At 72.9% G+C, this 56,611-nt stretch carries 52 protein-coding genes and 2 pseudogenes (2 of these 54 running past the window's edge); 25 read left to right on the top strand and 29 right to left on the bottom strand.

Translation table 11 applies throughout. The features are described 5' to 3' along the window. The 3 genes from OHS71_RS09605 to OHS71_RS09615 all read right to left on the bottom strand — a co-directional run. Positions 1–249: the beginning of a sensor histidine kinase gene (locus OHS71_RS09605; RefSeq protein ID WP_328478826.1), read on the bottom strand. The gene continues 864 nt to the left of window position 1, outside the view; 249 of the gene's 1,113 nt are visible here — the first part of the coding sequence; its start codon is at positions 247–249; its stop codon lies beyond the left edge, outside the window. Then, a complete protein-coding gene (locus OHS71_RS09610) occupies positions 246–1,001 on the bottom strand; it encodes a response regulator transcription factor (protein WP_328478828.1) in 756 nt (251 codons plus the stop codon). The genes OHS71_RS09605 and OHS71_RS09610 overlap by 4 nt, the downstream gene beginning before the upstream one ends. A 330-nt stretch (positions 1,002–1,331) precedes the next feature. Beyond that, on the bottom strand, positions 1,332–2,678 hold the full coding sequence (locus tag OHS71_RS09615; RefSeq protein WP_328478830.1) for a hypothetical protein: 1,347 nt from the start codon (positions 2,676–2,678) through the stop codon (positions 1,332–1,334). A 112-nt stretch (positions 2,679–2,790) separates the two neighbouring features. On the opposite strand from OHS71_RS09615, the gene OHS71_RS09620 reads away from it, so the two are divergent. Further along, positions 2,791–4,023, top strand: a complete 1,233-nt coding sequence (locus tag OHS71_RS09620) for a molybdopterin-dependent oxidoreductase (protein ID WP_328478832.1) — start codon at positions 2,791–2,793, stop codon at positions 4,021–4,023. Positions 4,024–4,360: 337 nt separating this feature from the next. Here OHS71_RS09620 and OHS71_RS09625 read toward each other — a convergent pair whose 3' ends face one another. From OHS71_RS09625 to OHS71_RS09640, 4 genes are all read right to left on the bottom strand, one after another. After that, positions 4,361–5,194: a class I SAM-dependent methyltransferase gene (locus tag OHS71_RS09625; RefSeq protein WP_443046889.1), complete on the bottom strand. Its 834-nt coding sequence runs from the start codon at positions 5,192–5,194 to the stop codon at positions 4,361–4,363. Continuing rightward, positions 5,191–5,808, bottom strand: coding sequence for a TIGR04282 family arsenosugar biosynthesis glycosyltransferase (locus OHS71_RS09630; RefSeq protein WP_328478834.1), 618 nt, complete (start codon positions 5,806–5,808; stop codon positions 5,191–5,193). Before OHS71_RS09630 ends, OHS71_RS09625 begins: the two co-directional genes overlap by 4 nt. Beyond that, positions 5,805–6,575 (bottom strand): glycosyltransferase family 2 protein, encoded by a 771-nt coding sequence (locus tag OHS71_RS09635; protein ID WP_328478836.1) that lies wholly within the window; start codon positions 6,573–6,575, stop codon positions 5,805–5,807. Before OHS71_RS09635 ends, OHS71_RS09630 begins: the two co-directional genes overlap by 4 nt. Positions 6,576–6,989: 414 nt before the next feature. Next, entirely contained in the window at positions 6,990–7,985 is a 996-nt protein-coding gene (locus OHS71_RS09640) for an NAD-dependent epimerase/dehydratase family protein (RefSeq protein WP_328478838.1), read from the bottom strand. Between the two features lie 510 nt (positions 7,986–8,495). Here OHS71_RS09640 and OHS71_RS09645 point away from each other — a divergent pair. The 8 genes and pseudogenes from OHS71_RS09645 (at position 8,496) to OHS71_RS09680 (ending at position 16,108) form a co-directional block, all read left to right on the top strand. Continuing rightward, positions 8,496–9,722 (top strand): lactonase family protein, encoded by a 1,227-nt coding sequence (locus tag OHS71_RS09645; protein ID WP_328478840.1) that lies wholly within the window; start codon positions 8,496–8,498, stop codon positions 9,720–9,722. 329 nt (positions 9,723–10,051) lie between these two features. Continuing rightward, positions 10,052–10,660: a hypothetical protein gene (locus tag OHS71_RS09650; protein WP_328478842.1), complete on the top strand. Its 609-nt coding sequence runs from the start codon at positions 10,052–10,054 to the stop codon at positions 10,658–10,660. 89 nt (positions 10,661–10,749) lie between these two features. Then, positions 10,750–11,055: pseudogene (locus OHS71_RS41315) on the top strand (hypothetical protein); the annotation flags it as partial. Positions 11,056–11,293: 238 nt separating this feature from the next. Next, entirely contained in the window at positions 11,294–11,989 is a 696-nt protein-coding gene (locus tag OHS71_RS09655; RefSeq protein ID WP_328478844.1) for a glycosyltransferase family 2 protein, read from the top strand. Further along, positions 11,986–12,606 (top strand): TIGR04282 family arsenosugar biosynthesis glycosyltransferase, encoded by a 621-nt coding sequence (locus OHS71_RS09660; protein WP_328478846.1) that lies wholly within the window; start codon positions 11,986–11,988, stop codon positions 12,604–12,606. The genes OHS71_RS09655 and OHS71_RS09660 overlap by 4 nt, the downstream gene beginning before the upstream one ends. Beyond that, entirely contained in the window at positions 12,603–13,343 is a 741-nt protein-coding gene (locus tag OHS71_RS09665; RefSeq protein ID WP_328478848.1) for a class I SAM-dependent methyltransferase, read from the top strand. Before OHS71_RS09660 ends, OHS71_RS09665 begins: the two co-directional genes overlap by 4 nt. 910 nt (positions 13,344–14,253) lie before the next feature. Continuing rightward, on the top strand, positions 14,254–15,006 hold the full coding sequence (locus OHS71_RS09675) for a response regulator transcription factor (RefSeq protein ID WP_328478850.1): 753 nt from the start codon (positions 14,254–14,256) through the stop codon (positions 15,004–15,006). Next, positions 14,996–16,108 (top strand): sensor histidine kinase, encoded by a 1,113-nt coding sequence (locus OHS71_RS09680; protein WP_328478852.1) that lies wholly within the window; start codon positions 14,996–14,998, stop codon positions 16,106–16,108. Before OHS71_RS09675 ends, OHS71_RS09680 begins: the two co-directional genes overlap by 11 nt. Positions 16,109–16,211: 103 nt before the next feature. Here the strand turns inward: OHS71_RS09680 and OHS71_RS09685 are convergent, their stop codons facing one another. Together OHS71_RS09685 and OHS71_RS09690 are read right to left on the bottom strand one after the other, a co-directional pair. Then, entirely contained in the window at positions 16,212–16,619 is a 408-nt protein-coding gene (locus OHS71_RS09685) for a hypothetical protein (protein WP_328478853.1), read from the bottom strand. Next, complete coding sequence (locus OHS71_RS09690) at positions 16,616–17,752, bottom strand: molybdopterin-dependent oxidoreductase (protein ID WP_328478854.1); 1,137 nt, start codon at positions 17,750–17,752, stop codon at positions 16,616–16,618. Before OHS71_RS09690 ends, OHS71_RS09685 begins: the two co-directional genes overlap by 4 nt. 328 nt (positions 17,753–18,080) lie before the next feature. On the opposite strand from OHS71_RS09690, the gene OHS71_RS09695 reads away from it, so the two are divergent. Then, positions 18,081–19,547, top strand: coding sequence for a DUF1996 domain-containing protein (locus tag OHS71_RS09695; protein ID WP_328478856.1), 1,467 nt, complete (start codon positions 18,081–18,083; stop codon positions 19,545–19,547). A gap of 36 nt (positions 19,548–19,583) precedes the next feature. On the opposite strand, the gene OHS71_RS09700 is transcribed toward OHS71_RS09695, so the two are convergent. The 7 genes and pseudogenes from OHS71_RS09700 to OHS71_RS09730 all read right to left on the bottom strand — a co-directional run bounded on the left by OHS71_RS09700 (position 19,584) and on the right by OHS71_RS09730 (position 29,561). Beyond that, positions 19,584–20,084 (bottom strand): hypothetical protein, encoded by a 501-nt coding sequence (locus OHS71_RS09700; protein WP_328478858.1) that lies wholly within the window; start codon positions 20,082–20,084, stop codon positions 19,584–19,586. Beyond that, a pseudogene (locus tag OHS71_RS09705) lies at positions 20,081–21,136 on the bottom strand (molybdopterin oxidoreductase family protein); the annotation flags it as partial. The pseudogene OHS71_RS09705 and the gene OHS71_RS09700, both read right to left, overlap by 4 nt. A 146-nt stretch (positions 21,137–21,282) precedes the next feature. After that, a complete protein-coding gene (locus OHS71_RS09710; RefSeq protein ID WP_328478860.1) occupies positions 21,283–23,148 on the bottom strand; it encodes an SWIM zinc finger family protein in 1,866 nt (621 codons plus the stop codon). 473 nt (positions 23,149–23,621) lie between these two features. Further along, positions 23,622–26,456, bottom strand: coding sequence for a DEAD/DEAH box helicase (locus OHS71_RS09715; protein WP_328484457.1), 2,835 nt, complete (start codon positions 26,454–26,456; stop codon positions 23,622–23,624). Positions 26,457–26,648: 192 nt separating this feature from the next. Then, positions 26,649–27,239 (bottom strand): sugar kinase, encoded by a 591-nt coding sequence (locus tag OHS71_RS09720; protein WP_328478862.1) that lies wholly within the window; start codon positions 27,237–27,239, stop codon positions 26,649–26,651. Between the two features lie 69 nt (positions 27,240–27,308). Continuing rightward, entirely contained in the window at positions 27,309–28,457 is a 1,149-nt protein-coding gene (locus OHS71_RS09725; RefSeq protein WP_328478864.1) for an ROK family glucokinase, read from the bottom strand. Between the two features lie 366 nt (positions 28,458–28,823). Continuing rightward, positions 28,824–29,561, bottom strand: coding sequence for a GntR family transcriptional regulator (locus OHS71_RS09730; RefSeq protein WP_328484458.1), 738 nt, complete (start codon positions 29,559–29,561; stop codon positions 28,824–28,826). Between the two features lie 129 nt (positions 29,562–29,690). Here OHS71_RS09730 and OHS71_RS09735 point away from each other — a divergent pair, with 129 nt between their 5' ends. Next, on the top strand, positions 29,691–30,707 hold the full coding sequence (locus OHS71_RS09735; RefSeq protein ID WP_328478866.1) for a Gfo/Idh/MocA family protein: 1,017 nt from the start codon (positions 29,691–29,693) through the stop codon (positions 30,705–30,707). A 101-nt stretch (positions 30,708–30,808) separates the two neighbouring features. Here the strand turns inward: OHS71_RS09735 and OHS71_RS09740 are convergent, their stop codons facing one another. From OHS71_RS09740 to OHS71_RS09750, 3 genes are all read right to left on the bottom strand, one after another. Next, positions 30,809–31,993 carry a cytochrome P450 family protein gene (locus OHS71_RS09740; RefSeq protein ID WP_328478868.1) on the bottom strand — a complete coding sequence of 395 codons (1,185 nt, stop codon included), beginning with the start codon at positions 31,991–31,993 and terminating at the stop codon, positions 30,809–30,811. A 213-nt stretch (positions 31,994–32,206) separates the two neighbouring features. After that, a complete protein-coding gene (locus OHS71_RS09745) occupies positions 32,207–32,875 on the bottom strand; it encodes a response regulator transcription factor (protein WP_328478870.1) in 669 nt (222 codons plus the stop codon). A 129-nt stretch (positions 32,876–33,004) separates the two neighbouring features. After that, complete coding sequence (locus OHS71_RS09750) at positions 33,005–34,267, bottom strand: sensor histidine kinase (RefSeq protein WP_328478872.1); 1,263 nt, start codon at positions 34,265–34,267, stop codon at positions 33,005–33,007. Positions 34,268–34,467: 200 nt separating this feature from the next. Between OHS71_RS09750 and OHS71_RS09755 the strand changes: the two genes are divergently transcribed. Beyond that, a complete protein-coding gene (locus OHS71_RS09755) occupies positions 34,468–34,668 on the top strand; it encodes a hypothetical protein (RefSeq protein ID WP_328478874.1) in 201 nt (66 codons plus the stop codon). Between the two features lie 109 nt (positions 34,669–34,777). Beyond that, positions 34,778–35,164 carry a ribonuclease domain-containing protein gene (locus tag OHS71_RS09760; protein WP_328478876.1) on the top strand — a complete coding sequence of 129 codons (387 nt, stop codon included), beginning with the start codon at positions 34,778–34,780 and terminating at the stop codon, positions 35,162–35,164. A gap of 168 nt (positions 35,165–35,332) precedes the next feature. Here OHS71_RS09760 and OHS71_RS09765 read toward each other — a convergent pair whose 3' ends face one another. After that, positions 35,333–36,154, bottom strand: a complete 822-nt coding sequence (locus OHS71_RS09765) for an AIM24 family protein (protein WP_328478878.1) — start codon at positions 36,152–36,154, stop codon at positions 35,333–35,335. A gap of 142 nt (positions 36,155–36,296) precedes the next feature. Between OHS71_RS09765 and OHS71_RS09770 the strand changes: the two genes are divergently transcribed. Continuing rightward, entirely contained in the window at positions 36,297–37,043 is a 747-nt protein-coding gene (locus tag OHS71_RS09770) for an SDR family oxidoreductase (RefSeq protein WP_328478880.1), read from the top strand. 106 nt (positions 37,044–37,149) lie between these two features. Here OHS71_RS09770 and alc read toward each other — a convergent pair whose 3' ends face one another. Together alc and allB are read right to left on the bottom strand one after the other, a co-directional pair. Next, positions 37,150–38,265, bottom strand: a complete 1,116-nt coding sequence (gene alc / locus OHS71_RS09775; RefSeq protein WP_328478882.1) for an allantoicase — start codon at positions 38,263–38,265, stop codon at positions 37,150–37,152. 79 nt (positions 38,266–38,344) lie between these two features. Then, positions 38,345–39,682: an allantoinase AllB gene (gene allB / locus OHS71_RS09780; protein ID WP_328478884.1), complete on the bottom strand. Its 1,338-nt coding sequence runs from the start codon at positions 39,680–39,682 to the stop codon at positions 38,345–38,347. Between the two features lie 268 nt (positions 39,683–39,950). Between allB and OHS71_RS09785 the strand changes: the two genes are divergently transcribed. Next, positions 39,951–40,748 (top strand): IclR family transcriptional regulator, encoded by a 798-nt coding sequence (locus OHS71_RS09785; RefSeq protein WP_328478886.1) that lies wholly within the window; start codon positions 39,951–39,953, stop codon positions 40,746–40,748. A 63-nt stretch (positions 40,749–40,811) separates the two neighbouring features. Here OHS71_RS09785 and OHS71_RS09790 read toward each other — a convergent pair whose 3' ends face one another. After that, positions 40,812–41,126 (bottom strand): DUF5955 family protein, encoded by a 315-nt coding sequence (locus OHS71_RS09790; RefSeq protein ID WP_328478888.1) that lies wholly within the window; start codon positions 41,124–41,126, stop codon positions 40,812–40,814. Between the two features lie 191 nt (positions 41,127–41,317). Between OHS71_RS09790 and OHS71_RS09795 the strand changes: the two genes are divergently transcribed. After that, entirely contained in the window at positions 41,318–41,929 is a 612-nt protein-coding gene (locus tag OHS71_RS09795; protein ID WP_328478890.1) for a nucleotidyltransferase family protein, read from the top strand. A 183-nt stretch (positions 41,930–42,112) separates the two neighbouring features. Continuing rightward, positions 42,113–43,747, top strand: coding sequence for a malate synthase A (gene aceB, locus OHS71_RS09800; RefSeq protein WP_328478891.1), 1,635 nt, complete (start codon positions 42,113–42,115; stop codon positions 43,745–43,747). Between the two features lie 22 nt (positions 43,748–43,769). Here aceB and OHS71_RS09805 read toward each other — a convergent pair whose 3' ends face one another. Together OHS71_RS09805 and OHS71_RS09810 are read right to left on the bottom strand one after the other, a co-directional pair. After that, on the bottom strand, positions 43,770–44,075 hold the full coding sequence (locus OHS71_RS09805; protein ID WP_328484459.1) for a SelT/SelW/SelH family protein: 306 nt from the start codon (positions 44,073–44,075) through the stop codon (positions 43,770–43,772). A 62-nt stretch (positions 44,076–44,137) separates the two neighbouring features. Continuing rightward, entirely contained in the window at positions 44,138–45,052 is a 915-nt protein-coding gene (locus OHS71_RS09810) for a HipA family kinase (RefSeq protein WP_328484460.1), read from the bottom strand. A gap of 240 nt (positions 45,053–45,292) precedes the next feature. Between OHS71_RS09810 and OHS71_RS09815 the strand changes: the two genes are divergently transcribed. Together OHS71_RS09815 and OHS71_RS09820 are read left to right on the top strand one after the other, a co-directional pair. Further along, on the top strand, positions 45,293–45,694 hold the full coding sequence (locus OHS71_RS09815; protein WP_328478893.1) for a DUF6153 family protein: 402 nt from the start codon (positions 45,293–45,295) through the stop codon (positions 45,692–45,694). A gap of 92 nt (positions 45,695–45,786) precedes the next feature. Continuing rightward, positions 45,787–46,446, top strand: a complete 660-nt coding sequence (locus OHS71_RS09820) for a DUF305 domain-containing protein (protein ID WP_328478895.1) — start codon at positions 45,787–45,789, stop codon at positions 46,444–46,446. A 206-nt stretch (positions 46,447–46,652) separates the two neighbouring features. Here OHS71_RS09820 and OHS71_RS09825 read toward each other — a convergent pair whose 3' ends face one another. The 3 genes from OHS71_RS09825 to OHS71_RS09835 all read right to left on the bottom strand — a co-directional run bounded on the left by OHS71_RS09825 (position 46,653) and on the right by OHS71_RS09835 (position 49,626). Next, positions 46,653–47,414, bottom strand: a complete 762-nt coding sequence (locus OHS71_RS09825) for a cobalt-precorrin-6A reductase (RefSeq protein WP_328478897.1) — start codon at positions 47,412–47,414, stop codon at positions 46,653–46,655. Positions 47,415–47,492: 78 nt separating this feature from the next. Beyond that, on the bottom strand, positions 47,493–47,789 hold the full coding sequence (locus OHS71_RS09830; protein ID WP_328478899.1) for a hypothetical protein: 297 nt from the start codon (positions 47,787–47,789) through the stop codon (positions 47,493–47,495). Between the two features lie 109 nt (positions 47,790–47,898). Beyond that, complete coding sequence (locus OHS71_RS09835; protein ID WP_443046891.1) at positions 47,899–49,626, bottom strand: IucA/IucC family protein; 1,728 nt, start codon at positions 49,624–49,626, stop codon at positions 47,899–47,901. Between the two features lie 101 nt (positions 49,627–49,727). Between OHS71_RS09835 and OHS71_RS09840 the strand changes: the two genes are divergently transcribed. The 3 genes from OHS71_RS09840 (at position 49,728) to OHS71_RS09850 (ending at position 53,435) form a co-directional block, all read left to right on the top strand. After that, entirely contained in the window at positions 49,728–51,254 is a 1,527-nt protein-coding gene (locus tag OHS71_RS09840; protein ID WP_328478901.1) for an IucA/IucC family protein, read from the top strand. Positions 51,255–51,357: 103 nt separating this feature from the next. Next, positions 51,358–52,620, top strand: coding sequence for a VWA domain-containing protein (locus OHS71_RS09845; RefSeq protein ID WP_328478903.1), 1,263 nt, complete (start codon positions 51,358–51,360; stop codon positions 52,618–52,620). Next, a complete protein-coding gene (locus tag OHS71_RS09850) occupies positions 52,620–53,435 on the top strand; it encodes a hypothetical protein (RefSeq protein WP_328478905.1) in 816 nt (271 codons plus the stop codon). Before OHS71_RS09845 ends, OHS71_RS09850 begins: the two co-directional genes overlap by 1 nt. 132 nt (positions 53,436–53,567) lie before the next feature. Here the strand turns inward: OHS71_RS09850 and OHS71_RS09855 are convergent, their stop codons facing one another. Continuing rightward, positions 53,568–54,209, bottom strand: a complete 642-nt coding sequence (locus tag OHS71_RS09855; protein ID WP_328478907.1) for a helix-turn-helix domain-containing protein — start codon at positions 54,207–54,209, stop codon at positions 53,568–53,570. An 86-nt stretch (positions 54,210–54,295) separates the two neighbouring features. On the opposite strand from OHS71_RS09855, the gene OHS71_RS09860 reads away from it, so the two are divergent. From OHS71_RS09860 to OHS71_RS09870, 3 genes are all read left to right on the top strand, one after another. Then, positions 54,296–55,504 (top strand): pyridoxal phosphate-dependent aminotransferase, encoded by a 1,209-nt coding sequence (locus OHS71_RS09860; protein WP_328478909.1) that lies wholly within the window; start codon positions 54,296–54,298, stop codon positions 55,502–55,504. 418 nt (positions 55,505–55,922) lie between these two features. Beyond that, on the top strand, positions 55,923–56,522 hold the full coding sequence (locus OHS71_RS09865; protein ID WP_328478911.1) for a histidine phosphatase family protein: 600 nt from the start codon (positions 55,923–55,925) through the stop codon (positions 56,520–56,522). Positions 56,523–56,568: 46 nt separating this feature from the next. Beyond that, positions 56,569–56,611 carry the 5' portion of a hypothetical protein gene (locus OHS71_RS09870; RefSeq protein WP_328478913.1) on the top strand. It continues 635 nt past the right edge of the window, so 43 of the gene's 678 nt are visible here — the first part of the coding sequence; its start codon is at positions 56,569–56,571; its stop codon lies off the right edge, out of view.

The raw sequence follows: 56,611 nt of genomic DNA on the forward strand, positions 1-56,611 counted from the left end.
GACCAGGGAGACGACGGCCGCCATCGCCACGACCGTGGTGACGACGCTCAGGTCGTGCGAGGACAGGAACATCGCCTGCGCCACGGCCAGCGTTCCCGCGAGCATGGCGGTCACGGCCACGGCGGCGACCACGGCGAGGGATGCGGTCAGCGAGCGTCGCCGGATCAGCCACAGCACGCCCGCCCCGAGCAGTCCGGCCGCCAGAGCGCCGAGGAAGGCGAAGAGGGCGATGAGGAGGGTGTCGCTCACGGTCGGACCGCCTCCTCGCAGGGCGTGGCGTCGAAGCGGTAGCCCATTCCCCACACCGTCTGGATCAGCCGGGGCCGGGCCGGGTCGTCCTCCAGCTTGCCCCGCAGCCGGCGGACGTGGACGGTGACGGTGGACATGTCTCCGAAGTCCCAGCCCCACACCTCGCGCATCAGCTCTTCGCGGCTGTAGGCGCGGCCGTGGTTGCGCAGGAGGAAGGCGAGGAGGTCGAACTCGCGGAGTGTGAGGTTGAGCTCGGCGCCGTTCTTGGTGGCGCGGCGGGCTGCCGGGTCGACGGTGACGCCTGCCGCGTGCACGGGGCGAGCCGCGACGGCGGGCCAGGTCCGGCGCAGTACCGACTCGACCCTCAGGACCAGCTCACGGGGGCTGAAGGGCTTCGTGACGTAGTCGTCGGCGCCCACTTCCAGGCCCAGGATCCGGTCGCCCTCGTCGCCGCGGGCGGTGAGCATGATGACCGGCACGGGTCCCCGGTCACGTATCCGGCGGCACACTTCCAGGCCGTCCATGCCGGGCAGCATGAGGTCGAGCACCACCAGGTCCGGCCAGTGCGCCGCGGCCCGCACGAGCGCGGAGTGACCGTCCCCGGCCACGTCCACCTGGTACCCGGCGCGGTCGAGATAGCCGGAGACGACCTCGGAGACGGTGGGGTCGTCGTCCACGACGAGGACGCGGGTCGTACGTCCCTGCCCACGTGGAGCATGTCCGGAGTCTGGGGATTCGTGCGGCTGCTGCATGCCCCCAGCTTCCCACCGGCTTCATCGCCGTGCGGCAGGGGCGCCCCGACGTCCGCGTTTCGTAAGACCTCGACGCCCGTTTCGCTTTTGCGAATCTGGCCGTTCTCGCGACCATCGCTCCCGTCGTACGGCGTCGCCGTGTCACTCGGCGGCGCCTGAGCTCGGGAGGCGCCGACGTCGCGAGCACCCCTGCCTGCCTCCCCTCGCACAAACCAGAGCGGTGCCCTGTGTGCGGGTAGGGCGGCGTCGACGGCGGGGGCCGGGACGATCCGTCCGGAGAAGCGGTGACCGGTGACGCTTTTCCGTGGAGGCTTGAGCCGGGTTTCATGGTCACCACCCCGTCAGCAGCAGGTGGTTGAGGAGCAGGGCGAGGACGGCCTGTGCGGTGAGCCAGGCGCGGGGTCGGTCCAGGAACGCGCATGCCGGGAGCAGCCACATCGCGAACGGCAGCCAGATGCGTTCTGTTTCCGCTTTGCTCATGCCGGAGAGGTCGGCGGCGAGGAGCGCGAGCAGGGCGGCGAGGACGAGTAGGGCGAGGCGGGGTTCGGCCGTGGAGCGGCGCAGGCACGTGCGAAGACCCTGGCGGATGGGAGCCGCACCGGATCGTCGCAGTCCGGCCACCGTCGCCGGGCCCACGACGAGCGCCATGCACGCGAGGTTCGCCCACACCCAGTAGCCGTAGGGGCGGATGCCGCCGGCCCCTTGGTAGTAGCGGGTGACCAGCAGGTGGTACGCCTCCCACCAGTTGAAGCCCGCGATCGTGAAGACGGCCGGGACGACGACGAATCCGGCGAGAAGGTAAGGGAGGGGGCGCAGTCGTCGGGAGCCGAGCAGCAGGACGCCGGCGGCGATCACCACGAACAGTGTCAGCCCGTACGAGAGATAGGCGGTGAGGCCGAAGAGGAGCCCGGAGGCAAGCCCTGTCGACCGGGGCCGGTGTCCCGTGACGGCGAGGGCGAGGAAGGTGACGGCCCAGGCGGCGACCGCCGCGAAGTAGCCGTCCGCGGAGGTGCCCATCCACACGGCGGCCGGGGCCAGGACCAGGAAGGGCGCGGCCCGGCGGGCGAGCGCCTCCCCGGACAGTGCTCGTACGGTGACGAGGACTGCCACCGCCGCTGTCGCCCCGACGGTGATGCACCAGACACCCGCCCAAGCGCCGCCGCCCAGCCCGGTCCGGTCGAGGAGGACGAAGGTGAGGGTCGCCGCGGGGGGATGTCCGGCGACATGCGCGGGCCAGGCGCCGGGCGAGTGGATCAGGATGTGGTGGGTGAAGTCCCGCAGGGCGGCGGGGATGTCGTGGAAGCGGTTGACGGGGTCGATGACCTGGAGGTACTCGTACTTGGTCGTGAGCCGCCGGGCGATTCCGCGCTGCCATCCGTCAACCAGGGCGAGGGAGAACGTCCATGCCATGGCGGTGCCCCAGGCAGTGCACAGCAGCGCGCGCCAGGGCATCCGGGCGGCGAGGAGCGGCCCGTACGCGACCACGACGAGGGCCACCATGATCGCGGCGGGGGTGCCGGGGCCGACATGCGGCTCCCCATGGCCGTACAGCGGCGGCCAGCCGACATGAAGGTTCCCGTAACGGTGTTCCAGGACGGTGCCGATCACGGCCGCCGTCGTGACGAGGAGCGCTGCCGCCAGGGCCGCGGACAGGTCGCGCAGAAGATCGCGGTTCACACCGGCACGCTAAGGCCGGGGAGGGCCGGATGCGGATCGGTGAGCCTGGACGTCAGTGTTTCGTCATGTGTTGCGGGCCCCGTCCTGGCCCGTCCCGGCCTACGGTCGGGACATGCGCGACCATCGACTCCCCACCTCTCCCGGTTTCTGGCGCAGTCCGCTGCGCAGCCCCTGGTTCACCTCCGTGTTCGGTATCGTGCTGCTCGGCGGGATCACGGTGCTCTTCGTCACGGGCCTTGTGTCGTACGCCGCTTACAACCCGGATCTGTCGCCGGTGAACGACAAGACCCCGGACAAGGGCCTGCTCGGCTTCTACCTCTTCGCCTGGCCGACCGACCCGCCCTGGCTCTACCGGCTCACCCAGGGCGTCCACGTCACCCTGGGCATCGCGCTGATCCCCGTACTGCTGGCGAAGCTGTGGTCGGTCCTGCCAAAGCTGTTCACCCTGCCGCCCGTGCGATCCCTCGCGCATGCGCTGGAGCGGATCTCGCTGCTTCTGCTGGTCGGGGGCGCGCTGTTCGAGTTCACCACAGGCATGCTGAACATCCAGCTCGACTACCTCTTCCCCGGCTCCTTCTATCCGCTGCACTTCTACGGCGCCTGGGTGTTCTTCGCGGCGTTCGTGACGCACGCGGTGCTGCGGGTGCCTGCCGCGGTACGCAATCTGCGCCACCTGCGCGACGAGGAGAACGAGCTCGTCTCCCCGGACCCCGCCCCGCCCACCGTCTCGCGCCGCGGCGCCCTCGCCTTCGTCGGCGGCGGATCCCTGCTCCTGCTGCTCACGACGGCGGGCCGGAACTTCGACGGACCGCTGCGGGCAACGGCTCTGCTCGCGCCGCACGGCGGCCCCGAACCGGGTTCGGGACCCGGCGGTTTCCAGATCAACAAGACGGCCGCGTCGCGCGGGATCAGCATGGCCGAGACGAGTGACGAGGCGTGGCGGCTGGTCGTCGAGGGGCAGGGACGGAGGGTCCGGCTGAGCCGGGCAGAGCTGCTGCAACTCCCCCTGCACAGCGCGGCGTTGCCCATCGCGTGCGTGGAGGGCTGGTCGACGTCCGACCAGTGGTGGCGGGGTGTACGCCTGCGGGATCTGGCGGCGCTCGTCGGGTACGAGAGCGGCGCGGCGCCCGACGTCATGGTGGAGTCGCTCCAGCAGCACGGGGCGTTCCGCCGGGCTGCCTTGCGCGACAACCAGGTACGCGACCCGCGTTCCCTGCTCGCCCTGTTCGTCAACGGCGAGCCTCTCACCCCGGACCACGGCTACCCGGCGCGGATCATCGTCCCGGCGGCGCCCGGCGTGCTCAACACCAAGTGGGTGGCACGGATGACCTTCGGAGAACTGTGATGCGACGACATGTGATGCGACGGCTCAAGGTGCGCCCGCGCGTGGGCAGCCCGCTTCAACTCCTGCTCCTTGCTTGCTCGTTCGCGCTCGTCGGATACGCGGGTGTGCGGCTGCTCGCGGACGACTGGCTCTCTGTCGTGCTGTGGTTCGTGGGCGCGGCGCTGGTGCACGACCTGCTGTTGCTGCCTCTGTACGCGGGCGCGGACCGGGTCGTCGCGCGGGGGCTGGGCGTGGTCGGCCGCCGGGAGTGGACGGTTTTCGTGCGCGTCCCGGCGGCGTTCTCCGGCCTTCTGCTGCTGATCTGGTTTCCGCTGATCAGCGGGAAAGTGGCGGACCACTACCGTTCCGCCACCGCCCTGTCCGGCGACGAATTCCTGTCCCGCTGGCTTTTGATCACCGCGGCACTGTTCGGCGGCTCGGCGGTGGTGCTCCTGCTGCGGTCCCTGCGGTTGCGCAGGGCGACGAAGGAGCGGCCGCCGGTCGTCCACTGACGCTCCGGGCGCCAGCCGGCACGTGTCGCGAGCCGGAGCAGGGCCGATGTGCCGAGACGGGCCCAGGGGAAGGGCGGACCGGCCGTGCCGTGAGCGCCGGCGGTGATGCTCACGACGTGGACGGTGACGCGTTCGTCGACCTCACTGTCCGGGACCGTCTCGGCGACCAACAGGCCTTTCTGGCCGAGGAGTTGAGACATCCGCCGGAGAAGGGCGGTCGGGTCGCCGCCGATGCCGATGTTGCCGTCGATGAGGAGGACCGTGTCCCAACGTCCTTCGGCCGGGAGCGGCTCGAAGACGGAGCGTTGCAGAGCCTGGCCGCCGAGCCGCACCGTGCGGGCGACGGCGGCTTCGCTCACATCGACGCCGAGCACCCGCCGGCCCCGGGCCGCGAGTTCGGCGACGAGCCGCCCCGGACCGCACCCCACATCGAGTACAGCGCCTTCACAGTGCTCCAGAACATCCATGTCCACCGCGTCGGCCCTGGCACACCAGCGTTCCACCTCCAGCGGAAGCAGCCAGCCGTCGGCGCGACGTAGGAAGAGCGGCCCCCGGCCGGTGGCGAGGGCCTCGGAGTAGGGGTCGGCAGCCCAAGGGAGCGGAGCGCCCATCGACGCAACAGGCGCCAGTCGATCCCGGGCGACCGCTCTCGGCGACGTGATCTCATGTGCGGTGCTCATCGGCCGGCAGCCGCCCCGAGACGCCCCAGTTCGGCGGCGAAGCGGCTTCCCGGCGCAGCCGCGGCCACCGCCTCCGCGTCGCCGACGGTGTCCACGTCTCGCAGGCGGGGCAGCTCGCGTACGCGCAAGCCCGCGACGGCGAGCCGTTCACGCTGCACGGCACCCGTCCTGGGCGTGGACATCGGCACACCCCGCAGCAGCTCGGGGTCCGGGTGGGCGAGGCCCAGCGCCCAGAAGCCGCCGTCCTCGGCCGGCCCGAAGTACGCGTCGCAGCCGGCGAAGTCGACGGTGAGCAGTGCGGGCGTCACCTGGGGGGTGTCCATGCCGATGAGCAGCGCGGGCCCGTCGCAGCCGGCGAAGGCGACGGCCAGCCGCTCGTCCAGACCTCCCGCGCACTGCGGGACGACGTCGAAGCCGGGAGGGAGCCAAGGGCCGGGAGCGCCGTCGAGTACCAGCACGCGGCGCCGGGCGGGTGTGGCCGCCACCGTGCGCAGGGTGTCCACGAGCGCCGCCTCGGCGAGCGTCGCCGCTTCGCGAGGCGTGAACGGCGGGGTGAGCCGGGTCTTCACCCGTCCTGGCCGCGGTTCCTTGGCGATGACGAGGAGAGTGGTCACTGAGCGGTTCCTCCTGGGAGTACGGCGAATGAGTCGGCACCTGCCCCGGCCCAGGGCACCGGTGGTTCGGCCAGGACGCGGCCCATGTCCCGTACCGCTTGCCAGGTTCCGCGCCAGGTACCGGTGACCTTGGAGGCACCGGTGCGCGGCAGGTAGGGCACGTCGTGCTCGACGACACGCCAGCCGGCGTCGGCCGCGTGCACGACCATCTGCAGTGGGTAGCCACTGCGGCGGTCCGTGAGTTCCAGGGCGAGCAACTGTTCACGACGGCCCGCACGGAGTGGACCGAGATCGTGCAGACGCAGCCCCGTGCGGCGACGCAGCATCCGTGCCAGCGCCACGTTGCCCAACCGGGCGTGCACGGGCCAGGCGCCCCGGCCCTGGGGACGGCGCCGCCCGAGCACCAGGTCGGCCTCACCGTCGCGCACCTCGCGCACGAAGGGCACGAGCAGAGACGGGTCGAGGGAGGCGTCGCAGTCGCAGAAGCACACAATGTCCGCGGTGGCCGCGGTCAGCCCGGCGTGACAGGCGGCGCCGAAGCCGCGACGCGTCTCACGCACGACGGTCGCGCCGAGGTCGCGGGCCAGTTCGGGCGAGCCGTCCGTGGATCCGTTGTCCACCACGATCGCGCGCCATGTGGGCGGGATGCGGGCGAGGACCCAGGGCAGGGCCTCGGCCTCATCCAGACAGGGGAGCACCACGTCGACGGTCGCCGAGGTCGTCTCCGCTTCCGATTGCGTTGCTGGAGAAGTCGTCACGGCTTTCACCCTACGAAGACAAAAGGCATGTAAGGGACTTTGGCTCCTTACGAAACGCGGACGTCGAGGGAGGGAGCAGAGCACCGAGGTGCGGTCGGCAGGAGGCCGGTTGCGTGCGTGAGCGCCACGTGCCTCCGATGCTCAACCGGCTGTGCCGCACGCAGGGTCACCGGCATACCGGACACGGAGACCCGACGTGCGAATGCTGCCCGTCTCCCTCATCCGCCGTCGTGTCGCGGTCACCACGATGCCCGCGGAGCCGGGCGGCCGTGGTGCAGGCGACGACCTTGGCGGCCCACGTGTCGACCCCAGCCGTCGCGGTGGCAACCGGTATCTCCCCGGCGACGCGCTGCTGCTCGGCCGCCGGTCCGTCGGCGGGGCGCCGTCCGCCTCCCGCTCCGCCGCGGCAGGCCCGGTCGAGTACTACTCCTCGCGCAGCCCTGCTCTCGCGAACTCCCTCATGCCCTCCTCGAAGCCGACCTCGGCCTTCCAGCCCAGTTCGGCCCGCAACCGCGAGGAGTCGGCCGTGATGTGCCGTACGTCCCCCAGGCGGTACTCCCCCGTCACCACGGGCTCGGGTCCGCCGTACGCGGACGCCAGCGCCCGCGCCATCTCGCCGACCGTGTGGGGCTCCCCGCTGCCGGTGTTGTACGCCGCCAGCGCTCCGGCCGGGGACTCGGTCTCGAGCGCCGCCACATTGGCCGCCGCCACGTCCCGTACGTGGACGAAGTCCCGCCGCTGGCCGCCGTCCTCGAAGACACGCGGTGCCTCACCGCGGGCGAGCGCGGACCGGAAGAAGGACGCGACCCCCGCGTACGGGGTGTCGCGTGGCATGCCCGGCCCGTACACGTTGTGGTAGCGCAGCGAAACCGCCGAGCCGCCCGTCGACCGGGCCCAGGCCGAAGCCAGATGCTCCTGGGCCAGCTTGGTCGTCGCGTACACGTTCCGGGGATCGACCGGAGCGTCCTCGCCGACCAGCCCCGGCGTCAGCGGCTCCTCGCACCGCGGGCACCGGGGCTCGAAACGCCCTGCGGCCAGATCGGCCACGGCCCGGGGGCCGGGTCGTACCGTCCCGTGCCGCTCACACCCGTACGAGCCCTCGCCGTACACGACCATCGAGCCGGCCAGTACGAGCCGCCCCACCCCCGCGTCGGCCATGGCGGAAAGCAGCACCGCGGTACCGAGGTCGTTGCGCGACACGTACTCGACCGCGTCGGCAAACCCCTTCCCAAGCCCCACCATCGCCGCCTGATGGCACACGGCGTCCACACCCGGCAGAGCGGCCGCGACCGCCTCCGCGTCGCGTACGTCCTGGCCGTCACGAAGGTCGAACACGACCGCCTCGTGCCCCCGTGCGGTCAGCGCTTCGACGACATGACACCCGATGAACCCGGCTCCGCCGGTGACCAGTACTCGCATACGCGAACGCTAGGAGCTTGAGCACCCCGCACGGCAGCGCCGCGCCCATCACGTCACGGGTCCGTAAGACCTCGCCAGATGCAGCAGCCCATGGCACATCACTTCGGGGCCGACTCGGTCAGGAAGGCACATCCGCCGTCCTGTTCATGACGTCTGCGATGGGGCGCCGCGCCGTGAAAGGCGCGAGTCACCGCTCCGGGCCCCCGCACGGCGAACTTGGCCAACCCGTAGGCGCTCTCGTCGAAGCCCTCGATCAGACCGGGGTCGACGTTACCGCGACCACACTGCCCCGCCCTCGCTCCACCATGCGGGGCCTTCTCACCGCTGGATGAGCGGCAACGGTGGCAGGCGAGCCGCAAGCCGGACCGCCACCGAATTCTCCGGGGCCGACGGAAGTTCTTACGAGAAGCTGACGCGGGACCGAAACATCTTCTTCCCACCGGCCCCACAGGCAACTCTGGCTCTGCACGTCACCGACCGGTGGTGGCGGCGAGGTATGAGGAGTCAGGCGTGAGCAGGCACACCAGGCGCAGGCCGAAGTCGCAGGTCCGAATGACCATCGCCGGGGCCGGCATCCTCGCGTCGGCGGCGGTCGCGACCACGGTGGCCATCGCCTCGGCGGGCGAAGTCCCCCGCGCCCACGAGGACGTGACGACGAAGAGTGCCAGGACGGGAGCCGACCACGCCGTCTTCGTACAGGGCAACGAGCTCGCCGGAAACACCATCCACGTCTTCAAGCGCGGCGAGGACGGAAAGCTGACCACCGCGGGCACTTACGCATCCGGCGGCAAGGGCGGGGACCAGGTCGACGCGCCCACCGACTCCCTCGCCTCCCAGGGTTCACTCGTCTACGATCGCGGCTCGCATCTGCTGCTGGCGGTCAACGCGGGCAGCGGCACCGTGACCTCGTTCCGGGTCGAGGGACAGAAATTGACGAATCGTCGGGTGGTGCGCTCGGGTGGGGACTTCCCCTCGTCCATCGCGGTGTCCGGCAACCTCGCCTACGTCATGAACGCAGGAGGCGCGGGCAGCGTCCAGGGCTTCAGGATCACGCCCAACGGACTTGAGCCGCTGGGCGGTTCGTATCGCTCCCTGGGGCTGAAGAACGACAAGGTGCCGTTGTTCAGCAGCTCACCCGGCCAGGTCGCGTTCACGCCGGGGGGCCGTGAGCTGGTCGTCACCACGAAGTCCGCCAACACCATCGAGGTGTTCCCGATGCGACGCGACGGACGTCCCGCACACCGGCCGAAGGTGAACGACTCGGCCGGCGGCGTGCCGTTCGCGATCACCTTCGACAAGGCAGGCCGGATGCTGGTGGCCGAGGCCGAGAAGTCGACGGTCAGTACGTACAAGGTGCTCGCCGACGGCAGCCTCAAGGTCGTCCAGAAGCCCCTGGCCAACGGTCAGAACACGCTGTGCTGGCTGGAGCGCGCCGGCGACTTCTTCTACGGCGGCAACACCGGCAACTCGACCGTCACCGGCTACCGCAGCGACCGGCGCGGCAGGCTCGCGCTCACCAACGAGGTCGGCATCGCCACCCCGCCGTCGGCGATGTCCCAGGGGGTCATCGACCTGGCGGTGACGCAGGACGAGAAGTTCCTGTACGTGCAGAACGGGACCTCCGGCACCGTCGACGGCTTCCGCATCGGCAGGAACGGCTCCCTCACCAAGGTCACCACGGCCACCGGACTGCCCCCCTTCGCCGAGTCCGGCATGGAGGGCATAGCCGCGGTGTAAAGAAGCTGCCACCGCGGCCGGGCGCCCTGGAGACTCCACTCCGGGGCGCCGAACCCGTTCCGACGCAGCAAGGAGTGCGCAACGCCGGTCACCGATCCCGCAGCCGACAGACCATGCGGGCCGGACGCGCCCAGCCGACTGGAGCACCAGTGGGGAACAGACAGACGAGGTCCTCTGCTCTGGCCTCGCCGCGCGATCGGCGAGGCCGGTGTCGAGTCGGAGGGGAATCACCCCGGCGGACGGTTTCCAGCGTTCCACGGCACCACACAAGATCTTACGAAGCCCTTACGCAGCCGTCTCAAATGACGTAACACGCCTACGATCACAGCGTGTTGACCATCCGAAACATCACCCTCGTCACTGTCGCGCCCCTTGTGCTGGCTGTGGCGGGCGCCGCGCACCCGCATGGTCTGTCCAGGGCGACGGCCACGGACTGGACACAGTTGCACATCGCGCTGCTGCCGGTCTTTCCCCTGCTCACGCTCGGCCTCCTCGTCCCTCTGTGGCACCGCCCCCGACCAGACCTCGCGGGCTTCGCCACGGCGGTGGCCTGGACGAGTGCGTTCACGTACGCGGCCTTCTACACCGGTCTCGACGCGGTGGCCGGTATCGCGGCGGGAACCGCGGTCGAGCACGCTGCCGGGACAGCGAACATAGGGCCGATCAAGTACCCGCTCTACGACACAGGTGAGTCGCTCGGGGAGGTCGGCGCCTACGCCCTCATCGTCGCCGTCGCGGCCACGGCGGTCGCGCTCTTCCCGAAACACGGCGTGCGCGTTGTTCCCGGCACGGTGGTTCTCCTGGTGGCCGGCTGGTCCTTCACTGACAGCCACATCTTCTGGCCCCGCGGTGTATGGACCATGCTCGGTTTCGCGCTGGGCTTCGCTCTGCTCGCCGCCGGGACCAGAAGCAGCGAATCCGTTCCGCGCCGCGCCTGAGCGGGACGGGTGGCTCCGCAGCGCATCGCCGCCATCGCACGAGCCGGTTTCAAACCCACACCCGCGAAACGACGACTTGCCGGCGGCACGCAGTCGAGCTGGGCGTGGGCAATCCGGGCACGACCAACAGCGACGGTACGCCGCATACGGCACGTTCCTTCGTCACCTGGAACACCGCGCCGATCTCCGATGCGCTGGTCTCGAGTGCGAAGCTGAGCCTGTGGAACTTCCATTCGGGTAACACGGACTGCAAGGCTTACCCCTGGGGTGTCTACAGCACGGGCAAGGCGTCCACGGCCTCGCGCCGGACATCCCAGCCGGCCCGGGCCGCGACCGCTTCGGCGACCTCGACGGAGACCAAGGGCAACCCCGGTTGCACCGCGGCGCCGGACGGCCGGGTCCGGCCGCGCCGACCGGACGCGGGCCGGTGCCGCGGGGACGCCTTCGCGCGCGCCGAGCCGGGCGTGCGGCCACACGCGGCGCGGCAGAACTCCCCCTCCTCGCACCGGTTCCCGCGAACTCCCGGGCTCGGTGGCGCGGTGCTCGGTGGCGCAGGGCTCGGCGCCCCCGACGTCCGCGTTTCGTAAGGAGCTCAAGACCGATATGCGCCAGGTGCGTTCGTAGGGTGAAACCGTGACTCTCCCACCCCCGGACGTCGACGTCGTCCTCCCCTGCCTGAACGAAGCCGAGGCGCTGCCCTGGGTCCTCGCCCGGATCCCCGACGGCTGGCGTGCCCTCGTCGTCGACAACGGCTCCACCGACGGTTCGGCGGACATCGCCCGCGCGCTCGGCGCGACCGTCGTGCACGAGTCGCGCCGGGGCTTCGGCGCCGCGTGTCACGCGGGACTGAGCGCCGCCACCGCCGATGTCGTGTGCTTCTGCGACTGCGACGCCTCCCTGGACCCCACGCTGCTCGTGCCGTTCGTCCACGAGGTCCGCTCAGGCGCGGCCGACCTGGTCCTCGGCCGGCGCCGGCCGAGCGGCCGGGGCGCCTGGCCCGTGCACGCCCGCGCGGGCAACCTGGCGCTGGCGCGCATGCTGCGCAGCCGCACCGGGCTGCGCCTGCGCGACCTCGGACCGCTGCGTGCCGCCCGCCGCGAACCACTGCTCGCCCTCGGCCTCACCGACCGGCGCAGCGGCTACCCCCTTCAGATGGTGGTACGAGCCGCCGACGACGGCTGGCGGATCGCCGAGCACGACGTGCCGTACCGGCCGCGCACCGGCGCCTCGAAGGTGACCGGCACCTGGCGCGGCACCTGGCAGGCGGTACGCGACATGAGCCGCGTCCTGCACGAGACACCCACCCACGCAGGAGGAACCGTCCGATGACCACGCTTCTCGTCATCGCCAAAGAACCCAGGCCGGGGCGCGTCAAGACGCGGCTCACCCCGCCGTACAGCCCCGAGGAGGCGGCCCTGCTCGCGGCGGCCGCCCTCGCCGACACCCTGCGCACCGTGGCCGCCGTGCCCGCGTCGCGGCGGGTGCTCGTCCTCGACGGCTCCCCCGGTCCCTGGCTGCCGCCCGGCTTCGACGTCGTGCCGCAGTGCGCGGGCGGACTGGACGAGCGGCTGGCGGACGCCTTCGCGGGCTGCACCGGCCCGGCCCTGCTCATCGGTATGGACACCCCGCAGGTGACGCCCGAGCTGCTCACGATGGACTTCTCGGACTGTGACGCCTGGTTCGGTCCGGCGGCGGACGGCGGCTTCTGGTCGATCGGCCTGGCCCGCCCCGACCCCGGCCTGCTGCGGGGAGTGCCCATGTCGACGCCGGAGACCGGGGCCGTGCAGCGGGAGCGGCTGGTCTCCGGCGGGCTCCGGGTGCGCGACCTGCCGTGTCTGCGGGACGTCGACACCGCCGACGACGCCCACGCGGTCGCCGCCCTGATCCCGCACAGCCGCTTCGCCTCACGGCTGGCCCGCCTCTCGACGCCGGCGGGCCGCCGATGAGCACCACCGTGCCCCCGTGGGCGGCCGCCGACTCCTACGCCGCCGCCCTGCACGCCGGACGGGGTCCGCTGTTCCTGCGCCGGGACGACGGCTGGCTGCTGCCCCTGGAGGTGGAACGGTGGTGCGCCCGCGCCGACCCGGTCGACCGGGACGTACTGGACCGGTGTGAGGGCGCCGTGCTGGACGTCGGCTGCGGGCCGGGCCGGCTGGTCGCGGAACTCGCCGCACGGGGCCGGGTCGCCCTCGGTATCGACGTCAGCGAGGCCGCCGTCGACCAGACCGTGCGGCTCGGCGGCCGGGCGCTGCGGCGCTCGGTCTTCGATCCGTTGCCGGGCGAGGGCCGTTGGGGCACCGTCCTGCTCATGGACGGCAACGTCGGCATCGGCGGCGACCCGCTCGCCCTCCTGGACCGGGCGGCCGCCCTGCTGGCCCCCGGCGGGCTGCTGATCGCCGAGACCGCGCCGGTGGACGTCGACGAACGCGTCCACGTCCACATCACCGACGCGCACGCCGCCGTCGGCGCTCCTTTCCCCTGGGCGCGGCTCGGCACCCCGGCGCTGCTGCGGTACGCCCGAGGCTGGGCGGTCGCCGGCCGGTGGACGGCCGGCGACCGCCGCTTCCTCGCGCTGCGCAGCGGCGGCGCGGACGGCGGCGCCGAGCCGCCGGAGAGCCCGGCGGCGATCAGCGACCGGCGGGTGAGGATCCCGGCCGCCGTCAGGCGGGTGCCCTGCCGGTAGCGCCGGTCCGCCCGGCCGGCCGCTGCCGCCCGCGCTGTCGCTGCCGCACTGCCGCACTGCCGCACTGCCGACGGTCAGCGGTAACCACCTGGGCGGATCTCGTATGCCTCCGACCGTGGGCCGGGGCGCCCCGGCCCACGGTGGCGTGCGAGTCATGACGAAACGCTGACGTCCGGCCCGGACCGCGGTAATTGTCCGTCCTCCCGGCCTAGCGTTCCGGATGTGACCCGCACTCTTCAGCCTGTCGAAACGGAAACGCGCACCCTGCGCCCCGGACGGTCCCGCGGCCTCCGCCGTGACCTGTACGCCGCCGGCGCCGCCGCCCTGCTGGTGACGGCCACTGATCGGCCGCCACATCCAGGACACCCACCACACCCTGCGTGTCGGCTGGCCTCCGCTGCTGGGGACCTGGGGACCCCACCTGGGTCCCGGGACCCCGGCGGCCGTCCTGGTGGCGACAGCGGTCGTGACGCACGGTCCCGCCCTCGCGGCGCGTCTGCGCTGGCGGTCCCTGCTCCCGCTGGCGTGGGGAACCTCCCTGCTCTGGACGGCCACGCAGGCCGTCGCGCAACACCGCGGCCGGGGCCATGCTCGCACTGCTCCTCAACCATCTGCTGATGACCGGCTGGTGAGCCCGGCGGCCGTACCCGACCGCAGCGTCAGCGGGGCCGCCGCACGGCGACGGGTACGGCCTCGGCGGCTGGAGGTGGCTGCCACGGCCCGGACGTCGGGTCCGCCGGGTCCGCCGGGCACGCTGATCCGCGGCCGGCTGCCGGACATGTCCGGGCCGGATCGCTGTCGGCGCCACCGCCCTCGCCCTGCGGATGACCGACGCCGCCGATCCTTACGGATCACTGACGTCCACCGGCCCACCCGCTGACAGCGCCGCGCCGGTGCCAGACTCAGTGGGGTGAAACGCGTACTCGTCGTGGACGACGACCCCACGGTCTCCGAGGTCGTCGCCGGATATCTGGGCCGGGCCGGCTTCGCCGTCGCCGTGGCCGCCGACGGTCCGACCGCCGTGGCCCTGGCCGCCGCCCGGCCGCCCGACCTCATGGTGCTCGACCTGATGCTGCCCGGCATGGACGGACTGGAGGTGTGCCGCCGCGTCCGCGAGGACGGCCCACTGCCGGTGATCATGCTGACCGCGCGCGGCGACGAGGAGGACCGCGTCCTCGGCCTGGAGGTCGGCGCGGACGACTACGTCACCAAGCCCTTCAGCCCCCGCGAGCTGGTCCTGCGCGTCGAGTCGGTGCTCCGCCGCGCGGGGTCTCTCGCAGCCGTCCGGTCCGAGCCCGTGGAGCCATGGCTGCGCAGCGGTCCGCTCGCCCTTGATCCCACCGGCCGGCGCGCCACCCGCGCCGGCGCCGAACTCGCCCTCACGATCCGCGAGTTCGACCTGCTGGAGTTCTTCATTCGGCACCCCGGACGGGCGACGAGCCGCGAGGAGCTCATGCATCAGGTGTGGGGCTGGGAGTTCGGGGACCTGTCGACCGTGACCGTCCACGTGAGGCGGCTGCGCGAGAAGGTCGAGGACGACCCCGCCCAGCCCCGCCTGATCAGCACCGTATGGGGGGTCGGATACCGCTTCGACCCTCCTCGGGCGGACGAGGCCGACGGGACCGACGGGACCGACGGGAGGGGAGCCGGCGATGGTGGCTGACACACTGCTCATCGCCCTGTACGCGGCCATCGGCGCGGTTGCCGCCGGGCTGACCGGCGCCATGGCCCTGCGGCTGCTGCGCAACCGGTCGGTCGCGCTGTCGCTGGCCGTGGTCGCGGCCGTCACGGTCGCCGCGATGCTCGCCGGAACGATGCTGGTGTCCTGGGCGATGTTCCTCTCGGACCACGACCTGTGGGTGGTGACGATGGTCTGCTCCATCGCCGCCGCCGTCTCCCTCGTCGTGGCGCTCCTGCTGGGCCGCAGCGTCGTCAAGGGCAGCCGGGCCCTGACCGAGGCCACCCGCGCCCTCGGCGACGACGGCACCTTCATCCCGCCCGCCACCGCGCCCACCGCCGAACTCGCGCAGCTGAGCAACCAGTTGGCCGCCACCAGCGCCAAGCTGACCGCCTCGCGGGAGCGGGAGAGGGCGTTGGAGGCCTCGCGCCGCGAGCTGGTGGCCTGGATCTCCCACGATCTGCGCACACCGCTGGCCGGACTCCAGGCGATGACCGAGGCGCTGGAGGACGGCATGGTGCAGGATCCGCGCGTGTACCTCGCCCGCATCCGTAACGAGGTCGCGCGCATGAGCGACATGGTCAGCGACCTCTTCGAGCTCTCCCGCATCCAGGCCGGCGTCCTCGCGCTGACCCCGACCCGCATGTCGGTGTACGACCTGGTCGGCGACGCCATCGCGGGCGCCGACGCCCTGGCCCGGGAGCACGGCGTGCGACTGGTGGGCAGCCGCGTGGAACAGGTGCCCGTGGAGGTCGACGGCCGTGAGATGTCCCGTGTCCTGACCAATCTCCTCGTCAACGCCATCCGCCGCACCCCCAGCGACGGCACCGTCGCCGTCTCCGCCCGCCGTGAGGCGGACCGCGTGGTGCTCGCGGTGACCGACGGCTGCGGCGGCATTCCGCCGGAGGACCTGCCCCGGGTCTTCGACACCGGCTGGCGCGGCACGGACGCCCGCACCCCGCCCGCCGGGGCCGGGCTGGGGCTGGCCATCGTCCGCGGGATCGTCGAGGCCCACCAGGGGCGGGCGGCCGTCAGCAACGTGCCGGGCGGCTGCCGTTTCGAGGTCCACCTGCCCGCGGCGGTCTGAGCTCCGCACCGGACGACGAGCGGCCGGTGCGAGGCCGGACAGGCCCCGCACCGGCCTCACCCGGCTGCTCGCGTCCCACGCCGACCTCGGGCGGTGGCCGCCGTCATCGCGACGGTGGCCGCCTCCGTCGTCGGGCGAGCCGCCGTACGGCCATGACCAGGGCCGTTCCCGCGGCCACCGCCAGCATCGCGATCAGCCAGTTGCGCGGGTAGTCCAGTGGCAGCACGGAGGAGTTGGCCCTTCGGCCCGGCCGCAGCAGCACCGGCAGCGCCACCACCGTCAGCCCTCCCGCGACCACCAGCGCCCCGCGAACCGGCCCGCGCGCCCCGCCACGCACCAGCACCAGCCCGGTCAGCAGCACCAGCGGCGCGATCACCGCGTCGTGCAGGACCACCGCCCCGCCCCACCACACCAGGACGCCGGTCAGGTCCCGCACGTCGAGCAGCAGCCACACACCCGCGCACATGAACACCGCACCCGCCGCGCCCGCGAGCACACGCAGTGTCTTCACGACAGCACCTCCAGCCGGCCGACCCACTTGGTCTGCAGCACGCCCGGCCGGTTCGGGGCGATGAGCCGGGCCGGGTAACCGTGGTCGGGGTCGAGTTCCTCGCCGTTCAGACGGAGCGCGAGCAGGGTCAGCGGATCGCGGGCGTGCCGATGGCCCATCTCCGACACCCGGTAGCCGCCGCGCAGTTGCAGCGACACCACCCGCACCCGTACCTCCGGGGACGCGCCCGCCCGCTCCAGCAGGTCCGCCACCCGCACGCCCGACCAGTGGGCGGACCTGCTCCACCCCTCCACACAGGCGATCGGCAGCTCCACCTCGTGCTGCGGCAGCGCGCGCAGCTCGTCCAGCGTGAGGGTGTACGGCCGCGGGCCGGCCACGAACAGGCGGTACTCCCGGTCGGCGACCCGGCCGACCCCGGCCGCCGCCGCGGTCCGGTTGACGGGCAGGCCCTGCGGGCCCCGGTCCGGATGCCGGGGGGCGAACAGGAGGAACGCCTTGAGCGGAGTGAAGGACTGACCGACCGTCGTGAGGGTGACCGCGCCGACGGAGGCACCCACCGCGGTCAGCAACGACCGCCGGTCGGCGGCGTCCTGCGCCGGCAGCGCCAGGGTCCCGGGCGACCGCCGACGCCAGTGGGCCCGGATCTGCGGGGCCTTGACGGCGATGTGGAGCAGCAGCGCCCCGGTCACCAGCCACGCCACCGCGTAGTGCACCGGCACGAACGAGAACGGCCACGGATACCACTGGACCGTGTTCAGCAGGCCGGTGGTCAGTTCGAAGACGGACCCCGCGACCAGTACGGCGACCGACGCTCGCTCCAGCGCGTGCCGAGGCGACCGCAGCGGCGGCCACTCGAACAGCCGTGGATACACCGTCCACAGTTTGGCGAGCAGGAGCGGAGTCGCGGCGATGCCGGAAGCGACATGCAGGCCCTGGGTGAGCCGGTAGCCCCAGGACGGGCGGCTCGGGATGCCGCCGGCCGCCCAGTCGGGCGGATGCTGCATGAAGTGGCTGATCAGTCCGGTGACGAAGCAGACGGCGAAGGCCGCTCCCAGCCAGCGGCCGATGGAGGTCGCCGTGCGGGCGTCGTGCAGCCTGCCCGTGAAGACCGGCGTGGGGAAACGCAGTTTCATGCCCCCATCCCACCGGGCCTGTGTCCGATCCGGAACGATCGAGCCCCTTACGGAACAGGGACGTCTTCGGGCTTCTCACCTCGACCCCCCGGCCGCCGCAGCGGCGATGCGCGCGGGAGGGCGGCCCGTTGCGCCAAGTTCTTACGGAGACATGACACCGCGCCGAAGTCCCGCGGTCACGTTGATCCCACCCGTAACCATGGTTGCGGTCGGCCTCCTCACCCCCGACGTCGGACATCCGACCGGGGTGTGACCCGCAGTCGGCACGCGGTGCGCACAGACCATGCGGCCCGCACAGACCCCTTTCCCGAACCCCCGGAGGAATTCCATGCGACACAACGCGCGCAAGCGATCGAAGACAGCGCGTCGGGCCATCGCCGCGGCGGCGGGCCTGGCGCTCGGCGCGGGAGGGCTGATCGTGGTCAACGTGTACGCCTCGGCCCATGAGAGCGGCAACGGCTACTCGACGAAACGCGCCTCCCAGGGGGCGGGCCAGGTCCTGTCGGCCGGAGCCGCCACGATCAGCTGCCCGGACGTCGGGGCGAAGCTGACCTCGGTCCCCGGTCGGGCGCGAGCGCAGGTCGACAGGGAACTGGCGCTCCTCGACCAGCAGGTGGCCGAGGCGTACCAGCGGCTGCAAAATGCGGCGGGGGCCATCCAGCGGGACGGCGGCTTCGCCGACAACGCGATCATGGGACCGCTCAAGGACAAGCGGGTCGCGACCATCGACCGGATCGCGATCGCCATCGGCCGGTCGGGCACCAGGCCGCAGGGCCTCGAATCCCTCGCCGCCTGTTCGCTGCGCGCGTCCGGCGATCAGCAGGGCACCGGCCAGGGCCAGGGCGGCGCCGGCCGGAACGGGAACGGCGGCCGGGCCGGCAACGGCCCTGTGGCCGCCGACTTCGTGGACATCACCACGGTCCGGCCGAACGTGCGCACCCCCCGCATCTCGCGCCGCGCCTCACAGGGCACCTTCACCACACGGTGCGGCGTCAACGCGAACAAGCTGTACAACTCCGACAACATCATCGTCGCCCCCGGTGTGGGCAACGGCGCGCACCACACGCACGACTACGTCGGCAACCAGGACAACAACGCGTTCACCAGCAACGACCAGTTCGCCGCCGCCGGGACCAGCTGCCGCAACCAGGGCGACAAGTCGACGTACTACTGGCCGGTGCTCCGTCTCCAGGACGGCACCCGGGAGTTCGACGCCCAGCGGCAGGGCGGCGGCGCCGAGGGCAACACCGGCCGCATCCTGACCGCTTCCGAGGTCACCCTGGACTTCGTCGGCAGTCCGCGGGGCAAGGTGGTGGCGATGCCCAAGTTCCTGCGGATCATCACCGGCGACGCCAAGGCGTTCACCAACGGCACCGCGAACGCCAACGCGGCCTGGAGCTGCACCGGCTTCGAGAACCGGCAGCTGACGGACAAGTATCCGATCTGCCCCGAAGGCAGCCGCCTGGTCCGTACGTCCAACTTCCAGAGCTGCTGGGACGGCCGGAGCATCGACAGCGCCAACCACCGCGCGCACGTCGCGTTCGCCGATCCGCGGACCGGCGCCTGCCCGAGCGGCTTCAAGGCCGTCCCGAAGCTGGTCCAGCGCCTCGTCTACGACGTGGACGCCCCCAGCCTCGGCGACAACGGGAAGTCGAGCCCGTTCTACGCAGTGGACGGCTTCCCGGAGCAGATGCACAAGCCGATCACCGACCACGGCGACTTCATCAACGTCTTCGACGAGAGCCTGATGAACCGGATGGTCCAGTGCATCAACACCGGCCGGAAGTGCCGCTGATCCCCGTCTGCGGCCACCTGAACGGCCCGGGGCAGGTCAGAGGCTGGTCAGGATCTGCGGGGAGAGGTTCTTGATCATGGTGTTGGTCCAGCGCATCTGCCGCAGGGTCTGCGGGTGGCAGGACGAGGCGAGCGCCAGGAGCCGGTCGTCCCTGCCGGCCTGAGCGGCCTGGGCGAGCATCTCCCAGTACAACGAGTTCTCGGTCGCGCCCAAATGCAGCTCCCGCAGGTCGCGGAGCAGCAGCAGACCGGGCTCGGGACACCGGCCCACGGCTTTCGCGGCTCTCTCCGCGAGTGCCGCGAGGACACCGGAGTCGGACGGGCCGGACGGGTCCGGCGCCCCGCCGAGATCCGAGCCGTGGTCGTGGCCCGCCTCGGCCAGGCGTCGCACGTGCTCACGTGACCAGAGCGCGAGGTCGGTGGCCACGTGGAAGACCTCGGGCTCGGCGCGGTGACGTTCCGCCACCGCGACCAGGTCCTCGGCGAGATGTCGCTCGCCGTGGTGCAGAGCGCGCAGGGTCAGGGCGACGCCGTTCACCGGGCGCCCTCCTCACGGCCGCGCCCTGTGGCCTCGTCGTACTGGGCGGCCAGGGCGGAGGGACCGCCCACCGTCGGGGAGACACCGACGCGGCCGGACCCGGACGGCGCCGACGCCGTGGTCGTCGGGGCGGGAGCAGCCCGGCCGTCACCGCGTTCGACGAGCGTGAGGGCCGCCGCGGCGGTCTTGAACAACGGCTGTTTGGAGACCGGGTCCCAGTCGGTCACGGCCGTCTCGTTGGCGGCACGCCCGGGCGTTCCCCCGTCCGGGCCATTGCCGCCCGGGGTGTCCCAGTAGCCGTAGTGGAACGGCACGAACAGCAGCCCCGTCCGGATGCCGGTGACCCTGACCCGTGCCCGCAGCGCGCCCCGGGGCGTGGAGACCTCCACCAGGTCCCCCTCGCCGAGATCCCGCTCGGCCGCGTCGGCGACGGACACCTCCACCCAGACGTCCGGCGCGGCCGCGTTCAGCTGCGGGACGCGCCCCGTCTTGGTCCGGGTGTGGAAGTGGTAGATCGTCCGCCCCGTGGTGAGCTGGTACGGGTACCGCGCACCTGGCTCCTCGTGGGGCGGCAGGTAGGCGGCCGCCTTGATCATCGCCTTGCCGTCCGGGTTGAGGGACCGGTATTCCACCGCGCTGTCCGACGCACCGGTGACGAGGTCCTTGCCGTACGTCTCGCACCTGTCGGGGTGCGCCCAGCTGACGCCGTCGGTGTAGAGACGTTCCGTTCCGTCCGGGGCGTCCTCGTTGCACGGCCACTGGATGCCGGACGGTCCGCGCAGCTTCTCGTAGGTGAGGCCGGTGTAGTCGCACGGCCGGCCGGCGCTGCACCGTTTCCACGCCTCGAACGCCGACTCCGGGTCGTGCCAGTGGACCAGCGGACCGCCGTCCTTGTCGCGGAACTCCATGCGCCGGGCGTAGTCGAGGAAGATGTCGAGGTCCGGCCTGGCCTCGCCCGGCGGGTCGACGGCCTTGTCGGACAGGTGGACGGTGCGGTCGGCGTTCGTGAACGTCCCGGTCTTCTCACCCCAGGTCGCGGCCGGCAGCACCACGGGCACGCCGCGTACCGGAGGTCGAGCAGGAAGCGGGCGGCGACACAGCCGACGGGCCGTGCTCCCGTGGTTCCCGCGGGGAGGGCAGGGTTCGCGGCCGGATGCCGGTCCCTCCACCGGCCGGCGACGGATGCGCGTCGGGACGTTCAGTACGCGTCCGAGCCGCCCAGGCCGGTGAGCGCGCCGACCGGGTCCGGGTCGGGGGTGCCGCGCGGCCACCAGTCGTCCTGGCCCGGTTCCGACTCGTACGCGTACCACAACCCGTCGTGGCCGAAGCGGAGTTGGACATGGCCCTTGGGGTGGGTGAGGTGGTTGTGGCGCGGGCGGAAGGCGGGCAGGTCGGCGGCGAGGAGAAGCGGCCGGGCCCGGTCGAAGCGTCCGGCGGGCGGATCCCAGGTCTCCTCCAGGACGGTGAGGCCGTCCGGTCCGCCCTGCCGCCAGGCGGCCACCGCGCGCGCCAGTTCGGAAGGGGTACGGCCGACGGCGGCGGCGAGCGCGGCGTAGAGGGCCCGGGTGGAGACGGTGAGCCCCGAACCGGGGCGGGACGCGGCAAGTCGCACGGCGTCCCGCCAGAGGCCGAGTTCACCGATCTCGTCCTCTCCGGTGGCCAGCAGCGCGTGGGCGCGGGCGGCCGCGTCGGTCGCGAGGTGGTCGAGCGCGAAGGAGTCGGGCCCGTCCGGCGCGGACGGGTAGGCCGGGGGCTGTTCGGGATGCGCGGGCACGGGCATCGGAGCGGGCAGCGGCGGCAGCCGGCGTTCGGCGAGGGCCTCGGCGGCCCGCACGCCGGGCAGGGGCTCCGGTTGCTGTTCCTGTGCGGCGCGGGCCGCACGGGTCGCGTTACGGCGGGACAGCGCGTCGAGCACCTCCCGTTCGCCCCGGCCGCGCAGCAGGAGCAGCACGAACGGGTCGGCGTCGAGCAGCCGGGCGGTCTGGTAGCAGAGGGCGGCCGCGTGCTTGCAGGGGTGACCGCGGTCGGGGCAGCTGCACTGCGGCTCGAGGTCGCCGGGGCCGGGCAGCAGAGGCACCCCGCAGTCCGCGAGGGACTCGGGCATCTCCTTGTCGAGGAGCGCGGCGATGTGTCCGGGGCGTTCCACCGCCGCCTCCAGGAAACGCTCCCAGTCCTCGCTCCCGAGGGTGCGCAGCCGCACCTGCACGCGGTAGGGGCGGGGCCGGCTGCCCTGCACGTAGGCCAGGACATGCCCGGGGGTGACGGTGATCGCGTCCACGTTCCCCTGTTCCGCGTAACCGCGTCCGCGGGCGAGGCGCTTGGGGTCGAGGGCACCCTCTTCGAGTGCGGTGACCCAGGCGTTGCCCCACCAGGTCCCGGCGAAGGGGCCGCAGGCCCGAGGGGGGAAGGCGGGGAAGGTGCGCCGGTGGTCGCCGTCCCGTGCGGGGGCGGCCATGGAGCGGGGTGCGGGGTGCGGTTCGTGAGGCCGCGGCTGGGAGTGTTCGCCTCCCGGAGCGGTCGCGGAGGGTGAACTCGTTTCGAGCGCCGCGATGTCGACGGGAGCGGCTTCCGGCTCGACGGGCTCCCCCGGCTCCTCCGCCGGCATCTGGAAAGCGCCCGCGAGCGCCTCCCGTACGGCCCGCGCTCGTTCCTCGGCTACGGAGTCGCCCGTGCGGCCGGGCCGCCGGGCTTCGGCGGAGCGTGCGTCGCCGCGGGCCCGGCCGCCACCGCGTCCGGCCCCGCGCGCGGTCTGCGGCCGGCCTTCGGCCATGCCCTGCCGAGCCTGCGCGCGAGCCGCGCGCAGGGCCTCCCGCGCGATGTCCCCGGGCCGGGAGCCGGCCGCGGCCCGCGTGACGTGCGCCTGCGCGGACTCCGACGAGGCGTCCCGCGTCGCGTCCTGCGTCGAGGCGTCCCGCCTCGGGGTGTCCTGCATCGAGGCGCCCGGCGTGGCGTCCTGCCTCGGGACGCCCTGCGTCGAGGTGTTCAGCGCCGGGGCGTCCTCCGGCGAGGTGTCCGCCGGGGAGGCGTCGTCCCTCGGCGAGGCACCCGCCGACGAGACATTCACCGACGAGGCCTCCCCCGGTGCGGCTACCGCCGGTCGTGCGGAACGCTCCGCGGGGCCGGCAGCGGCCGCCGGGGAGACGGCATCCCTCGGCGGGACACCCGCAGGCGAGGCACCCGCCGACGAGACATTCACCGGCGGAGCGTCCCCCGGTGCGGCTACCGCCGGTCGTGCGGAACGCTCCGCGGGGCCGGCAGCGGCCGCCGGGGAGGCTTCCGCGGGAAGGGACTCGTGCGACGGTGCTGGAGAGGGCCCCCGGTGCGGCTGTCCCCGCAGCGGTTCGGGTGGCCGCTTCCGCGGCGGGCGTTGGGAGCCGCCCTGCGGTTCCGTGTGCCTCTCCGGGTGCTCCTGCGACCGTTCCTGCAACCGCTCCCGAGCGGCACGGAGCGCGCGGCGTGCCTCGTCGGCCGGGCTCGCCGGTTTCTCCCGGCCGGCCGGGGCCGGCACGGCCGTCCCGTCCTTCTCCGGCTCCCCCATCACGCCTCCCTCCGCAGCCTGACCAGGTCGGACAGTTCACGGTCGGTGAGTTCGGTGAGGGCCGACTCGCCGGAGCCGAGGATCGCGTCGGCCAGGGCCCGCTTCGCCTGGAGCATCTCGGCGATGCGGTCCTCGACGGTGCCCTCGGTGATGAGGCGGTGCACCTGGACCGGCTGGGTCTGGCCGATGCGGTAGGCGCGATCGGTGGCCTGTTCCTCCACCGCGGGGTTCCACCAGCGGTCGAAGTGCACGACATGGCCCGCGCGGGTGAGGTTGAGTCCGGTGCCGGCGGCCTTCAGGGAGAGGACGAGCACCGGCGTCGCGCCGTCCTGGAAGCGGTCCACCATCCGCTCCCGCTCGGGTACGGGGGTGCCGCCGTGCAGGAGGTCGACCGGGATCGCGCGAGCGCCGAGGTGGGCGGCGATGAGGCGGGCCATGCCGACGTACTGCGTGAAGACGAGGGCCGAGCCGTCCTCGGCGAGCAGTGTGTCCAGCAGCTCGTCGAGCAGGGCGAGCTTGCCGGAGCGGGCGGCCAGCGCGTCGCCGACGGGGGCGGTCTCCTCCTTGAGGTAGAGCGCCGGGTGGTCGCAGATCTGCTTGAGCGCGCCCAGGAGCTTCAGCACGAGGCCGCGACGGGCGATGCCGTCCGCCGTCTCGATCGTCAGCAGGGACTCCCGCACCACCGCCTCGTACAGCGCGGCCTGTTCACGGGTGAGCGGCACCGGATGGTCGGTCTCGGTCTTGGGCGGCAGCTCGGGCACGATGCCGGGGTCGGACTTCTTGCGGCGCAGGAGGAACGGGCGCACCAGACGCGAGAGCCGCTCCACCGCCTGTTCGTCCTCGCCGTTCTCGACCGCGCGCGCGTGCCGGGCGCGGAAGGACTTCAGGGGGCCGAGGAGCCCCGGTGTCGTCCAGTCGAGCAGGGCCCACAGCTCGGAGAGGTTGTTCTCGACGGGAGTGCCGGTCAGGGCCACCCGGGCAGGGGTCGGGATCGTGCGCAGGGCTTTCGCCGTCGCCGCGTAGGGGTTCTTCACGTGCTGGGCCTCGTCCGCGACGACCATGCCCCAGGGCTGGCCGGCCAGCGTCGGCGCCGCCGAGCGCATCGTGCCGTACGTGGTGAGGACGAAGCCGCCGGAGAGGCCGGCCAGACTGCGGTCGGGCCCGTGGAAGCGGCGGACGGGGACGCCGGGCGCGAAGCGGTTGATCTCGCGCTGCCAGTTGCCCAGGAGGGAAGCCGGGCAGACCACCAGGGTCGGTTCGGTGCGTGCCCGTTTCAGGTGCAGGGCGATGACGGTGATCGTCTTGCCGAGGCCCATGTCGTCGGCGAGGCAGCCGCCGAGGCCGAGGGAGGTCATGAGGTCCAGCCAGGCGAGGCCGCGCAGCTGGTAGTCACGCAGGGTGGCGTGCAGGCCGGGGGGCGGGTCCGCCGGGTGCACGCCCGTGGTGAGGCGGTCGCGCAGGGCGGCCAGGGCGCCGACGGGTACGGCCTCGACGCTCTCGCCGTCGACCTCCGCGGTGCCGCTGAGGGCGACGGACAGGGCGTCGACCGGGTCGAGGAGGCCCAGTTCCCGTTTGCGGGCCTTGCGTACGAGCGCCGGGTCGACCAGGACCCACTGGTCACGGAGCCGGACCACCGGGCGGTGCGCCTCGGCCAGCGTGTCCATCTCGGCCTCGCTGAGCGGGTCGCCGCCGAGCGCCAGCTGCCAGCGGAACTGGAGCAGGTCCTCGCTCTCGAAGAAGCCGGTGCCGTCGGTCGCCGAACCGGGGGCGGGCCGCACCACCGCGGCCGCGCTGAGGTCCTGCGCCAGGTCCCTCGGCCAGTGCACGGCGACCCCGGCCGCCGCGAGCCGGGTGGCCGCGACCCCGAGGAGATCGCTCAGCTCGTCCTCGGACAGGGCCAGGACGTCCGGCGTGTCCTGTTCGGCGAGCCGGGCCAGGGGCGGCCAGACACGGGCCGCACGCCGTACGGCGAGGGCGGCGTCCACGCGTGCGCGTGCCCCGAAGGCGGCGTCGGCCTCGCCCGCCCACAGGGCCGCCGCGTCGGTCATCAGGGTGGGGTCGGCGAGGCTGTGCACCTGGACGATCGCGGCGCCCGCCCTGCGCGTTCGTTCGCCGTCCTCGGGCCTGTCGAACATGTCGTACGCGGACAGGTCGAGTCGCAGCGAGACCCGCACGCCCGCGTCCATGCCGGCGGCCACCTCGGCCGCCCAGTCGTGTGCGCCGGGCAGCCGCTGGGGGCGGCGGTCCGCGAAGGGCTTCCCGCAGGCGTGCGGTGCGGCCGGGGTGCGGGGCAGGGTGTCCGCCACGGCGTCCAGGAACGAGCGCATCAGCGGTTCCGGCCGGGGCAGCCGGAGCGGCCCGGGCCCGGGGAGGGGCACCGCGTGTCCCTCGTACGGGAGCGCGGCGGCGACCGCGCGCAGGTGTGCGATGTCCTCCGGGTCCAGGGGGCCCGCCCGCCAGGCGTCGTGTCCTGCGGGGGTCAGGCCGGGCAGCAGGCGGCCGCGGGCGGTGAGCCGCAGTGCGTGCAGCGCCGCCGCGCCCCAGCAGGCGGTCGCCGGGTGGGCGGCGGGGTCGCGGCGGGCCCGGACGAGCAGCGGGAGCGCCTTGTCGAGCGGCAGGGACAGGGCGGGTGCCTGTGCGCGGCGGATGGCGGAGCCGTGGCGCCGGACGACGGTGAGCTCGGTGTGCTGCGCGCCCACCGCGGTGGGCAGTGGGCCGTCCGCCGGGTCCCAGAAGGCGACGCGGCCCTCGCGCGGGAGGGGCGCGGGCAGGAAGACGGCCGCGAGCCGTACGGAGACGGAAGCGGGCCCGGCCGCGGCCGCCCCTTCGGCCATGACGCTCATGCCTTGTGTCCACCTCCGCCCCGCGTGTCGGATCAGTCGTCTTCGACTCTACGGGCGGGGTCTGACAATCGGTCCCGGCGGCCCGCCTCGCCGTCGCGTCCGGGTCGGTCGTCGCCGCGTGGTCAGGTCGGCGCGCGGGTCCGGCCGTCATGCTCCGGTCGGGCCGGGACTCGGCCGAGCCGGTCAGGGGACGGTGCGCGAGACGACGTAGACGAACGGGTAGACCGTGTTGCCGGTGTTCACGACGACGTCCAGCGTCGGCATGGGCTTCTTCTGTTCGTGGACGATTCCGAAGTAGTCGCCCGGGCGGGAGCCGGGGCCCGTGAACTTCCAGCCGATGATCTCCTGATCGCGGGCGCTGATGGCGATGTCGCCCTTCTTCAGATCGGCCCTGCTCACGCCGATGTCCTCGAGGAACTCGTCGAGTCCCGCCTGCGTGGTCTGGAACTGGGCGTAGAGACGGCTGGTCTTCCAGTTGTTCGTCTCGTAGTAGGCGACCTGGTTCGAGGGGTGCGGGATCGGCACCTGGTAGAGACGGCGCTGGATCTTCGAGGGCCAGCCCTTGGTCAGGCCGGTCGCGGAGTACTTCGCCTCCTTGTCCTTGCCGCTGTCCCGGCTCTGGTTGGCGGAGATCACCAGATACCCGGCCGGGACACCGATGAGCAGCACGATGATCAGCAGGGTGAGCGCCCTGCGGCGGATCACGTGCCGGCGGTCCTCCGGCGGGCGGGACTCGTCGGGGGGCGCGGCCTGGTGGGGCAGCGATGCTGTCATGCGGTGTCCCGGATCGTGCGGGGTGGTGCGGAGGTCATGCGGTGTCCTGGGGGCGTGACGACAGGCCGGTCATGCGGTGTCCTGGGTGCGGCGGGCCGCGTCCGTGAACCGTTCGAAGCGCTCGAAGCGCTCCACCCGGCGGCGCTTGGCGCGCCGGAAGCGGCGGGCGACCAGGCGGGCCAGGTCGGCGGCGCCGACCATGCCCGCCTCGGGGCCCAGCTGGGCACGGACGATGCGGGCCTCGGGGCGGTAGCCGCGGCCGGTGAGCTGGCGCTTGAACGCGTCCCGCGCGGGGCTGATCAGCAGGTCGTCGGCGGCCGAGACGCCACCGCCGATCACGAAGCAGGAGGGGTCGAGGGCGGCGGCCAGGTTGGCGATGCCGACGCCGAGCCACTGGCCGATGTCCTGGAGCAGCTCGATACACATGGCGTCGCCCTCGCGGGCCAGCTCCGTGATCATCGGGCCGGTGATGTCGCCGATATTGCCCTTGACGTGCTCGATGATCCCGTAGGCCACCGGGGAGTCGGCGGCGGCCAGTTCGCGGGCCTCCCTGACCAGCGCGTTGCCCGAGCTGTACTGCTCCCAGCAGCCGCGGTTGCCGCACGGGCAGCGGTGACCGCCGGGCACGGCCTGCATATGGCCGAACTCACCTGCGACACCGTACTTACCACGCTTGACCTGGCCGTCCTCCAGGATCGCGCCGCCGATGCCGGTGCCGAGGGTGATCATCACGAGGTGGTCCTCGCCGCGGCCCGCGCCGAAGCGCCACTCGGCCCAGGCGGCGGTGTTGGCGTCGTTGTCCACCAGGACGGGGACGGACAGCCGGCCGGAGAGACGGTCCCGCAGCGGTTCGTTGCGCCAGGACAGGTGCGGCGCGAACAGGACGCGGTTGCGGTCGGCGTCGACCCAGCCGGCCGCGCCGATGCCCACGGCGTGCACGTCGTGACGGTCGGACAGGTCCAGGACGAGTTCGACGATGGTGTCCTCGACGACCTTCGGGCTCTTGGACTTGTCCGGCGTCTCGGTGCGCAGCTTCTCCAGGATGTTGCCGTCGGCGTCGACGACCCCCGCCATCACCTTGGTGCCGCCGATGTCGATGCCGACCGTCGGCACCCGGGGCGCGGTGAGGTGCGACCGGCGCTCCCTCGTGCCCACGGTGCGGAGTGCGGTGGCGCGGCGGGAGCCGATGGGGGCGGTGAAGTTGCCGTAGGTGCTCATCGCCGCCGATTCTGCCTCACCGGCCCCCCGGGTGCCGAGCCGGGCAGCGAAGGGGCGCGCGGCTCGTGCCGTACGCGGGTGTGCCGCCGCCGGTCGCGCCCACGCAAGGCCGGGCGCCCGCCGTATGTGGCCGCACGCCCCGTCCGGGCACTCGTCCGCCCGGCGCTCACCTTGTGGGGACATCCACACGCACGGTCCGGACCGTGCGACCGGAGACCGGTCGCTCGGCCCGCCTGACCCTTCGCAGGGGCGACCGGCGGCCCAGGGAGTGCGGGCACCTTCGGGGGCGTCGAGGGGCGTGCAGGCGACCGGGCCGACGAGGACTCCCGTCGGCCTGCCGGCGGCACCGGGTGGGGCCGGCAGTGCTCAGGGGCGTACGAGCAGCTGGAACTCGAAGGAGTAGCGGGTCGGCCGGTAGATGTGGTCGCCGAACTCCACCGCGCGGCCGGTGTCGTCATAGGTCGTGCGCTGCATGGTCAGCAGCGGGGCGCCCTCGTCCTCTGCGAGCCGCTCGGCCTCGGCGGTGGTGGCGGCGCGGGCGCCGATGGACTGGCGGGCGCTGTGCAGGGTGATCCCGGCGGCCCGCATCAGTCGGTACAGGCCGGTGGCCCGGAGCTGCTCGGTGTCCAGGTCGAGCAGGCCGGACGGCAGGTGGTTGCACAGGTACGCCATCGGCTCCCCGTGCGCGAGTCGCAGCCGCTCCACCCGGTGGACGTCGCTGCCCTCGGCCACGGCGAGCGCGCCCGCGACTTCGGCCGACGCCGGGACCACGGTGTTGACCAGGACGGTCGTCGCCGGACGCTGCCCCGCGGCCTCCAGGTCGTCGTACAGGCTGCTGAGCTCCAGGGGGCGCTTGACCTGGCTGTGCACGACCTGCGTGCCGACGCCCCGGCGGCGGACCAGGAGACCCTTGTCGACCAGCGACTGGATCGCCTGGCGGACGGTCGGCCGGGACAGGCCGAGCCGTGCCGCGAGCTCGATCTCGTTGCCCAGCAGACTGCCAGGGGTGAGCGATCCGTGCTCGATCGCGGCCTCCAACTGCTGGGCCAGCTGGAAGTACAAGGGCACCGGCGAGCTTCGGTCCACACGGAGTTCGAGCTGCACGGTCGGGTCCACTCCTGGTTTCGGCACGGGCCGAGCGTAGCTCCGCGACCGGTTGACGGGAAGTTGTGTAGTTCGATTGTCCGGACATGCGCATTGACAGCGTGCGGCCTGCGACGTCACTTTTGTTTCATGCGCATCGGGGTCATCGGGACGGGCCGCATAGGCACCATTCATGCGAACACACTCAGCCGTCACCGCGAGGTCGGGTCCCTGATCCTCACGGACGCGGACCAGATGCGGGCCCAGGAGCTCGCGTACCGGCTGGGGGAGACGGCCGCCCCAGGGGTGGACGAGATCTTCCGCTGGGGTGTGGACGCCGTGGTGATCACGACGGCGACCTCGGCCCACGCCGAACTGATCGGTCGGGCAGCCCGCTCCGGGCTCCCGGTCTTCTGCGAGAAGCCGATCGCCCTGGATCTGGCCGGCACCTTACAGGCGATAGCCGAGGTCGAGACCGCCGGAACGATCCTTCACATGGGCTTCCAGCGCCGCTTCGACGCGGGCTACACCGGGGCCAGGGAGGCGGTGCGTTCGGGGCGGCTCGGACGGCTGCACACCGTGCGGGCGCTGACGTCCGACCAGTCGGCGCCGCCCGCCGACTGGCTTCCGGTTTCCGGCGGGATCTACCGGGACGCCCTCCTCCACGACTTCGACTGTCTGCGCTGGGTGACCGGGCGCGAGGTCACGGAGGTCTACGCCGCAGGGTCGGACGCCGGGCCCGCGATGTTCCGCGAGGCGGGGGACGTGGACACGGCGGCCGCGGTCCTCACGCTCGACGACGGCGCCCTCGCCACGGCGACCGCGACGCGGCTGAACGGGGCGGGTTACGACGTCCGCATGGAGCTGGCCGGAGAGCTCGACCAGATCGTCGTGGGCCTCGACGACCGGACCCCCATCGCCTCCACGGAACCCACCGGTCCACCGGCCGCGGACAAGCCGTGGACCGGGTTCCTGGAGCGGTTCGAACCTGCCTACGAGGCCGAACTCAACGCCTTCGTGGACGTCGTCCGAGGAACGCGCCCCAACCCCTGCGACGGCCGGGAGGCGCTCCAGGCCCTTCGGATCGCCGAGGCCTGCGAGGTCTCCCGGCGGGACCGCAGGGCGGTGTGGCTCGCCGAGATCGCGACGGGTCCGCAGACCGGTTGAGCAGGACGGGCCCGTGCGCCCCGGCGCCCGCCCCGGACACCCGGTACGGCGCCGGGCCACGGCCCGGCGCGCGGACGACGCCCTCCCGTCGGGCCGCCGCCCTACCAACGCACCGGCAGGCTGCGCATGCCGCGCATCAGCGGGCCGGGGAGCCACTCACCGGGCGGGCCGTCGAGGGCCAGGCCGGGGGTGCGGTCGAGCAGGGACCGTATCGCCGTGCGGGCCTCGAGGCGGGCCAGCGGGGCGCCCAGGCAGTAGTGGATGCCGTGCCCGAAGGCCAGGTGGCCCCTGCTGTCCCGGCGGATGTCGAAGCCGTCGGGGGCCGGATAGCGCGCCGGGTCTCGGTCGGCCGCGGTCAGGCCGATCATCACCGCCTCGCCCTGGGCGACGGACGTGCCGGCGATCTCCAGCGGTTCCGCGGCGAACCGGAACGTGGCGTTCTCCACCGGCCCCTCGTAGCGCAGGGCCTCCTCGACCGTGCCGTCGAGGAGGGTCGCGTCGGCGCGCAGGGCGGCCAGCTGGTCCGGGTGGGTGAGCAGGGCGTGGACGGCGTTGCCGATGAGGTTGACGGTGGTCTCGTGTCCGGCGATGAGCAGGATGAACGCCATACCGCGCAGCTCACCGGGTGAGAGCCGGTCGCCGTCCTGTGCGGTGACGCGGATCAGGTCGTCCAGCAGGTCGCCGCTCGGCCCGGCGGACCGCTTGTCCCCGATGAGCGCGGTGAGGTATTCGCCGAGCCGTACGAACGCGTCGTACTCGGTCTGGGAGCTGGTGGGTGCGACGGCCTCGCCCGACAGCTTGCGGAACTCGGTGCGGTCCTTCTCCGGGACACCGAGGAGCTCGCAGATGACCGTGAGCGGCAGCGGGTAGGCCAGCGACTCCACGAGGTCGGCGCGGCCGTGCGGCAGCATCGCGTCGAGCAGGTCGTCGGTGATCTCCTGGATTCGCGGGCGCAGTTGCTCCACGCGGCGCATGGTGAAGGCGCGCGAGACCAGCGCGCGCAGCCGCGTGTGCCGGGGCGGGTCGGAGACCAGCAGGTGCTCGCCGATCAGCTGCTCGTCGAGGAACGTGGTGCCGATCCGTGCGGAGTCCTTGGCCAGCCGGGGGTCGGCGAGCGCCGTGCGCGCCTCCTCGTGGCCCACGACGAGCCAGGTCACGTGGTGCGCGTCGGGTTCGGGCAGCCGCACCCGGTGCACCGGGCCGCGCTCGCGCAGTCGCGCGTACACCGGATGCGGATCCCGCCGGAAGCCGTCGCCGACCTCCCCCAGGTCGACCACTTCGGTCATGACTCTCCCCCTCCGGTCACATTCCGCGACGAACCCGTCACCACTCCAACGGGCGGGACGCCCGCCTGGTGCCCGCGGCGGCGACCCGTCTTCGCCGCCCCGTTCCCCGGCGCCGCCCCGTCCCCTGTCGCCACGCCGTTCCCCGTGGCCACGCCGTTGTCCGGCGCCCTGCCGTTCTGCGGCCCCGCCCGCCCGTGCCGTCCCGCGGACGGCCTACGTGGCGTCGTCCGGCAGCCCCGCGTCATAGGCCAGCAGCGCGATCTGCACCCGGTTGTTGAGGCCGAGCTTGGCCAGGACCCGGGAGACATGGGCCTTGACGGTGGCGACGCTCATGAACAGTTCGGCGGCGATGTCCGCGTTGGACAGCCCCCGGCCGACCGCGACGGCCACCTCCCGCTCCCGTTCCCCCAGCGCCCCGAGGCGCACGCGCGCGTGGGCGCGCCGGGTGTCGGCCGCGGAACCGGCCGCGTGGTCCATCAACTGCCGGGTGACCGTGGGCGACAGGACCGGGTCACCGGCCGCCACCCTGCGCACGGCGTCGAGGATCTGGGCGGGCGGGGTGTCCTTGAGGACGAACCCGGCGGCCCCCGCGCGCAGCGCGCGCAGCACCTGCTCGTCGGCGTGGAAGGTGGTGAGCACCACGACCTGCGGGGCGTCCTCGCGCCCGCGCAGCCGTTCGGTGGCGGTGAGTCCGTCCACGGCCGGCATCCGGATGTCCATCAGGACCACGTCGGGCCGGGTGCGTTCCACGAGCCCCTCGACCTCGCCGCCGTCCGCGGCCTCGCCGACGATCTCGATGTCGTCGGCGCCTCCCATCATGAAGGCCAGACCGGCCCGCACCAGGGGATCGTCGTCGACGAGGAGGAGTCTGATCGCAGTCATGGCCCTAACGCAATCACGGTGACGGGCGGCCGGGTTCACGGTTCGCGACAGTCGGGCGGCCGGGTCGGACGATCGGGTCGGGGGCGGACCACGGATACCGCTCCGGACCGGCTGCGGCGCGCGGCCGCGTCAGGACGTCACGGGCCACGGCAGCCAGGCCCGCACCTCGAATCCTCCGGGCCCCCACGCCCCGTGCTCCAGCCGCCCTCCGGCCAGGGCGGCTCGTTCGGTCAGTCCGATCAGGCCCTGGCCGGAGCCGGGGACGGGCGGCACGTCACCTTCGGGGGCCGGGTTGCGCACCGTCACGGCGAGGCCCTCACCGGGCCCGCCGGCGACGGTGACCGCGACCTCCGCGCCCGGGGCGTGCTTGCGGGCGTTGGTGAGGCACTCCTGGGCGATGCGGTAGGCGGTGCGGCCGACGGAGGCCGGAACGGCGGCGGCGTCGGCGACCCGCAGGTCCAGGACGACCTTCATGCCGGCCTCGCGGGACTCGGCGACCAGGGTGTCCAGGCCGGCCAGCGTCGGCTGGGGGCGGCCCGCGTCGTCGGGTTCGCCGGCCCGCAGCACTCCGATGATCTCCCTGAGGTCCTGGAGCGCCTCGTGGGCGCTCTCACGGATGACCCCGGCCGCCCGCGCGATCTCCTCGCGGGGCGCGTCCGGGCGGAACTCCAGCGCGCCCGCGTGCACGCTGAGCAGGGTCAGCCGGTGGGCGAGCACGTCGTGCATCTCCCGGGCGATGGCCTCACGGGCCAGGCGCTGCGCCTGCTCGCCGCGCAGCCGGGCCTCCGTCTCGGCGCGCCGGGCGCGGTCGCGCAGGCTCAGCATCAGCTGGCGCTTGGACCGGACGAACATGCCCCAGCCGATGGCCGTGACGGTGAACAGCACGCTCCACGCCACCGAGGGTCCGTACGCGAGAGTGGGATCCGGGCGGGCCCAGGCCAGCAGGGGGATCAGGGCGATCTGCGCGCCGCCCACCCAGGCCACGTACCGGAACGGCCGGTGCACGGCGAGGGTGAAGAGGGCGACCGTGCAGGCTCCGGCCGAGGTGGTCGCCAGGAAGCCGAGGGGGATCATCGTGATCGCCAGCCCGAGGGGCCACCGGCGGCGCAGCCAGACCGCCGCGCAGGCGAGGGCGCCGAGGAGCTGGTCGGCCGCGGCGACGACCTCGGGGAGGTCCCGTTCGCCGGGAAAGGAGTCCGCGACCACCAGGCCCACGCCTACGGCCGCGAGGAAGCAGCAGAAGTCGACGACCCAGTCGCGTGCGGTGCGCCGGTGCCCCCTGCCGGGCAGCCCTGCGTCCGGGGCGAGTTCCGCGATCACCGCCGACGGCAGCAGCCATCGGCGTTCCGTGAACTCCGGGGCCGCCGGGGCCGCGCTGTCGTCTGCCCTCATGGTCGACAAATCTACGCAGCGGAGGGCCTCTTCACCTCTCCCCGGCGGGAATCCCCACCGAAGGAGACGGAACGAGCGACCCGGGTCGCACCACCGCCTACTTTCGGCCCGGAGGAGCGGATGTTCCGCGGACTTACGTCGGACGGATCCCGCCCTGAGGCCGATGGTGTGCCGGGGTTCGCGGGGCGAGGGTCCGGAGTATGAAGCAACTGCTGGGAGTCCTCGGCTTCCTCGCTCTGGCGCAAGGCGTCCTGGGCCTGCTGCACGAGTTCACCCGCTGGCACGTGGGCCTGGTGCGGCGTCTCGGATTCCTGGACGGCTACGAGGTGTACGCGAGTATCGCGCTGATCGTGCTGGCGTTCGCCCTGTTCGCCGCCTCGGGGAGCTGGAGGCCGGGCTGACGGAAGAGGCCGCGGCTCCGGTTAACGCCGTGAAAACTTCTCGGGCCCGAGGTCACAACCCCTTGCTTTGTCATTGACATGACAGCGTCTACGCGCGTCATCATGAGGTATGAGATTCCCCCCACGGATCACTCGTACCGGCGTCTCGGCCGCCGCCCTGACCGCCCTCCTCGTCGGCGGCGCCGTCTCCGCCACCACCGCCCACGCCGCCGTCGGCAGCGTCTGTTACACGAAGCTGCCCTCCCAGGCGCACGACACGCTCGGACTGATCGAGCGCGGCGGGCCGTTCCCGTACACACAGGACGGGGCCGTCTTCCAGAACCGCGAAGGCGTGCTGCCCGGCCAGACCTCCGGTTACTACCACGAGTACACGGTGAAGACCCCGGGCTCCTCGACGCGCGGAGCCCGTCGCGTCGTGACCGGCAAGAAGACCGACGAGGACTACTACACCGCCGACCACTACGTCACCTTCAGGCTGATCGACTACGGCTGCTGAGCCACGCCTTCCGAGCTTCGCCGCCCGACCGCTGCACCAGTGCGCCGGTCCACCGCACAGTCGCCCGACCGCTCCGAGACCCTCGCCCCGCGGTCCCCCCACAGCTGCCGCCGCGGGGCGAGGCACGTCCGGCCGGACCGCCGGGTGCCGCGGCGCCGACCCGCCGGTTCAGCCCGCGTCCGTCGAGAACAGTCCGCCCGTCGGCCCCTGCTTGTCGCCGCCCTGGGCCTTCCTCAGCGCGTTGGCGAGGCTCTCGATGGTGAGGGACTGGAGGATGACGCGGCCGCTGCCCTCCAGGGTGGCCAGCGACAGGCCCTCACCGCCGAACACGGCGTTCATGAGCCCCTGGCGGTCGAGACCGCCGACGCGCTGGACGCCGTACCTGATGCCCTCCTCGAAGGCGACCACACAGCCGGTGTCGACCTCGACGCGTCCGCCGAAGTCGGCCGGGTCCAGATCGATGAAGTTGCCGGCTCCCGCGATGATCACCGTCCCGCGGCCGGTGAACTTCTCCAGGACGAAGCCCTCGCCGCCCTTCATACCGGTACGGCCGCCCTGGAACGCGATGCCGAAGTCGACGGTGGACTCGGCGGCCACGAACGCGTCCTTCTCGGCGAACCACGCACGTGTGCCGTCCAGTTCCAGGGCACGCATCTCGCCGGGGAGCACGCCCGCGAAGCCGACGGTGCCCTCGCCGCCCCGGGCGGCGAAGTACTGGAACGCCAGTGACTCACCGGCGAGGGCCCGCTGACCGGCCTGCATGGCCGTCCCCATGGCCTGGCGCAGCATGCCGCCCATACCGCCGCCTCCGGCCCCGCCGCCCTGCGGCCGGCGTCCGCCGTCGGAGGGGCCGCCCAGGCGGGTCTCCATGGTCACGTTCGTCGTCTTGAACAGGAACTTCCCGGCCTCGCAGTACACGGTCTGGCCCGGCTCCAGGCTGACGACCGCCATCTGCATGGCATTGCCGACGATCTCTTGCTGAAGGGTCACAGAAGGAGAACGAGGAAAACGGACGAAAGAGTTCCGATTTCCTCGGACGGCGTAGCCGGTGCCGGGCCGGAGCGTCGGGGGCGGACACTCGACGTCCGTTCGCCGCCAGCAGGACGGTGCGGCGGCCGCTGGAATGGATCCCATGACAACGACCGGCAGGACCCTGAACGGCAAGGTGGCCCTCGTGACCGGCGGCAGCCGCGGCATCGGAGCGGCGACGGCTCTGCGGCTCGCCGAGGAGGGCGCGGATGTGGCGGTGACCTACGTGAACGGCAAGGAGGCGGCGGGGGACGTCGTACGGGCGGTGGAGGCGCTGGGACGGCGGGCCGTGGCCCTGCGGGCGGACTCGGCGGACCCGGACGAGGCGTCCGGGGCGGTGGACCGCACGGCCCGGGCGCTGGGCGGCCTCGACGTGCTGGTGAACAACGCGGGCGTCGGCGTCCTCGGGCCGCTGGAAGGGCTCGCCCTCCACGACGTCGACCGGGTGCTCGCCGTCAACGTACGCGGAGTGTTCCTGACTTCGCAGGCGGCCGCCGGGCGGATGACGGACGGCGGACGGATCATCACGATCGGCACCTGTATGACCCAGCGGGTACCCGGTCCCGGGGGCACCCTGTACGCGATGAGCAAGGCGGCCCTGGTCGGTCTGAACAAGGCTCTCGCCCGGGAACTGGGCCCGCGGGGGATCACGGCGAACCTCGTCCACCCCGGCCCGATCGACACGGACATGAATCCCGCGGACGGTCCGTTCGCGGCGGGTCAGGCGACGATGACCGCGCTCGGCCGCTTCGGAACCGCGCGGGAGGTGGCCGCCGCGGTCGCGCACCTGGCGGGCGCCGCCTACGTCACCGGCGCGGAGTTCGCCGTGGACGGCGGGCACGCGGCCTGAGGGCCGACCGGGGCGGGGTACGCCCCCCGGGGGCGGACCGCCGGCGCGCCGGTCCCGTGCACGCCCGCGCTCCGCCGGGTCGTGCACGGGAGCGGCCGGAGGTCGTTCAGCCGCCGAGCTCCTGATGGCGGGCGGTGAGCGCCGCCGCGCCCGTCTCGGTGAGGGAGCCGAACAGGCGGAGACGGGAGATGCCGCCGTCGGGGTAGATGTCCACGCGCGCGTGGGTGCCGACCGCCGGGGCCGGCAGGACGAAACGGTGGTTGGTGTCGGGCTGGAGGCGGGTGCGCGGGAGGATCTGCGTCCACTCCCCGCTCTCGCCGTCCCGGAGCGACACCGAGGCCCAGCCCGCGCTGTTGCCCTTCAGGTACGCCGTGTCGATCTCCAGCGCGCGGATCGTCGCCTGGGCCGTCAGGCGGTAACGGATCCAGTCGTTGCCCCGGTCGCGGCGGCGGCGGGTCTCCCAGCCTTCGTCCATCTTGCGGGAGCGGCCCGGCTGGACGGTGTTGCCCGCCGGTGAGTAGAAGAGGTCGGACGCGTCCTCGGCCCGGCCTCCGTTCTCCAGGGCGACGACGTCGAAGGTGCCGAGCACGGTCAGCCACTGCGGGTCGGGCACGACCTCCCCGTACACGCGCAGCCGGGCGATGCCGCCGTCGGGGTGCTGGTTGACCCGCAGGTGGGTGAAGCGCTGCTCCAGCGAGACGGCGAAACCGTTCGCCGCGTGGCCGCCGACCGGGGTGCGCGGGACCAGCGTCGTCCACTTCACGTGGTCGCCGAGGAGTTCCGCGGGGGACGGCGAGCCCGGCACCGAGGCGCCCTCGACCGACACCGCCTGCGGGTAGTTGCCACGGAAGTGGGCCGTGTCGACGACGACGCCGCGGATCACCCCGGGCGCGCCGAGGCGGACGAGCGCCCAGTCGTGGTCCTCGTCGGCCGGCCAGGGGTGGTCGGCACCGGCGCCGCGGCGGCGGCGCGTCTCCCAGCCGTCCATGATCTTGCCCTTGTGGCCGAAGTGCTCCGGGTCGAACTCGGCGGGCCCGGGCACCAGCAGGTTCTCGCGCTGGGCGAAGAACTCGTCGTTGGCGGCGACGACTCCCGCGCCGAGCCGCCGGTCGGCGAGGTCGGCGTACCGCGTGAAGGGGAAGTCGGCGGTGCGGTAGTCCGCGTACGGGTCACCGCCGCCGTAGGGGTTCGCGTCGCCGGTGAAGCTCTGTATCGCCGTCACGGTGATCAGGTCTGCCTTTCGGAATCGGCCGGTGCGGGTGCGGGTGGAGCCGGGAGCGCGGGCGGGCCGCTCCTGCGGCTCAGGGGGTACGGGTGAGGAGCCGTCCCCTCGGCTCGGTGAACTCGCCGTCGTGGACGATCCGTTCCCCGCGCAGCCAGGTGGACTTCACGACGCCGTACAGGGTTCGGCCCGCGTACGCCGTGACGCGGTTGCGGTGCTGGAGGGAGGCCGGGTCGACGGTGAAGGTCTCGTCGGGGGCGAGGACGGCGAAGTCGGCGTCGCGGCCCGCTTCGATCGCGCCCTTGCGGGAGAGGCCCACGAGGTCGGCCGTGCGTGCGGACATCCACCGGACGACGTCCTCCAGGGTGTGGCCCCGTCGGCGGGCCTGGGTCCACACGGCCGCCAGGCTCAGTTGAAGACCCGAGATGCCGCCCCAGGCCGTCGCGAAGTCGTCGGTCTTGAGGTCGGCCGTGGACGGCGAGTGGTCGGTGACCACACAGTCGATCGTGCCGTCCGCCAGGGCCTGCCACAGCAGGTCCTGGTTGGCGGACTCGCGGATCGGCGGGCAGCACTTGAACTCGCTGGCGCCGTCGGGGACTTCCTCGGCGGTCAGGGTCAGGTAGTGCGGGCAGGTCTCGACGGTGATGCGGACGCCGTCCGCCTTCGCGGCGGCGATCAGCGGGAGTGCGTCGCTGGAGGAGAGGTGCAGTACGTGCACGCGCGCGTGGAGGCGCTTCGCCTGGGCGATGAGCTGCGCGATGGCGGTGTCCTCCGCGCCGCGGGGGCGGCTGGCCAGGAAGTCGGCGTACCTGGGGCCGCCCTGCTGGGGGGCGGCGTCGAGGTGGTGAGGGTCCTCGGCGTGCACGATCAGCAGGCCGTCGAAGGCCGCGATCTCGGTGAGGGAGCGGGCGAGCCCGTCCTGGTCGAGGTGCGGGAACTCGTCCACTCCCGACGGGGAGAGGAATGCCTTGAAGCCGAAGACGCCGGAGTCGTGCAGGGGGCGGAGGTCCTTGACGTTGCCGGGCAGGGCGCCGCCCCAGAAGCCGACGTCGATGTGCGCCTTGTCGGCGGCGACCTGCTGTTTCACTCGGAGGTGGCCGACCGTGGTGGTCGGCGGGAGGGAGTTGAGGGGCATGTCGACGAGGGTGGTGATGCCGCCGGCCGCCGCCGCGCGCGTGGCGGTCCAGAAGCCCTCCCAGTGGGTGCGACCGGGGTCGTTGACGTGCACGTGCGTGTCGACCAGTCCGGGCAGCAGGACGTCGTCGCCGAGGTCCTCCAGACGGGCGCCCTCGGGTACGGGCGCGTCGTGGGGCAGGACGGCCGTGATCCTGCCGCCGGCGACCGCGACCGCGGCGGGCCGCGACCCTTCGGGAGTGATGACGCGCGTCGAGCGCAGAACCAGTTCGGCGTCGGACACCCGGGCCCCTCTCGTGCGTTCTCTTCCGTTTACTCGGCGGAAACTTCCACGCAACGGAATTCAACGTTCTGTTGAAGGAGTCTTCCCTCCCGCCCTCGCGCCGTCAAGGGCACACTCCCCCACAGTGCACCCGTTCCCACCACACTGGACGTTTCCACATACTGGAATTACGATTCCGGCCAGCAGAACGTAGCTACGCACAAGCGAGGAGTCAACCGACCGCCGGGTAGGCTTCAGCACCTCCCGCCAGTTTCGAAAGGAACGCGCCGTGCCGACGTCCAGCGCCAGCACCACCGACTCCGCCAAGTCCGCCAGCGGCGGGGTCCAGTCCCTCGAGCGCGCCTTCGATCTGCTCGAGCGGATGGCGGACGCGGGCGGCGAGGTCGGCCTGAGCGAGCTGTCGGCGAGCAGCGGGCTGCCCCTGCCCACCATCCACCGCCTGATGCGCACCCTGGTGGTCTGCGGCTACGTCCGCCAGCAGCCCAACCGCCGCTACGCGCTCGGCCCCCGGCTGATCCGGCTCGGCGAGTCCGCCTCGCGACTGCTGGGCACCTGGGCCCGCCCCTACCTGGCCCGTCTGGTCGAGGAGACCGGCGAGACGGCGAACATGGCCCTGCTCGACGGCGACGAGATCGTGTACGTGGCGCAGGTGCCGTCCAAGCACTCGATGCGGATGTTCACCGAGGTCGGACGCCGGGTCCTCCCGCACTCCACCGGCGTCGGCAAGGCGCTGCTCGCGGGGTTCCCGGACGACGAGGTGCGCGCCCTGCTCGCCCGCACCGGCATGCCGGCCGCCACCGACAAGACGATCACCACTCCCGACGGCTTCCTCGCGGCCCTCGCGGACGTACGGCAGGCCGGTTACGCGGTCGACGACAACGAGCAGGAGATCGGCGTCCGCTGCCTGGCGGTACAGGTGCCGGACTCCCCCACCGCCGCGGCCATCTCCATCTCGGGCCCGGCGGGCCGCGTCACCGAGTCGGCCACGGAGCGGATCGTGCCGGTGCTCCAGCAGGTGGCGGTAGAGCTGTCCCAGGCCCTGACGAACCCCGGAGCACCGGCCTAGAGCGCGCCCGGCGCGGCACAAGGGCGGTCCGACACACCGGCGGACCGGCACACCGGGCACCGCTCAACGGCGTGGCGTCTCGCCGAACCGCTCCACCGCGCGGTGCACGTCCGACAGGCCCGGGGCCAGTGCGCTCACCGAGCCGATGGCGCCCGCGATCAGCAGCAACGAACGGCGTAACCGGGAGAGTTCGGGCACCCCGTGGGTCACCATCGCGGCGAGGGCGGCCAGTTCGTCCTCGGCGATGACCCGGTCCGGGAACTCGGCCGGGTGGGTGGCGAGTTCGCGGCGCAGCCGGGACACCGCGGTCCGCAGTCCCGCCACCCTCTGATCCTCGTCGCTGCCGGTCACTGCCGTCTGCCCCAAGCTCCGCAACACAGCTCTCCCCCCCTCACACTCCACGAGCGTGAGTGCGCGCTTCACCCGCCCCGCGTCGCCGTGGCGCCGGCCGGGCACCGCAGGACGCGCGGGTCAGTAAACGCCACCCGATGCGGCGTGCGCCACTGCGCGAACCGAAATTCAGCCCCCGGGAACCGTGCGGTCACCGCCGGGTCCGGTATGCAGGACGTATGACACACACGGAAGACCGGGCCGCGGTCCAGGTGGTGGGCCTGCTGCTCGCGGCGGGCGGGGGCCGGCGGCTCGGCGGGCACCCGAAGGCGCTGCTCGAACACCGGGGGCGCCCACTCGTCGAACACGCGGTGGAGGTGCTGCGCACGGCCGGCTGCGCCCGGGTGCACGTGGTCCTCGGGGCCGCCTCCGACGCCGTACGGGAGCGGGCGCGGCTGGAGGGGTGCGTGATCGTGACGAACCCGGAGTGGGAGCAGGGCATGGGCACGTCGCTGCGGGCCGGGCTCGGCTCGCTCGCCGGGACGGGGGCGCGCGCCGCGGTGGCCTTCCTCGTGGACCAGCCCGGCATCGGACCCGAGGCCGTGGCCCGGGTGCTCACCGCGTACGAGGACGAGTCCTCGCTCGTCTGCGCCGCCTACGACGGTGTGCGCGGCCATCCCGTCCTGTTCGGGGCAGCCCACTGGGAGGGCATCGCGGCGACTGCCACCGGCGACCGGGGCGCACGTGCCTATCTCAAGGAGCACGTGGAGGCGATCACTCTCGTGGAGTGCGGCGACGTGGCCCGCCCGTTCGACATCGACACACCCGAGGACCTCGCCCACCTGGAGTGAGCGCCCTGGCACGGGGCGCCACCTTGCCTCGACGCAGAGAATCTCGACATCAACAAATCATTGAAGTTCCACGATGAGGAAACTAGTATCCACTGATCAGAAAGATTCGGCCTGTCCGGATACCCCGCTCCCGTAACCGGTCCGACTGGCACCCGGTGCCACCGCTGAAGGAAGTGACCGCTCATGTCCGCACCAGCGCCGTCCCCGCTGGCCATCGTCGACGCCGAGCCCCTGCCGCGCCAGGAGGAGGTCCTCACCGAGGCGGCGCTCGCCTTCGTGGCCGCACTGCACCGGCGGTTCACCCCGCGCCGCGACGAACTCCTGGCCCGTCGCGCCGAACGCCGCGCCGAGATCGCCCGCACCTCCTCGCTCGACTTCCTCCCGGAGACCGCCGCGATCCGCGCCGACGCCTCCTGGCAGGTGGCCCCCGCCCCCGCGGCCCTGGACGACCGCCGGGTCGAGATCACCGGCCCGACCGACCGCAAGATGACGATCAACGCCCTCAACTCCGGCGCCCGGGTCTGGCTCGCGGACTTCGAGGACGCTTCGGCGCCGACCTGGGAGAACGTCGTCCTCGGGCAGGTCAACCTGGCCGACGCCTACACCCGGAACATCGACTTCACCGACCCGGCGTCCGGGAAGTCCTACGCCCTGAAGGACGACGCCGAACTCGCCACGGTCGTCATGCGCCCGCGCGGCTGGCACCTGAACGAGCGTCACCTCGTCGACGCGGACGGCGGCCAGGTCCCCGGCGCTCTCGTCGACTTCGGCCTCTACTTCTTCCACAACGCCCAGCGCCTCCTCGACCTCGGCAAGGGCCCGTACTTCTACCTCCCGAAGACGGAGTCGCACCTGGAGGCCCGCCTCTGGAACGAGGTGTTCGTCTTCGCTCAGGACCACGTCGGCATCCCGCAGGGCACCGTCCGCGCCACCGTGCTCATCGAGACGATCACGGCCGCCTACGAGATGGAGGAGATCCTCTACGAACTCCGCGACCACGCCGCCGGGTTGAACGCCGGCCGCTGGGACTACCTGTTCTCCATCGTGAAGAACTTCCGTGACGGCGGCCCCAGGTTCGTCCTCCCGGACCGCAACGCGGTCACCATGACCGCCCCGTTCATGCGGGCGTACACCGAACTCCTGGTCCGCACCTGCCACAAGCGCGGTGCGCACGCCATCGGCGGCATGGCGGCCTTCATCCCGTCCCGCCGCGACGAGGAGGTCAACAAGGTCGCCTTCGAGAAGGTGAAGGCGGACAAGGACCGCGAGGCAAACGACGGTTTCGACGGGTCGTGGGTGGCCCACCCGGACCTGGTGCCGATCGCCATGGCCTCCTTCGACGCCGTGCTCGGCGACCGGCCGAACCAGAAGGACCGGCTCCGCGAGGACGTCGACGTCAAGGCGTCCGACCTGATCGCCGTCGACTCCCTGGAGGCGAGGCCTACTTACCAGGGCCTGGTCAACGCTGTTCAGGTCGGCATCCGTTACATCGAGGCCTGGTTGCGCGGACTGGGCGCGGTCGCCATCTTCAACCTCATGGAGGACGCGGCCACGGCCGAGATCTCCCGGTCGCAGATCTGGCAGTGGATCAACGCGGGGGTGGAGTTCGAGCACGACGGGACCACGGTGAGGGCCACGCGCGAGCTGGCCCGCGAGGTCGCCGCCCGGGAGCTGGCGGCGATCCGCGAGGAGATCGGCGAGGAGGCCTTCGCGGCCGGCCACTGGCAGCAGGCCCACGACCTGCTGCTGACGGTCTCCCTCGACGACGACTACGCGGACTTCCTCACCCTGCCCGCGTACGAGCAGCTCAAGGGCTGAGCACCGGCCCGGAACGCAACGCTCACCTGTCCGAGTGGCCCAGGGACCTTCCCGGGGCCACCCGGTCGCGTACGAGCTTCTTCACGGCCGTCGGCTCGGGGAAACCCTGTTCACGGCGGTCCCAGACCACCTCGTCGTTCACCCGCACGACGAAGACCCCGCCCTTGCCGGGCTTCAGGGCCAGCTCCGTCAGCTCACCCTCGAAGGTCGTGAGCAGCTCCTGCGCCAGCCAGGCGGCACGGGGCAGCCAACGGCACTGGGTGCAGTACTCGATCTCGACCCTCCGGTCCGGCCCACCCGGCTCGTCCGGCTCGTTCGCACCGCCCACCTCGTCGGGGTGGCCGGAGTCGTCACTCAGGTCGTTCAGGTCACTCACGTCACCGAGTCCGCTCATCCGAGGTGTACCGACCAATCCTGTTCCGCGGCGGGCTTGCCGTGCAGGTCGGGGACCCGCTTGAGCCAGTCGGGCCGTCCTTGCCGAGTCCTGGCCGCGCGCCGGGCGTCGTCGGCGGCGAGCTCCTCCGGGGCGGGGAAGTCGGTGGGCAGCCAGGCCGCGGAGGCCCGCACGCGCGCGTGGAGGTACCTCACGTACGCCTCCCGGACCGCGTCCGGGGTCGCGAACCCGTCTTCGCCGGTCAGCCAGGCGTCCGGTACCTCCGCCACGATCCGGCGCAGCAGTTCCTCGGTCACCCTGGGCGCCAGCTCGGCGTCGGCCGCCCGGGTGTCCGGGGAGGAGAGGCCGAGCGCGTGATGGCGGAAGTCGTACGCCTTCTCGGGGTCGGCGCCGTCCCAGCGGTGGTGGAAGACGAGGGCGGCGCCGTGGTCGATGAGCCACAGCCGGGGCGGGACGGTGCCGGACGTCGGCCAGACCATCAGGTTGGAGCTGTGGACCGTACGGTCGACGTTCACGGTCAGGGCGTCCAGCCACACGATCCGCCCCGCCTCCAGCGGCTCCACCGGGAAGACCGAGGCGACCTCCGGGGTGAAGTCCCGCGCACCCGGCAGGAAGTCCATCCCCAGGTTGAGCCCGGCGCTCGCGGCGTGCAGGTCCCGTACCTCCTGGTGCGGTTCGTGCTCTGCGATCGCCGGGTCGAAGTGCACCAGGACCAGCTCGGGGAACCGCAGCCCCAGAGCGCGCGCCAGCTCACCGACGATCACCTCGGCGACGAGCGCCTTGCGGCCCTGCGCGGAGCCCGTGAACTTCACGACGTAGGTGCCGAGGTCGTCGGCCTCGACGATGCCGGGGACGGATCCGCCGGACCGCAGAGGTTCGACATAGCGGGTTGCGGTGACCTCTCTCAGCATGTCCAAGGCCCCACTGTCGCTTCCAGCCTCCGATACGAAGTGACCATGGTAGCCGGGCGTCACAGCCGACGAGGGGTGACCGAGCCACGGGCCGGGCACGTCCGGGCGGTGCCGGGCACGGTGAACGCAGGCACGGCCGCACCCGTACCCGTAGCCGTAGCCGTAGCCGTAGCCGTAGCCGTAGCCACAACGGACACCGCCGAGAAACCCGCCGCACAGACTCCGCCTAGGATGATCCCGATGAAGATCCCCGAGCAGCGCCTTGCGCCACCGCCCCTGCCGCGGTGGCGCAAGGCGCTGCTCGTTCTCGGGCTGCTCGCCGGTCTGCTGGCGATGCACGCCCTGGCGCCGGGCGGCGCGGTTCACGAGCACGCCGGTCCCGCGCACGTGTCGACCGGCGCGGTCAGCGCTCACGACGGCTGTTCCGGAGCCGGCGGGGACTGCGGCGGCGGACACCTCCACCACGCCGACGCGACCTGTGTGGCGGCCGCGCTGAGCGGCGCACCGGCCCAGCCCGCGCTGCTCCCCGACCCGGTGGCCGCCCCCGCTCGCGCGGACACGGTCCGCTCGTACGCGGCCGGGGCCCCGGACAGTGCACGCGCCCCGCCCTCACTGGCGGAACTCCAGCTCCTGCGGATCTAGACACTCCACCGCACCACGTCCATGGCTCAGCGACGTGGTGCGCCCGGGCACGTCCAGATCCCGTTCGCAGAACACACAGCAGGAGTTCCAGCATGCGCAACACCCGTACCCTGACCCGCCGCGCCGCCCTCGGGGCCGTGTCCGTCACCGCCGCGCTCGCCCTCGCCGCCTGCGGCGGCAGCGGCGACAGCGGCAGCAGCGGTGACGCCGGGAGCAACAGCTCCGCGTCGGCGTCCGCGGGCACCGGCAGCACGGCCGGCGCGCACAACGCGCAGGACGTGACCTTCGCGCAGGGCATGATCCCGCACCACCGTCAGGCCCTGGAGATGGCGGCGCTCGCCGCCGACCGGGCCTCTTCCGCCCAGGTCAAGGACCTCGCCTCGCGGGTCGAGAAGGCGCAGGACCCGGAGATCAGGACGATGAGCGGCTGGCTCACCGCCTGGGGCGAGGACGTCCCGGCCGCCTCCGGCGGCGCCGCGGAGTCCATGCCCGGCATGGACCACTCGGCCGGGTCCGGTATGCCGGGCATGATGGACGGCTCGGACATGGACATGCTCAAGAAGGCGTCCGGAGCGGACTTCGACACCATGTTCCTGACCATGATGATCGAGCACCACAAGGGGGCCGTGGACATGGCCACGACCGAGAAGAACAAGGGCACGTACCAGCCCGCCACCGCCATGTCCGACGCCATCGTCACCGCGCAGACCGGCGAGATCACCGAGATGAACAAGCTCCTCGGCAAGGGCTGACCGTCCGGGCGGAGGGGGGCCGCTGTCCGCACCGGCCCCCCTCCGCCCGCACCGCCGAACCGGCGTCCCCGTGCCCGCGTCCGCGCCTGGGTCGCCTGCGTCGGAGGGAACCGGGTTCCGCCCGGCCCGCCCCGGCCCGGGCCACTCCCCGGCCCCGCCGCCTGCCTCCTCCTCGGCCGGCGCCCGCGAAAGCCGCAGCCCCTGCTTCATTCACCGGTGCGCAGGTCCCCGGCCCGCCGCAGCCAGGCCCGTGCCTGCTCCGGTCCGCCCACGACCCGGACGCCCGCGGGCGCCGGCGGTCTGCGCACCACGACCACGGGCAGCCCCGCCTCGCGGGCGGCGGTCAGTTTCGGGGCAGTGGCCGCTCCCCCGCTGTCCTTGGTCACGACGACGTCGATCCGGTGACGGCGCAGCACCTCGCGCTCCCCGTCGAGCGTGAAGGGGCCTCGGTCGAGCAGCACCTCCCTACGGGACGGGGCGGGCGCGCCGAGCGCGTCGACGGAACGTACGAGGAACCACAGGTCGTCCAGGTCGGCGAAGGCGGCGAGCCCCATGCGCCCGGTGGTGAGGAAGACCCGGCGGCCGAGCGAGGGCAGCAGCCCGGCGGCCTCCTCCAGGGAACCGGCCTCGTGCCAGACGTCGCCCGCGACCGGGGTCCAGCCGGGGCGGCGCAGCGCGAGCAGCGGGATCCTCGCGGTGGCGGCGGCCGTCACCGCGTGGACACTCATGACGCCGGCGAAGGGGTGGGTGGCGTCGACGACCGCGCCGACCCGGTGCTCTGTCAGCCACGCGGCCAGCCCGTCGACCCCTCCGAAGCCGCCCACGCGCACCTCCCCGGGCGGCAGCCGGGGTGCGGTCACCCGTCCGGCCAGGGAGGTCGTCACGCGCAGGCCGGGCAACGCGTCCACCGCCAGGAGTTCGGCGAGGCGACGGGCCTCGGTGGTGCCGCCCAGGATCAGTACGTGCACGAAGTCCGGCCCCCTTCCGCGCGACGAGTCATGAGCCGCCCGTGAGCCCCGCGGCCGGGGGCGGGCTCGCCGCCCCACTCAAGCACACCGCGGTGCGGCCCCGGCCGGTCCGTCGGCGTCTGCGTCGCCGCTACGGCCGTGTACTCCCGGCGCGGACCTGCGGACGGCCCGATCGAGGACACGCTCGCCGCCGGTCGCCACCGCCCGTCCCGCGGTCTCCGCCTCCGCGACGACATGGGTGATCCTGCCGTCCGCGATGCGCACCCGGGCCGGCGGTCCGCCGGCGGCGAGGCGCACCCGGTCGAGCGTCGGCGCGGTCGCGGGGAGCGGCTCCCCACCCGGGATGCCGGGCCCGCCGCTTGCGTCGTACGCCATCGAAGCCTCTGCCCGCGACCGGGCGCCGATGGGCGAACCCGCGCCCCACCAGGTGAAGTGAGGGTGACCTCACTTGCCTGTGGAACGCGCTGTCACCCCCGGGGCCGCCTCACCGCAGGAGAGGGTTCGCCAGCGGCAGGTAGCGGGCGTCGGCGCCGTCCGCGCCCGTCCAGCGCAGCAGCAGATTGGTCTTCCCGGGCAGGGTCGGCGCGGCGAGGAGGGCGGCGGCCTCGGGGAGATCGTGGCGGGACAGTTCGCGGCGCACGGCGGGCCAGGGGTCGAATCCGGCGTGCCCCTCGGCGAGCGCCGCGGCGACCTCCCACAGGTGGTTCACGACCAGGCAGTACACCAGCCGCTCCCAGCCGGCCGCCCGCTCCACGTCCGGCAGCAGTTTCACGCCCTCGGCGTCCCTGAAAAGCGCCTGTACGGGGGTGCCTGCGGCGTCCACGGCGACCAGCGTGTTCTGAAGATGCGCCTCGAGGACGACGCCGTGGTCGGCGAAGGCGTTCAGCACCGGGGGGACGACGACCGCCAGATACGCCCGCCACCAGGCCGCCGGGTCCGGCGCGGTGGCCAGCGGACTGCCCTCGAATCCCTCGACGAGGCCCGCGGCGAGCAGCGGGGTCGCACCGGGCAGGAGACGGTCCTCCAGCCCGTCGCGGACCAGGACGGCGAGTTCCTCGAAGGCGAAGTCGGCGGTGCGGTAGCCGCGGTCGCTGAGCCAGACCGCCGGCGGACGGGCCGTGGAACCGGCGTCCGCCTCGAAGGCCCGGACCACCGCCTCGTCGGTGCGGCCCAGCTTCAGCAGATCGTGGCGCCACAGCCGGCGGATGTCGTTGGTGATCCGGACGTCGAGACTGAACTTCAGGCACAGGTCCCGCTCGGGTGCGTAGAGCGTCCGGACGGCGGCCGTGGGCCAGGCCTCGAAGGCGGTCGTGCCGAGCCGTACCAGACGGCCGTCGGCGAATGCGGGCGCCAGCGCGGGGCCGGCCAGGCCGAGCTGCCAGGGATGGGCGGGCAGCAGCCGGTAGCCGGGCGGGGCCGTGCCGAGGGCGTCCAGCGCGCGGGTGTCGCCCTCCTCGACGACCGCGTCCTCGCGCAGGCCCAGCAGGACCAGCGGAAAACGGGCGTACGCCTCGGGGGCGTACGGCAGCCAGCCGGCCGGCGGACCGCCGCCCCGCGCCTTGGGAGCGGGGTGGTGGGGGTGGCCGGTGACGAGGGACTGCTCGGAGCGCAGATAGGCGCCGGCCGGCGGGGTGGCACGCGCGCGTGCGGTGAGCATCGCGGCCACCGCGTCCCTGCTGTCGGTCATCTCGGCGGGCAGTTCGTCGTTGGACAGCCCGGTGTGCGCACGCAGCACCTCGGCGACCAGTGCGACGAGCCCGCCGTGATCCAGCGGATGCCATCCGCCCGCCGCGTACACCTCGGGCCCGGCGGGCCGCCGGCCACCGCGCACCCGCAGCAGAAGCCCACCGCCGGGCGGCGGGTCCTCCCCGACCGCCCGCCCGCCGCCGGCCGCCACCGCACCGCCGAGCGACCCGTCGCCATCGGCCGGCCCTCCGTCCCCGGGCAGCCGATCACCGCCGGGCGCCCTGCCGGCACCGAGCAGCCGGTCACCGGCAGGGTGCTTCGCCTCACCGCCGGGAGGCCATTCACCCGCCGGCAGCCGGTACACGTGCCGGTCGTCGTCCCCCGGGGGGCCGGGCAGTGGTGCGGCGACCTCCCGCAGCAGACAGTTGAGCAGCGGCGCGGCCGCGTAGGCGTCGGCGCGCGCGGCGACGCCCACGGCGGACGCCGTGGCCTCGGCGGGCGGGGTGATGAGGTCCACGCGTTCCACTGGTTCCCTGGTTCCCTACGGTTCTTCCGGGCGGAGACGATCATTATCGCGTCGTCACGGCCCCTCCGTGACGACGTACCCGCACCCCCAGGAGCCCACCCGTGCACCCTCCCCCCACCGCCGAAGCCGAGCTGGCCGCGGAACTGGCCGTCGTGCGCCCCGCTCTCGGCCCACGGTTCGCGGCCGCGCTGCCCGGGGCGCGGGCGGCCGTGCTGACCCGGCTGTGGCGGGCGCTCGTCCATGAGCCGCTGCCCTGGATCGAGCGCCGGGCCGAATCCGGCGGGGAGAGCCTGCTGCGGCTGCGCGACGGCCGCCGTCTGCACGGCCCGCGCGCGGACCCGTACGCGACCGCCGCCTATGTGACGGACGTCCGGCTGGACGGGATGCCGTACGACGATCCCGCGCGGCTGATGACGGAGCTGGCCGTGCCGCACGGCGCGGGCTTCGCCGCCGAACTCGGCCACAGCGTGGCCTCGTTGGCGCTGTCCCGGGCCGGGCAGGAGCCCGGCGCCCCCTCCCTGCGGGACCGTGACGCGTGGCCGGTGCACGACTGGGAGTGGGAGCAGCGGGTGGTCGACGGGCATCCGTACCATCCCAGCTGCCGTTCACGGCCGGGCTTCTCGGTGGCCGAACAGCTGGCGTACGGACCCGAACACCGGCCGTCGGTGCGGCTGGGCCTGCTGCCGGTGCCGGCCGGGGAGTGCCTGGTCTCGGGCGAGTGGCCGCGGGAGCTGCGGGACGGGTCCCGGCTGATGATCCCGGTCCACCCGTGGCAGGCGGCGCACGTCCTCAAGCGGACCTGCGGGCAGGAGGCCGACGCGCGTCCGCTGATGTCGTTGCGCACCCTCGCCCTCTCCGACGGTCCGCACGTCAAGACCGCGCTGAGCACCCGGCTGACGTCCTCGATCCGGGACATCTCCATCGGCTCCATCGCCTCGTCGGCGGCCCTCTCGGCCTTCGCGCAGACCCTGTCTCCGCGTACCGGCGGCCTGCTGCACACGACCCGCACACTGGGCGCGGCCACCGCGAACTCCCCCGATCTCGCGGCCGTGTTCCGCGAGTCGCCGCGCGTGTTCGGGGCGCCGGGCGAGCGCGTCGTCCCGGTGGCCGCTCTCGCCGGCACCGAACTTCCCATCTCACCAGCGTGGTTGGCGGATTTCGCACGGCTGGCGCTCACCGTCGGGCTGCGGCTGCTGGAGCTGGGCGTGGCTCTCGAGGCACACGGTCAGAACCTGCTGGTCGTGCTGTCCGCTTCGGGCGCCCCGCTGCGGCTGGTCTACCGCGATCTGGCCGACATCCGGGTCAGCCCGGCCCGGCTGGCCCGGCACGGCATCGAGCTGCCGGACGAACTGCCCGCGCGGATCCGTACGAACGACGTGACGGCGCTGCGACGCAAGCTGTTCGGTTCCCTGGTGGCGGGCGCGCTGGCCGGGACGGCGGGGAGCCGCGAGACCCTGCGTGCCGCCCTGGAGACGGCTGTTCGCGATCTCCCGCGCTCGCCGGACCTCGTGGCGTTGTGCGAGGAACCGCTTCCGACGAAGGCGCTGACGCTGATGCGGATGTCGGCGGGTGCACCCAGCGACCAGTGGGCCTCTCTTCCCAACCCGCTTACACAACAGCCGGTCTGACGTTCATTCAGCCCGCGTCGCGGCCGCGCGGCCGGCGACCGGATCGGCCGTCGGTCCCGCCGCCGTTTTGTGGCCGGACGCTTCTGATCAATAGGATCCGCCGATGATCAGAACACAACGGCTGGCGGCGGGCGTCTGTGCCCTGCTCGCCGCGCTCACGGCCGGGATCGCGTTCCCGGCCGGGGCGGTCGCCGACGAGACCACCGCCACCGCGCCCAAGGTCGACCTGGTCCTCGACGTCAGCGGTTCGATGCGGACGAAGGACATGGACGGCGGGACGCGGATGGCCGCGGCCAAGCAGGCGTTCAACGAGGTGCTGGACGCGACCCCGGAGAACGTCCTCCTGGGCATCCGCACCCTCGGCGCCAACTACCCGGGCGACGACCAGAAGACGGGCTGCAAGGACACCGCGCAGCTCTACCCGGTCGGCCCGCTGGACCGGACCGAGGCCAAGACGGCGGTGGCGACCCTGTCGCCGACCGGCTGGACGCCCATCGGGCCCGCCCTGCTGAAGGCGGCCGACGACCTCGAGGGCGGCACCGGCTCCAAGCGCATCGTGCTGATCAGCGACGGCGAGGACACCTGCGCCCCGCTCGACCCGTGCGTGGTGGCCCGCGAGATCGCCGCCAAGGGCATCGGTCTGACGATCGACACCCTCGGCCTGGTGCCCAACGTCAAGATGCGTCAGCAGCTCAGCTGCATCGCCGAGGCGACGGGCGGCACCTACACCTCGGTGGAGCACACCGAGGAACTCACCGACCGGGTCAACCAGCTGGTCGACCGGGCGGCGGACCCCGTGGTGACGCCGGTCGCCACCCAGGGCGCGGCCTCCTGCGCGGCGGCGCCCGCGCTGAAGTCCGGTCTGTACACCGACCGGGAGGAGTTCGGCCAGGAGCGCTGGTACAAGGTCGACGTCGAGCCGGGCCAGGAACTGCGCGCCTCGGTGAGCGTGTCGGCGGACCGGGCCGTGAACCCCGACTACGGGGTGCTGTTGCGGGCGGTCACGGTGCACGGCCGGGAGATCGTGCGCGGCGAGGCGGCCGGCAACGGCCGTACCGACGTCATCTCGACCGGCCTGCGCTACCCGAAGGCGGAGAGCGACGACGACGAGGCGGCCGCCGAGACGGTGTGTGTGCAGGTGACCAACTCCTACTCGGCGGCCGCGGGGGTCAAGACCACGCCGGGCATGCCGCTGGAGCTGACCGTGGACGTGGTCGACGGTCCGTCGCAGGCGAGCGACGTGGCCTCCTTCGGCCTCGGGCGCGGCTGGTGGCTGCTGGGCGTCCTGGTGCTGTTCGGCTTCCTGGCCGGTCTGCTGTGGGGCTGGGTGTCACGCTGGCGGGTCGCGGTCTGGAGGACCAACTGATGCGTACTTCACGTGTGTTGAGCGGACCGCTGCTGGCGCTCGGGCTGGTGCTCGGCGCGGCGGCCGCACCGGCCGCGGCCGACTCCACCCCGTCGGCGAGTCCGTCCGGCGACAGCTCCGCGCCGACCGAGGCGGGCACGTCGTTCCGCACGGCGACGGAGATCGACCAGGGACAGACGGCGACGGCGAGTGGTTCCGCCGGTGACTACCTCTACTGGTCGTTCCCGGCGGACTCCGGTCAGCGCCCCACCGTCAAGGCGACGGTGAAGCTGCCCGAGAGCCACACCACGCAGACCTGGCAGATCGACGTGTACGACGGTCTGCGGCGCCGCCAGGCCTGCCAGTACGGCGCCCAGACGCGCACCGCCGCACAGGGCACCGCCTCGGTGGAGCTGGCCTGTGTGCTGCGCACGGTCCGCGCCTGGTCGGAACCGTGGGCCGACGACCCGCTGCCGGGCACGTACTACGTCCGGTTGACGGTCCTGGGCCTCAAGGCGGCCGACCTGGGCCTGCCGGTCCATGCGGAACTGCGGGTGGACTCCAAGGACATCGGGGGCGCCGCGGCCGTCGACGGTTCACTGGCGAAGCCGCTGGTCCCGGGCATCGCGGTCACATCCCGGGCGGAGGAGGACGATTCCTCGGCCTCGGCCGTCCTGTCGAGCATCGAGCCGGACGACGGCTGGGCCTCCGGCTGGTGGTCCGATCGCTGGGTGTGGACCGGGATCGGCGCGGTGCTGGCCGCTCTGGCCGGGATCGGCGGATACACGCTGACGCGGGGTTCGGGACGGCCGCGGCAGGTACCGCCGGGCGCCTGACGGCCGCCCGACGTTCATGAGCGAAGGCCCGCCGCCGCACAGCGGCGGGCCTTCTCCCACAGGTCCGGCCGCTGTCCAGCGCCGGGCCCTTTCAGCAGGTCCGGCGCACCGTCCACGGCCGCACTTCCGGCGTCATGCCTCCCGCAGAGCTTTGGCAAGGGTGCTGTCACCGCGGACCTCGATCCGTCCGGCGCGCACCGCGTCCAGGAAGCCCGACCGGCCCTGGGCGACCGCCGTACAGGTGTCCACGTCGAGGACGAGCCGTGCGTCGGGCTCCCCGGGTGCGGGCCCGTCGCCGTACACCGGACCGTCTTCTGCGCCGACGTACAGATGGAAGTCCCCCTCGTCGAGGCGCACTTCGACCAGTCCGGCGCCCGTGATCCCCTCGCCGTCGAGCCCTCGCAACAGGGGGAGCGCGAACCAGTGCGCGCGGAGGGCGTCGGTGGGCCGCCGTTCACCGAGCTCCCCCTCGCCCCACTTGCCCAGGGCCTGGAGCACGGGCAGCAACTCGCGGCCGCGACCGGTGAGTTCGTACACGTAGGCCGCGCCCGGCGGGGGCAGCCGGCGCCGGGTGGCCAGCCCGTCCCGCTCCATGTCCTTCAGCCGCGAGGCGAGCACGTCCGTGCTCACACCCGGCAGATCGGCGTGCAGGTCCGTGTAGCGGCGCGGGCCGGCGAGCAGCTCCCGGACGATCAGCAAGGTCCAGCGGTCGCCGACGGAGTCGAGCGCACGGGCGGCGGAACAGTACTGGTCGTAGCTTCGGCGAGGTGACATGGCACGCAGTCTAGACATGTCGTTGGACTTTCCAAGCTGTTGCTTGGTAAAACCAAGCAACACATCAACCGGAGGGGCGAGCGCGCATGGAGTTCCGGCAGTCGAACAAGCTGAGCGAGGTCTGTTACGAGATCCGCGGCCCCGTGATCGAGCACGCCGACGCACTGGAGGCGGCGGGCCACAGCGTCCTGCGCCTGAACACCGGCAACCCCGCGCTCTTCGGTTTCGAGGCGCCGGAGGAGATCCTCCAGGACATGATCAGGATGCTTCCCCGGGCGCACGGCTACACGGACTCGCGCGGCGTCCTCTCCGCCCGCCGCGCCGTCGCCCAGCGCTACCAGGAACGCGGCCTGGAGGTCGGCGTCGACGACGTCTTCCTCGGCAACGGCGTGTCGGAGCTGGTCTCCATGGCCGTACAGGCGCTGGTCGAGGACGGCGACGAGATACTGATCCCGGCCCCGGACTTCCCGCTGTGGACGGCGGTCACCACGCTCGCCGGCGGCAAGGCGGTCCACTACCTCTGCGACGAACAGGCCGACTGGTACCCGGACCTGGCCGACATGGCGTCCAAGATCACCGACCGCACCAAGGCCGTCGTCATCATCAACCCCAACAACCCCACCGGGGCGGTCTACCCGAAGGAGATCATCGAGGGCATCCTCGACCTGGCCCGCCGGCACGGCCTGATGGTCTTCGCCGACGAGATCTACGACCAGATCCTCTACGACGACGCCGTCCACCACTCGGCCGCCGCGCTCGCGCCCGACCTGGTGGTCCTGACCTTCTGCGGCCTGTCGAAGACGTACCGGGTGGCGGGTTTCCGCTCGGGCTGGCTGGTGGTGACCGGCCCCCGGCAGCATGCCAGGGACTACCTGGAGGGCCTCACCATGCTCGCCTCCATGCGCCTGTGCGCCAACGCGCCCGCCCAGTACGCCATCCAGGCGGCGCTCGGCGGCCGCCAGTCCATCCGCGAGCTGACCGTGCCGGGCGGCAGGCTCTACGACCAGCGGGAGACGGCCTGGGAGAAGCTCAACGAGATTCCGGGCGTGTCGTGCGTGAAGCCCAAGGGCGCGCTGTACGCGTTCCCGCGCATCGATCCCAAGGTCCATCCGATCCACGACGACGAGAAGTTCGTCCTGGACCTGCTCCTGAGGGAGAAGATCCAGGTCGTCCAGGGCACGGGCTTCAACTGGCCGGCTCCCGACCACTTCCGCATCCTGACCCTCCCGCACGCGGACGACCTGGAGGCGGCGATCGGCCGCATCGGCCGATTCCTGAGCGGGTACCGGCAGTAGCCGGCGAGGCAGCGGGGCCGACGGCGGCCGGCCGGAGGCGTCGGCCGGCCGGAGGCGTCAGCCAGAGGCGTCGGCCAGAGGCGTCGGCCAGCCAGAGGCCGTCGGCCAAAGGCGGTCGGCCGGAGGGCGGCGGCCACCCAGAGGCAATCAGCCAGAGACGGCGGCCAGAGGCGTCGGCCGGCGGGAGGCAGTCGGCCAGAGGCGGTCGCCAGCCGGAGGCAATCAGCCAGAGACGGCGGCCAGAGGCGTCGGCCCGCCGGAGGCGGTCGGTGGGCCGGAGGCGGTCGGCGGGCCGGGCGGTCGGCGGGCCCACCGGTGGCTTCCTCCCCGCGCCGCCCGCGCAGCGCACCGCCGGCATGCGTGCGGCGACGTCCTGTGTCACCGTGCTGGGAGGCACGGCAGGAAGGGGCACGCGCGCGTGGGCGACCTGATTCTCGTGCGGCACGGCGAGACCGAGTGGTCCCGCTCGGGCCGGCACACCGGATCGACGGACGTACCGCTCACCGAGCACGGCCGCAACGAGGCACGGCGGTTGGCGCCACTGATCCGTCCGCTGCGGATCAGGACCGCGTTCGTGAGCCCGTCACAGCGGGCACGGGAGACGGCGGAGCTGATCGGACTGCGGGAGGCCCGGGTCGACGCCGGTCTGCGGGAGTGGGACTACGGCGGCTACGAGGGCGTCACGACGGCCGACATCCAGCGCACGCGACCGGGCTGGTTCCTCTTCACCGACGGCGTCGCGCCCGGGCCGCCCGACCATCCCGGGGAGACGCCCGCACAGGTCGGCGAGCGGGCCGACCGGGTACTGGCCCGGGTCGAAGCCGCGCGGACGGGCACCGAGGAACATGTGGTGCTGGTGGCACACGGGCACTTCCTGCGGGTGCTGACCGCGCGCCGGCTCGGGCTGCCCGCGTCGGCGGGGGCACTGTTCCAGCTGGAGACGGGGACGCTGTGCCGGCTGGGCACGGAGCACGGGCGGCCGGTGATCACCGCCTGGAATGTCAGACCCGGGTCGTAGCCTTCGGGAAGGCCCCCGGTGGGGGAGTACTCGGAGGGAGCATGCCGTGACCCGACCGCCGACCGCCGCCCAGCGGCGTGTGATCGAGG

The organism is Streptomyces sp. NBC_00377 (genome assembly GCF_036075115.1).
Lineage (GTDB): Bacteria > Actinomycetota > Actinomycetes > Streptomycetales > Streptomycetaceae > Streptomyces.

What these genes read in the sequence shown, in the direction of transcription:
- OHS71_RS09610 (WP_328478828.1), bottom strand. Translation starts at nt 1,001, where the DNA reads ATGCAGCAGCCGCACGAATCCCCAGACTCCGGACATGCTCCACGTGGG.
- OHS71_RS09620 (WP_328478832.1), top strand. Translation starts at nt 2,791, where the DNA reads ATGCGCGACCATCGACTCCCCACCTCTCCCGGTTTCTGGCGCAGTCCG.
- OHS71_RS09625 (WP_443046889.1), bottom strand. Translation starts at nt 5,194, where the DNA reads ATGAGCACCGCACATGAGATCACGTCGCCGAGAGCGGTCGCCCGGGAT.
- OHS71_RS09640 (WP_328478838.1), bottom strand. Translation starts at nt 7,985, where the DNA reads ATGCGAGTACTGGTCACCGGCGGAGCCGGGTTCATCGGGTGTCATGTC.
- OHS71_RS09660 (WP_328478846.1), top strand. Translation starts at nt 11,986, where the DNA reads ATGACCACGCTTCTCGTCATCGCCAAAGAACCCAGGCCGGGGCGCGTC.
- OHS71_RS09665 (WP_328478848.1), top strand. Translation starts at nt 12,603, where the DNA reads ATGAGCACCACCGTGCCCCCGTGGGCGGCCGCCGACTCCTACGCCGCC.
- OHS71_RS09680 (WP_328478852.1), top strand. Translation starts at nt 14,996, where the DNA reads ATGGTGGCTGACACACTGCTCATCGCCCTGTACGCGGCCATCGGCGCG.
- OHS71_RS09690 (WP_328478854.1), bottom strand. Translation starts at nt 17,752, where the DNA reads ATGAAACTGCGTTTCCCCACGCCGGTCTTCACGGGCAGGCTGCACGAC.
- OHS71_RS09695 (WP_328478856.1), top strand. Translation starts at nt 18,081, where the DNA reads ATGCGACACAACGCGCGCAAGCGATCGAAGACAGCGCGTCGGGCCATC.
- OHS71_RS09715 (WP_328484457.1), bottom strand. Translation starts at nt 26,456, where the DNA reads ATGGCCGAAGGGGCGGCCGCGGCCGGGCCCGCTTCCGTCTCCGTACGG.
- OHS71_RS09720 (WP_328478862.1), bottom strand. Translation starts at nt 27,239, where the DNA reads ATGACAGCATCGCTGCCCCACCAGGCCGCGCCCCCCGACGAGTCCCGC.
- OHS71_RS09725 (WP_328478864.1), bottom strand. Translation starts at nt 28,457, where the DNA reads ATGAGCACCTACGGCAACTTCACCGCCCCCATCGGCTCCCGCCGCGCC.
- OHS71_RS09735 (WP_328478866.1), top strand. Translation starts at nt 29,691, where the DNA reads ATGCGCATCGGGGTCATCGGGACGGGCCGCATAGGCACCATTCATGCG.
- OHS71_RS09740 (WP_328478868.1), bottom strand. Translation starts at nt 31,993, where the DNA reads ATGACCGAAGTGGTCGACCTGGGGGAGGTCGGCGACGGCTTCCGGCGG.
- OHS71_RS09745 (WP_328478870.1), bottom strand. Translation starts at nt 32,875, where the DNA reads ATGACTGCGATCAGACTCCTCCTCGTCGACGACGATCCCCTGGTGCGG.
- OHS71_RS09750 (WP_328478872.1), bottom strand. Translation starts at nt 34,267, where the DNA reads ATGAGGGCAGACGACAGCGCGGCCCCGGCGGCCCCGGAGTTCACGGAA.
- OHS71_RS09755 (WP_328478874.1), top strand. Translation starts at nt 34,468, where the DNA reads ATGAAGCAACTGCTGGGAGTCCTCGGCTTCCTCGCTCTGGCGCAAGGC.
- OHS71_RS09760 (WP_328478876.1), top strand. Translation starts at nt 34,778, where the DNA reads ATGAGATTCCCCCCACGGATCACTCGTACCGGCGTCTCGGCCGCCGCC.
- OHS71_RS09770 (WP_328478880.1), top strand. Translation starts at nt 36,297, where the DNA reads ATGACAACGACCGGCAGGACCCTGAACGGCAAGGTGGCCCTCGTGACC.
- OHS71_RS09795 (WP_328478890.1), top strand. Translation starts at nt 41,318, where the DNA reads ATGACACACACGGAAGACCGGGCCGCGGTCCAGGTGGTGGGCCTGCTG.
- aceB (WP_328478891.1), top strand. Translation starts at nt 42,113, where the DNA reads ATGTCCGCACCAGCGCCGTCCCCGCTGGCCATCGTCGACGCCGAGCCC.
- OHS71_RS09810 (WP_328484460.1), bottom strand. Translation starts at nt 45,052, where the DNA reads ATGCTGAGAGAGGTCACCGCAACCCGCTATGTCGAACCTCTGCGGTCC.
- OHS71_RS09815 (WP_328478893.1), top strand. Translation starts at nt 45,293, where the DNA reads ATGAAGATCCCCGAGCAGCGCCTTGCGCCACCGCCCCTGCCGCGGTGG.
- OHS71_RS09820 (WP_328478895.1), top strand. Translation starts at nt 45,787, where the DNA reads ATGCGCAACACCCGTACCCTGACCCGCCGCGCCGCCCTCGGGGCCGTG.
- OHS71_RS09830 (WP_328478899.1), bottom strand. Translation starts at nt 47,789, where the DNA reads ATGGCGTACGACGCAAGCGGCGGGCCCGGCATCCCGGGTGGGGAGCCG.
- OHS71_RS09845 (WP_328478903.1), top strand. Translation starts at nt 51,358, where the DNA reads ATGATCAGAACACAACGGCTGGCGGCGGGCGTCTGTGCCCTGCTCGCC.
- OHS71_RS09850 (WP_328478905.1), top strand. Translation starts at nt 52,620, where the DNA reads ATGCGTACTTCACGTGTGTTGAGCGGACCGCTGCTGGCGCTCGGGCTG.
- OHS71_RS09855 (WP_328478907.1), bottom strand. Translation starts at nt 54,209, where the DNA reads ATGTCACCTCGCCGAAGCTACGACCAGTACTGTTCCGCCGCCCGTGCG.
- OHS71_RS09860 (WP_328478909.1), top strand. Translation starts at nt 54,296, where the DNA reads ATGGAGTTCCGGCAGTCGAACAAGCTGAGCGAGGTCTGTTACGAGATC.